The sequence below is a fragment of the Kitasatospora sp. NPDC056446 genome (assembly GCF_042796115.1).
Lineage (GTDB): Bacteria > Actinomycetota > Actinomycetes > Streptomycetales > Streptomycetaceae > Kitasatospora.
The window spans coordinates 1-42,625 of sequence record NZ_JBHTRF010000077.1 but is presented as its reverse complement, the minus strand read 5'-3'; the positions used below and the strand labels follow the sequence as shown (position 1 = coordinate 42,625).

Genomic DNA, 42,625 nt, shown 5'->3' with positions numbered 1-42,625 from the left:
CCCGTTTTTGTTCCCCCCCCCCCCCCCGCGTGGGCTCGGGGCCCCCCCCGCACCGCGCACACGCTGCGCGGTGCGGGCCCCTCGGCATTGCGCCACGCTGATCCCCCGGGCCGTTCGACCCCCGGGCTCCGCCGGCCCGGGCGGCCCGGGCGGCCGCCGCCGCGTCTCAGCCCTGGTACTGGACGACGATCTTGGTGAACTCGTACGGGGACTGCGCGACGCCGCTGCAGGCGTCGGCGTCGGTGCCGGAACCGCAGGCGCGGTCCCGGTTGACGGACCAGAACGAGAAGCGGGCGAGGTGGTGCTGCTTCGCGTACCCGAGGATGGTGCGGAAGTCGGCGGTGGTGACGGTCTCCCCCGCCTCGTCGGTCTTCCCGTTCATCGAGGAGACGCCGATGTGCCGGTACGCCGCGTCGTCGCTGTAGCCGTACGCGCTCTTGACCGCCGCCTTCAGCCCGTCCAGCGCGCTGACCGTCGCCTGGCCCATGCTGCCGCTGTGGCCACCGAAGTCGAAGGGCATGATCACCCAGCCGTCGTTCGCCAGGCCCGCGGCCGCGCCCCGCTTGATGAGGTCCTTGCCGTTGGCGTCCGGACCGCTCGGCGTGGTGCCCATGGTGACGTAGGTGACGATGCCGGGGTTCTTCGTCTTGACGATCTTCAGTGCGTCGACCACCCGCTGACGGACCGTCGCGTTGCTGAACTCGGTGTCCTCGATGTCGATGTCGAGCGCCTTCAGCTTGTAGGCGTCGATCACCTTCTGGTACGCGCCGGCCAGCGCGCTCGCGCTGGAACACTTCTCGCCGAGCTTGTTGCCGCTCCACCCGCCGACCGAGACCACGATGTCCCCGCCGGCCGCCCGGATCGACTTGATCGCGGCCTCGTCGGAACCGCCGGACAGCACGCGGCTGCCGTCCCACGCCGGGTTGCAGCCGCCGTCGGAGAGGACGAAGGCCAGGGTGAACCACGTGACGCCGGTCGCCTTCATCACGTCGGTCGGCTTCTGCGGGTTGCCCCAGCCGAGGTACTCGTACGGCGCGGCGGCCATCCCGGGCACCGCCGCCGCGGCGGGGGCCGCCGTCGCGAAGGCCCCGGGGGCCAGCAGGAGCGCGGCCGGCCCGAGGGCGGCGGCCAGCAGCGGAGCGGTGAGACGGACTCCGATGGTCTTGCGCATGCCAACTCACTTTCGTCGATCCAGCGGAACGGTGACGGCAGGTCGGGGAGCCGCGAACACCCGCGCGGACAACGGCGGTCCACGAAGGGTGTCTCACAGGATCGGGGGCGCCGGGCTCCGCGGTCAACGGTTTTCGTTAGGAAAGTTTCCCAATGAGCCGTGTGCGCCGTGACGTTGCAGGTCGCAGGCCTCGTGCGCGCCGAGTCGGTGCGCTCGGAGCCGGTGCGCTCGGAGCCGGCCTCGGGCGGGCACGCCAGAGGCGGGGCCCGCGAGTCGTCCTCGCGGGCCCCGCCCGGTATCACCCTGTCACCCGCGCCGGTCAGGGGCTCACCGTCACGGTGATGCTCTCGGGGGCGGCACTGTTGTCCTGGTACACCGAGTCACCGCTGTAGACGGCGGTGACGGTGTGGACGCCCGCGGTGCGGAAGGCGGTGACCGTCCCGCCGACGGCGCAGTTGCCGAGGGAGAGGAACAGGCGTCCCGTGCCGAGGGGCGTCCCCGTGGTGGTGTCGGTGAACGTGACGGTTCCGGTGGGCCTGGTCGTGGAGCCCGCGCCGGGGCAGACGGTGTCGCCGAGCACGACCGGCGAGCCGACCCGGGTGCTCCGGGGCATCGCGGTCATGGTCGTGGTGACCGGCTTGCCCACGGTGTAGCTGATGATCACCTGGCCGTTGTGGTTCGCCGTCCCGATCGCGGACAGCGCGGAGGACGTCCCGGTGCCCGACGGGGTCGCGAAGCTGCTCCCGCCACCGCCACCGCCGCCGCTTGCCGCGGTGCCGGTGTTGTTGACGGCACCGCTGCCGCCGCCACCACCGGCGAAGTACCCGCCGCCACCGCCCCCGCCCGCACCGGTGGTCGTGGCGGCACAGCCGCCGTCGATCGATCCGCCGGTGCCTCCGGTGCCGATCGTGGTACCGACGAACCCGCCTCCCGGCGCACCCGGCGTGGCGACACAGAAGGAGACGCTGCCGGCGGCCCCGCCCGGACCACCCGTACTCGTGCTGGTCTTGCCGCCGCCCCCGCCCTGCCCCGCCGCGGCCCCGGGGCCGGCGGCGCTTCCGGCGGTACCGTCGGTGGCATCGGGTGTCGTCCCGCCGTTGCCCCCGTTGCCACCCGTCCGGCCGCTTCCGGTACCCCCGGCGGCACCGCCGCCCCCGGCGACCACCAGGAAGGAGCCCACGCTGACGCTGGAAGCCCCGCCCCCGCCCGGCCCTTCCGCCCGGAAGCCGGTGACCGAGATGCCCCCGCCCGGAGCGCCGCCGTTGAACCCGCCGGCACCCCCCGTCCCCGTGCCGTTGCAGCCCTTGCCGCCCGTGCCGCCGACGTTGACGGTGACCGTCGTCGGTGCGGTGGTCTGCGGGAGAGTGGTGACGACCCGCGCCCCCGTCCCGCCCGTCCCCGTGACGGAACAGGAGGTGCCGGTGTTGTCGGCGCCGCCCGCGCCGTCGGCGGTGATCGTGACCACCGCCTGGGCCGGGATGGTGAGGCTCTGCGGGGCGCCGGTGAAGGCGAAGGTGACCACCGGGTCGGCTCCCCGGGTCCGCACCGGGGTGGCGGCCGGCGCGGACCCGGTCGCCGCGGCGGTCGCGGGGATCGGCCCGGTACCGGCCAGCACCACGCACACCCCTGCCACGACCCCGGCCCGCCGCCACCGCGCACGGGCGTGGACGCCTGCCTCTCCGTCGGCGACGGGACGTCCCGGGGCGTGGTGTCTGGTCACTGGTGTCTCCCGATGTGATGGCTTGAGGCGAGGCTTCGGGGTACTGGATCACGCGACCCGCGCAGCGGTGGCACCGCCGGTCCGGACCGTGGTCAACACGGACAGCGTGACGACCGGACGGCCCTTGTGCCCCGATTACTCCCACAGCGGCATGCCGCACACCATCACACCGGACGGCTCCTGGCGGCCGGTCAGCCGCTCCAGGAGGTCAGCCGCTCCAGGAGGTGGTGGAGGTACCCGTCCGGGTCGCACCCCCCGAGCCGGTGACCCGGACCCCCGGATAGCCCCCGGCACCGGCTCCCGCACCCGCGCCCGTGCCCGCACCCGCACCCGCGCCGCTCGTCCGCACGCCGGGCGCCGCCGCACCGCCCGACCCTCCGGCCGAGGTCCGCGGGGCGGCCGAGCCGGCCGGGACCGCCGGAGCGTGGTGCGCGGCGGTGGTCCGGCGCGCCACCGGGGTCCCGGTCACGGCCGAGGGCTTGTCACCGTCCGGCACGATCCGCTCGATCCGCAGCACCAGGTTGCGGTCCTGCCGGTCGCCCGCCTGATCACGGTTGCGACTGTGCACGACCTGCGTCAGCACACCCCGGATCTCCTGCCAACGACCCTGCACCGCACGGATGTTGGGGCACCAGTCGCCCAAGTGGCGGTGCTCCAGGTCCAGCTGCCAGCTCTCCGCGTCCACGAGGTGGACGGCGCCGACCTCCCCGGAAAGCTCCACCGGAGCGGCGCCCCGGACCGTCACCACCGCCCGCTGCGGGAACCGCCCCTCCACCGCCGTCACCGTGATCCGGCTCGGCCCCTGGTACCAGGCCATCGCTGTCCTCCCGCGTCCGTCCTCGTGCCGGCTGCCGCCCGGCCTCAACCGGTAGCACGGACGGCGCACCCTCCCGGGTTCGACCGGCCCGGATCCGCGCTGAACCACGGGGACCACGAGGCCCGTTCAACGGGGCGCTCCACGGCACCCGGCGAGGCGGGACTCCGGGGTTCCGGGCGGCGCGTGACGATCTGTCGGCGGATCTGGCGCCTCCTCTCGCAAGTCCGATACGGTCTGGACCAATCCGGGGCCGGCCCCGCCCTCCGCCGTCGTGGCGCCGCCCTCCCAAAGCACTCCCGGGAGTCGTCATCAGCGCCCAGTCCGCCCCCGTTCCCCTCACCCTGCCCGCACTCCTGGACCACCGGGCCGCGCTCCACCCCGACCGCACCGCCCTGCTCGTGCCGGGCGGTGGGACCCTCACGTACGGCCGGTGGCGCGAGCGGGCGGTCCGGGCCGCGCACGGGCTGGCCCGGGCGGGCGTGCGGCCGGGAGACACGGTGGCGCTGCTGTTCACCAACCGGGAGTGGGACGAGTACGCCGTGGCGTTCCTGGCCGCGCACTACGCGGGCGCGGCCGGGCTGGTGATCCGCGAGGACCTGGCCGGGGCCGATGTGGAACGGCTCGTCGAGGCCACCGGGGCACGCTGGGCGGTTGCCGGGAACGGCCCGCGCACCGCACTGCCCACGTTCGGGCTCGACGGCCTCGACTCGCCGGACGGGAGCGCTCCGCCCCACCGGGTCGCACCGGGTGACCTGGCCCAGATCATCGGCACCTCCGGAACGACCGGAACCCCCAAGGGCGTCCGGGCCGCGCACGCGAGCCTGACCGCCGGACTGGTCCTCGACCCCCGCCCCCGCCCGTACGCGCACTCACGGCACGCGGTGCACGCCTTCCCGATCGGGACCAACGCCGCGCAGGCCGTCCTCGTGAACGCGCTGACCGCGCAGCCCGCGACGGTCTGCCTGCCGCGCTTCGACGCGGAGGAGTTCGGGCGGGTGGTCGAGGAGTCCGGCGCGGGCACGGTCTTCCTGGTGCCGTCGATGGCGGTGGAACTGCTGAACTCCGGGGTCGCCGGCCGCCGGGACCTCGGCAGCGTCCTGCTCGTCGGCTCCACCGCCGCCGCGCTCCCGCCCGCCGTCGCCGCCGGGCTGTCCGCCGCCCTGCCGAAGGCCACGGTCGTCAACACCTACACCTCGGCCGAGGCCGCCCCCGCCCAGATATCCGCGATCGTGGACCCCGGCCGCCCCGGCTCGGTGGGCCGCCCGACCGACCCGGCCGACCTGCGGATCCTGGACGACACCGGGGAGCCGGTCCCGCCCGGCGGGACCGGCGAGATCTGGCTGCGCCAGCCCGGCCCGCCGCGCGGGTACGCCGGAGCGGCCGACGACACCGTCTTCCGCGACGGCTGGGTGCGCATGGGCGACCTCGGCAGACTGGACGAGGACGGCTTCCTCCACCTGGTCGACCGGGAGAGCGACATCGTCAAGTCGGGTGCGCTGAAGGTCTCGACGCTGCGGATCGAGGCGGTGCTGCACGAGCACCCGCAGGTCGCCGACGCGGCCGCGCTCGGCCTGCCGCACCCGGTGATGGGCCAGGTGCCGGTCGCCGCGGTGGTCGCGATGCCGGGCGGGATCGACCTCGCCGGTCTGCGGCTGTTCCTGAGCGAGCGGCTCGCCCGGCCCGAACTGCCCGTGCGCATCCTGGTGTCGGACTCGCTGCCGCGCAACCCGAGCGGCAAGGTGCTCAAGCACGAACTCCGGACCGCGTTCGAGGAGCCCGCCCCGGTGGCCGGAAGGGCCCCGGAGACGGCGCGGGAGCTCGCCCTGGCGGCCCTGTGGCGGTCCGTGCTGGGCCGGCCGGTCCGGTCGGTGGAGGAGGAGTTCTTCGCCCTCGGCGGGGACTCGTTCCGCGCGGTCCAGCTCGCCGCCGCGATCTCCGCCGGGTTCGGCGTGGCGGCGCGCACGGCGCTCGTCTTCGAGCGCCCCTCGCTGCACGCCCAGGCGGCCTGGCTGGAGCGGGCCGAGGCCGCCCCGGTCACGCCGGTGGAGCAGGACGGGACCGAGGTCACGGCCTTCCTCCGCTCGCTGCGCGCGCAGCCGCACGACCTCCCGCTCACCTCCCAGCAGGAGAACTTCCTGCGCTGGATGGCCGAGGCCCCGGACCGCAACGTCGGCTCGGTGGCGGTGATGTTCCGGGTGACGCAGGGCCTGCGGACGGACGTCCTGGTCGACGCCCTGCGCGAGGCGGTGCGCCGCCACCCCGCGCTGCGGACCGGGTTCGTCCCGGTGCCCGGTGCCGAGCCGGGGGTGCTGCGGGCCGTCCTGGACGACGAACCGCGCACGGACGTGGTGCTGGTGGACCTGCCCGGCGCGAGCGACGAGGAGGTGTCGGCACGGCTGGTCGCCGAACGCGACCGGCCGACGGACCTCGCGTCGGGAGCGATGACCAGGCTCGCCGTGGCGAGCCGGGGACCGGAGGACCACGTCGTCCTGCTGGCGGTCCACCACCTCGTCAGCGACGGCTGGTCGCTGGGCGTGCTGCTGCGCGACCTGGGGGTGCTGTACTCGGCGCTGCGTGACGGCCGCCGGCCGCCGGCGGTCCGGCCCGGCCCGGAGTACCGCGAACTGGTGGAGTGGTCGAACGCCCACTGGCCGGCTTCCCGGACGCACTTCGCGGCGGCGCTCGCCGGCGCGCCCGAGGCGGTCGACCCGTTCCCGGGCCGTCGCGGTACCGAGGTGGTGCTGAGCGCCGCCCACGTCTTCACGGTGGCACCGGAGCGGGCGGGAGCGCTGCGGGCCAGGGCGGCGGAGCTGGGCGCGACCCCGTTCCTCGCGGTGGCGGCGGTCTGGAGCGGCCTGCTGGCCGCCCGCAGCGGACAGCGGGACCTCGTCCTCATGACGCCGGTGCCCGGTCGGACCAGGCCGGAGGCGGAGCGGGCGGTCGGCTGCTTCGTGCAGTCGCTGCTGGTACGGGTGGACGCCTCGGGCGCGCCCGGGTTCGCCGAACTGCTCGACCGCGTCCGGTCCGCCGCCACCGCCGCGCTCGACCACCAGCTGTACCCGTTCGCGGAGTTCAGCCCGCTGGCGCCGTTCGCGGCCTGGCTGAGGTACGAGAGCTGGAGCGCGCCGGCGCAGCTGCCGGGGGTGGCCTGCGCGGCGTGGGAGCTGCCGCGCAACGCCACCGTGCCGTACCCGCTGCCCGGCGGCGACCGGCACGTCCCGGAGCTGGCGGTCGCCGAGCAGCCGGACGGCGGGCTGCGGTGCTGGCTGCGGTACAACGAGCACGCCTTCGGGGCCGCGACGGTGAGCGCGCTGGCCGAGGACCTCGCCGCCGCGCTGGCGGCGGCCGGCGTGTGAACGGATGCGGTCCGGGGATTCGGCCGTCATCGGCCGAACCCCCGGACCGCACCCCGGCCGCTCAGCCGGAGAGGCGCCCGGCCGCCTCCTCCTCGCTGAGCGCGTCGATCTCGGCGATCAGCAGCGCCTCGATCCGCGCCGCCAGAGCGGCCGGCGTGCTGCTCTCGAACACGTCGCGGATGGGGACGTCGAGGCCGAGGCCGGAGCGGATCCGCGCGGCGACCCGGGTGACCAGGATGGAGTCGCCGCCCAGCGCGAGGAAGTCGTCGAACACCCCGACCTTCGGCACTCCGAGCACCTCCTGCCACAGTTCGGTGACCAGGTGCTCGGCGTCGGTGCGCGGCGCGACGTAGCCCGCCCCGGTGACCGGCCCGGGATCGGGCAGGGCCGCGAGGTCGGGTTTGCCGTTCGGGGTCAGCGGCAACCGGGCCAGGACGACCACGGCTTCCGGGACCATGTAGGAGGGCAGCCGTACGGCGAGGTGCTCGCGCAGCTCGTCCGGGCCGGGCTCGGCGCCCGGGTGGGGGACGGCGTACGCCAGCAGCCGCCGCCCGTCGCGGACCAGCGCGGCGGCCTGCCCGACGGCCGGGTGCGCGGTCAGCGCGGACTCGATCTCGGCGGGCTCGATCCGGTAGCCGCGCAGCTTCAGCTGCCCGTCGTCGCGCCCCAGGAACTCCAGCCGGCCGTCCGCCCGCCACCGGACCCGGTCGCCGGTGCGGTACATCACGCCGCCGGCGAACGGGTCGGGCACGAAGGCGGCCGCGGTCAGGTCCGGGCGGCCCAGGTAGCCCCGGGCCAGGCCACTGCCGCCGATGAACAGCTCGCCCTCGGACCCCCGGGGCAGCAGCCCGCCGCGCTCGTCCAGCACGTGGAGCCGCACCCCTGGGAGCGGGCGGCCCAGCGAGGGCCGGTGGTCGGTGTCCGCGGCCGTCAACTCGGCCGCGGTGACGATCACGGTGGCCTCGGTGGGGCCGTAGGTGTTGACCAGCCGGACCGCGTCCCCGTGCCTGCGGCGCCACCCGGCGACGGCGTGGGCCCGCGCCTCGGAGCCGCCGATGACCACCAGGCGCAGGGCGTCCGGCCAGCGGGCCTGCTCCCCCAGGCCGACGAGCTCCTCCCAGTAGGCCGTCGGCAGGTCGAGCACAGTGACGGACCGCCCGGACGGGCTGCCCAGCAGGTCCGGCAGGGACCGGCCGCCGCCGGGCAGCAGCACGACGCAGGCCCCGGACACCAGCGCGGGCCAGAGCTCCTCCACATGGGTGTCGAAGCCGAGGGACGCGAACTGGACGACCCGGTCGCGGGGCCGCAGCGCGTACCCGTCCGGGCCGGCCATCCAGTCGACCCGCGCGGACACCGCCGCGTGGTCGACGGCGACGGCCTTCGGCGTGCCGGTGGACCCGGAGGTGTAGAGGACGTACGCCAGGTCCGCCGGGCCGGGCGGGGCGGGGTCGGCGCCACCGGGTCGGGGCAGGTCGCCACCGGGTCGGGGCAGGTCGCCGCCGGGTCCGGGCAGGTCGGCGCCGTCGAGGGTGAGGACGGCGCCGGCCTCGCGCACCATCAGGGCGCGCCGGTCCTCGGGGTGGGCCGGGTCGAGCGGGAGGTAGGCGGCTCCGGCCTTCCAGATCGCCGTCAGGGCGACGACCAGGTCGAAGGAGGGCGCCATCGACACCGCGACCACCCGGCCGGCCACCGGGCCGAGGCGGCGCGCCAACTCGGTGGAGCGCCGGTCGAGTTCACCGTAGGACAGCGTCCGGCCCCCGCACTCCAGCGCCGGCGCGTCCGGTCGTGCGGCGGCCTGCTCCGCGAACCGCTCCGGCACCGTCCGGGCCGCGGCCGGGCCGGCCGGGCCGGACCCCAGGGCGAGCAGCGCCGCCCGCTCCTGCGGTCCGACGAACCAGTCGCCGTGCAAGGGGAGTTCCGGGTTCCCGACGATCCGCGCGTACACCTCGCGGCACCGGCCGCCGAGGGCCTCGACGGTCTCCCGGTCGAACAGCTCCCGGTCGTAGCAGAAGGACAGCGTCATCCCGCCGTCGGCGGTGCGCCAGCTGTCGAGCAGCAGATCGGTCTTCGCCTGCTCGAAGCCGGAATCCATGCCCGTCGTGCGGACTCCCGCGGGCAGCACGGGCTCACCGGAGCCGTCCGCGAGCTCGTTCTGGCTCTGGTGGACGAAGACGGCCTGGTACAGCGGTCCGGCCCCGGTGTCCGGGGGCAGGCCGAGGTGGGCGGCGAGCCGCTCGACCGGCGCGTCCGGACGGCTCAGGGCGGCCAGCGCGGCGGATCGGGTCCGCCGCAGCACGGTGCGGAAGTCGGGGTCGCCGGTCAGGTCGGACCTGATCACCGCCGTACGGTTGAAGTAGCCGAGCAGCGCCTCGTGCGCCGCCTCGGTGCGGCCCGCCAGCGGGGTGCCGACCACGAAGTCCCGGCAGCCGGTCCAGCGCGCGAGCACGCACTGGTAGCCCGCGAGCAGCACCATGAACGGGGTGCACCGCTCCTGCCGGGCCAGCCGGTCGACGGTGGCCGTCAGCCCGGGGTCGAGGTCGACGGTGACGAAGCCGGCGGGCCGGGTGGGTCTCGGCGGCCTCGGCCGATCCAGCGGAAGGCGCAGCGCTCCGGTGCCGGCGAGTCTCTCGGCCCAGAACCGGAAGGCCTCCTCGCCCGCCGCGCCGCTCGTCCTGGCCTGTTCGGCGCGGGCGAAGTCGCCGTACTGCAGGGGGAGTTCCGCCAGGCCGGCGGGCGCCTCGCCGGTCGCCTCGCGGTAGAGGGCGAGCAGCTCGCGCCACATCGTGCGGAAGGACCAGCCGTCGGCGACGATGTGGTGGACGACGACGCTGACCGCGTGTTCCCGTTCTCCCGCGCTGATCAGCGTCGCGCGCAGGGGCGGTGCGGCGGCGAGGTCGAACGGCGCGTTGACGGAGGGCCGGCAGGCGTCGGTGAAGTCCGACTCGGTCGCGCCTTCGGGCAGTCGCAGGGTGACCAGGTCGATCCCGGCCGGGGGCTGGACCAGTTGGACGGGCTCCGCCCCGTCGGGGCCGTCCGGGACGAAGCGGGTGCGCAGGACCTCGTGCCGGGCGGTCAGCCGGTGGAGGGCGGTGCGCAGGGCGTCCGGGTCGATCGGCCCGGACCAGCGCCGGTTGAGGTACATGTTGAAGCCGGCGTCGTCCGGGTGGAGCTGCTGGAGGAACCAGAGCCGGCGCTGTTCGGCGGTCAGCGGATGGGTGGTGGTCACCGGGCGGTCTCCTCGGTCTCGGAGCGGTGCGGGGCGGTGGGTGCCGGGGAAGCGGCGGACCGGTCCCGGATGGCCTGCAGGCCGACCAGGTCGTCGGGCTCGGCGTCGGGGACGTCCCGGTCGAAGTGGCGCAGCACCGGGACGGCCAGGCAGATCAGCGCGAGGGCGGCCATGGCGAGGCCGAACAGCAGGTAGAGCAATCCGATGCCGCGGCCGTCGCCGGTTCCGATGACGCGGCCCACGCTCGTGGCGAGGGCCCCGTCGTGGTCCATCAGCGGCTGGAGGAGGCCCGGGCCGAACGGGGCGATCAGGGCGAACCCGATCGGCAGGGTCGACCAGGCGACCATCGTGTTCACCGCGATCACCCGGCCGTGGAAGCGCAGCGGCACCTTGGTCTGCACGATGGTCGCGTAGGCGCCGTTGACCAGGGCGAGCGCGAACGTCATGCCGAACGCGCCGAGGGCGACCGTCCAGACCGACGGGCGCAGCCCGGTGAGCAGGCAGGCTGCGGCGACCGCCAGGGTGGCGAGCAGTACCCCGCGCAGTTTGCGGTGGCGCGGTCCGCCCCAGACCAGCAGCGTGATCCCGCCGAGCACGGCGCCGAGTCCGGCCGCCGTCGAGACCCAGCCGGCCGCCGAGAGCGGGGCGAAGGAGAGCACGAGCGGTGTGGTCAGCAGGAACAGCGGGGAGAGGAAGGCGTTCAGGGCGGCGAAGTAGAGCAGCATCGCCCGGAAGTGCCTGCTGCCGAGGGCCCGTCGGAAGCCTTCGCGGATCTCCGCGGACATGCTCTCCCGCCGGGTGGAGCCCATCACGTCCGGGAACCGCACCGCCAGGGTGACGGCGACGGCGACGGCGTAGCCAGCCACGTCGAGGACGAGGATGCCGCCGAGTCCGATCGCGGCGAGCAGGCCCACCGCGAACAGCGGGACGAGGAACTGGGCGAGGCCGAAGGCCATCTGGACCACGCCGTTGGCCCGGCCGAGGTAGCGCTTGGGGACGAGCTGGGGCACCGACGCGTTCCAGGCGAGCCGTTGGAAGGAGAGGGCGGCGGACAGTACGGCGACGAGCGCGTAGGCGTGCCAGACCTGGAGGCTCCCGGTGACGTACAGGAGGAGCAGGAGGGCCTGGGTGGCGCCGGCGGCGAGGTCGCCGCGGAGCATGGTCCGGCGCCGGTCGCCCCGGTCGACGACCGCCCCGGCGATCGGCGCGGCGAGGATGCCGGGGACCAGTCCGCAGGCGGCCAGCAGTCCGAACTGGGCCAGGGAGCCGGTGCGCAGGTAGATCCAGACGGGGAGGGCGAACTCGGTGAGCGCCGATCCGATCATCGACACCTGCTGCCCGGAGGCGACGGCGAGGAAGCGGCGCATGGTCGGGCGCACGGGGGCCGGGGTGTCGTCCGTGCGCGCTGTCGCGGCGTCCCGGGACAGTCCGGCGAGCCACCAGGTCGCGCCGTCGGTGCGGCGGTACCGGTCCTCCTCCCCGGCGGCGATCGCCCGGTGGACGCCGGTGACGACGGCCGCGAGTTCGGCGGCCCGGTACTTGAGGTAGAAGTGGCCGGCCTCGTCGAGGACCACCACGGCGGCGGTGTCGGTGATCCGGTGCCACTCGCGGAAGCGTTCCTGGTAGAACTCGGTGGCCGGGTCGCGGTCGCCGCAGACCGCGATCACGGGTGCCTTGATCCGCCCGCCCTCGGTCCCGAACATCCGGGTGAAGTACCGCTCGACGTCCTTGGTGCCGGTGCGGCGGTTGCGCACGATCAGCCGCAGTTGCTCCGGGTCCACGTCGTCGGTGTCCATCCCGGCGGCGGCCAGCGCGTTGATCATGCCCTGGTCGCTGCGCAGCCGGTCGACGCGTTCGGCCCACCACTCCCCGACGGCGGCGCCCCGCCCCCGGGGGCGGGCGAAGGGGAAGATGCCGCCGAGGTGGACGGCGTCGATCTCCCGTCCCTCGGCCTCGACCCGGCGGGCGATCTCCACGGCGAGGCGCACGCCGACCCCGCAATGCCCGTACAGCACGATCCGGCCTTCGACGCTTTCGAGGATCTCGCGCGCGCACCGGGCGGCGACCTCGTCGACGTCCATCGGTTCCTCGCCGAGCTCGTGTCCCGGGACGGCGATGGAGTGCAGGGCCCAGTCCTCGGGCAGGGCGTCGGCGAGCGGCTTGTAGATCAGCGCGCTGCCGCCGCCGTAGGGCGCGCAGACCACGCTGGCGGTGGTGCGGCGGCGTTCGGGGGTGAGCCTGTGCAGCAGTCCCCGCGGTCCCCGGTCGGCGGCGGGGTCGCTGACGAGTCCGGCGAGCAGACGGACGGTCGGGAAGCGGAAGAGGTCCATCACGCCGATCGGGGCCGGCAGGTCCGGGAAGGCCCGGCGCAGTCGGGCGACGACCTGGGTGGCGAGCAGCGAGTGGCCGCCGATCTCGAAGAAGTCGTCCAGTGCGCCGACCTTCGCGACGCCGAGCACCTCGGCCCAGATCCCGGCGATCTGTGCCTCGGCCCCGTCCTCGGGTTCGACGTGGCCGCCGGCCGGGGCGGTGTCCTCGGGTTCGGGCAGGGCCTTGCGGTCGACCTTGCCGTGGGCCAGCAGGGGCAGCCGGTCGAGGACGACGAACCGGGCGGGGACCATGTAGTCCGGCAGGACGGCGGTGAGCGCCGCCCGTAGGTCGGCCGGTGCCGGGGCGGTTGCGCCGCCCGGGTGTTCGAGGTAGGCCACGAGGTTCTGTCTGATTCCCTCGCCGCGGACCGTCACATGGGCCTGGGTGACGCCGGGCAGCGCGGTGAGCGCGGCCTCGATCTCGCCGGGCTCGACCCGGTAGCCGCGGACCTTGATCTGGTCGTCGGCGCGCCCGAGGTACTCCAGTGTGCCGTCGCGCCGCCAGCGCGCCAGGTCGCCGGTGCGGTACATCCGGCCGCCGGTTCCGCCGAACGGGTCATCGAGGAAACGTTCCGCCGTGAGGTCGGGGCGCCCCAGGTAGCCGCGGGCCAGCCGCTCCCCTCCGAGGTACAGCTCCCCCGTCACGCCGGGCGGCACCGGTCGGCGGGCCTCGTCGAGGACGTAGCAGCGCGCGCCCGCGAGCGGCGTGCCGATCGGTGTGCTCCCGGGGCCGCACTCCCCCGGAAGGACCTCGTGGACGGTGACGCCGACCGTCGCCTCGGTCGGGCCGTAGTGGTTGAACACCGCGCACCGCCCGCGCACCGCCAGATCGGCGGCCCAGGCCCAGGACGAGGCCTCCCCGCCGAGCACCAGGGCCCGGCGCGGCAGCAGCCGCTCGACCGGGGCGTCCGCGGTCAGCGCGGCCAGGTGGGAGGGTGTCATCTTGAGGTAGTCGAGCTCCGACGCCTCGATCGCTTCGGCGAGTTCGGCGCCGGCGATGCGGCGCGGCAGCAGGTGCACCCGGCCGCCGGTGGTGAGCGCCAGGTACAGCATCGTGATGCTGAAGTCGAAGGACAGGGACTGCAGCAGGCCGTAGCGGGCGCCGGGCTCGATCCGCAGCCGTTCCCGTACGCCGGCGAGGTAGTTGAGGATCTCCCGGTGCTGCACCGCGACGCCCTTGGGCTGCCCGGTCGAGCCGGAGGTGTAGATGACGTACGCGAGGTCGTCCGGTCCGGAGGCCTCCGCCAACGGCTCGTCGCTCGGCGGGAGTTCGACGCGGTCGACGAGCAGGTCCGCGCCGCCGTACCCGGAGAACCGCGTCCGCAGGCCCGAGTCCGTCACCAGCACGCGCACGTCCGCGTCCGCCACCAGGCGGGACAGCCGTGCGGGCGGCTGCTCCGGGTCCAGCGGCAGGTAGCAGCCGCCGGCCTTCAGCACGGCGACCAGTGCGACCGCCAGGTCCGGCGACTGCTCCAGGCACACCGCCACCCGGTCGTCCGCGCCGACGCCCAGCTCCCGCAGCCGGCGGGCCAGGGCGGTCGCCCGGGCGTCGAGTTCGTTGTAGGTGACGGTGCCGTCCTCGAAGACCAGCGCCGGGCGGTCGCCGGCCTGCCGGGCCGCCGCCGAGAGCAGCGCGGTCAGCGTCCCCGCTCCGCCTGCGGGGAGTTCGGGGCCGGCCGCCCACCGTTCGACCACGTCGCGGCGCTCGGTGTCGGACAGCACCGGCAGGTCCTCGACGGGCCGGTCGGGATCCGCCGTCGCCGCCGCCATCAGGACCTCGAAGCGCTCGGCGAGCCGTCGCACGGTGTCGGCGTCGAAGAGGTCGGTGCGGTAGGTGATCAGGCCGAAGAGCCCGCCGTCCTTCTTCTCCCGCAGGTAGAACGCGAGGTCCGCATGGCTCGTGGCGGTCTCGTGGCCGAATCCCTCGGCCGGGGCGGCGGGTGCGGTGGAGGCGGCGCGGTCGCCGTAGTTCTGGAACGCGAAGGTCACCTGGAACACCGCCGAGCGGCTGACGTCCCGCTCGATGTCCAGGTCCGCGACCATCTGCTCGAACGGCACCTCCTGGTGGGTGTAGGCGTCGAGCGTCGTCTCCCGCACCCGGTCGACCAGTTGTCCGAAGGCGAGTCCGCTCTCCAGGCGGGCCCGGATCGGCAGCATGTTGACGAACGCGCCGACCACGCCCTCCAGCTCCCGGTGGAGGCGGCCGGCCACCGCCGAGCCGATCGCGAAGTCCCGCTGCCCGGTGTGCCGGCCGAGCAGCGCCTGGAGCCCGGCCATCAGCACCATGTAGGTCGACGCCCCGTGGGCGCGGGCGCACTCGGCGACGGCGCGGACGGACTCCGGGCTCCAGTGCAGTTCCACGGCCGCGCCGTCGAAGGTGAGCAGCGGCGGCCGGGGGCGGTCGACGGGCAGTTCCAGGGCGGGGACGGCGGCGAGTTCGGTCCGCCAGTGGTCGCGGGAGGCGGCCAGCGCCCCGCTGTCCAGCCGGTCCCGCTGCCAGCGCGCGTAGTCACCGAACTGCACGGGCACCGCTGGGAGTTCGGCGCCCTCACCGTGGGCGTGCCGGGCGTACAGCGCGTCCAGTTCCCGGTTGAGGATGTCGATGGACCATCCGTCGCAGACGATGTGGTGCATGACCAGGGCGAGGACGTGGTCCTCGGCGGCGAGCCTGACCAGCAGCGCCCGCACCAGGGGTCCGCCCGCGAGGTCGAAGGGCCGGGCGACCAGCGCGCCGATCTCCTCCGCCGCCCTCCGACCCGGGTCGGGATCGCCGGAGGCGTCCACGAACTCGGTCGGGAAGGGCCCCGGTGCGGCGACCAGGGCCTCGGCCCTGCCGTCCTCGGTGGCCGGGAAGGTCGTCCGCAGCCCCTCGTGACGCTCCAGCAGGGCGGCCAGGGCGGTGTCCAGGGCCGCGCGGTCCAGCGGACCGCGCAGCCGCCGGGCCGGGGCCAGCGTGTACGCGGTCCCGCCCGGCGTGAACTGGTCCATGAACCAGAGCCGCTCCTGTCCGCTGGACAGCGGCGGCTCGGTGCCCGCCGGGCGGGGCTCGACCACCCGCACCGGAGCCGCGGCGCCCCGCAGGCGCTGGGCGAGCAGGGATCGTTTGGTGGCGGACCAGTCCGCGGGCGGGTCCTGGGTGTCGGTCATCGGCAGTCCGTTCGGGCGAGGAGCGGGGAGGGCACGGAGGGGCGCTCGACGACGGTCAACGCCGCTCCCGGACGACGGCGGCGAGGGCGGCCGGGGTGGAGGCGTCGAAGAACAGGTCGAAGGCGAGGTCGACCCCGAACGCGGCCCGGATCCGGGCCGTGATCTGGATGATCGTCAGCGAGTGTCCGCCGAGTTCGAAGAGGTCGTCCTCGGGGCCGATGCCGGAGAGGCCCAGGACCTCCTCCCAGACCGCCAGGACGGTCGCGGTGACGTCGTCGGCGGCCTCCGCCGGGCCGGCGACGTCAGCGGGCGCCGGCGCGGGCAGCGCGCGCCGGTCGAGCTTGCCGCTCGGAGTCAGCGGCAGGCGGTCGAGGGCCACGAACTGCCGGGGCACCATGACAGCGGGGAGGGTGCGCAGCAGGTGGTCCCGCAGCTCCGCGTCGGACGGCGGTGCGCTGCCGGGCACGGGCACCCGGTAGCCGACGAGTGCGGGTTCGCCCCCGGTCTGCTCGTACACGGCGGCGGCCGCCGCGGCGACCGACGGGTGGCCGAGCAGCGCGGCCTCGACCTCACCGAGTTCGATCCGGTGGCCGCGGATCTTCACCTGGTCGTCGATCCGGCCGTGGAACTCCAGCTCGCCGTCCCGCGTCCAGGCCGCGAGGTCGCCGGTACGGTACATCCGGCCGCCGCCGAACGGGTCCTCGACGAAACGCTCGGCGGTCAGCCCGGGCCGGCCCCGGTAGCCCTCCGCCACCCCGTCGCCGCCCAGGTGGAGTTCGCCGGGAATGCCGACCGGCAGCGGCCGGCCGTCCGCGTCCAGGACGTACGCCCGGGTGTTGGCGACCGGCCTGCCGATCACCACGGCGTCCGCTCCGTCGGGGATGTCGGCGCAGGTGGCGTAGATCGTCGCCTCGGTCGGCCCGTACCCGTTGACCAACCGGGCGAGGGAGCCCCGGAGCTCGCGGGCCAGCGGCAGCGGCAGCGCCTCCCCGCCCACGATCCCGGTCAGCCCCGCCGGCAGCGGCCCGGCGCTGAGCAGCACGCGCCAGCCCGAGGGGGTCGCCTGCAGATGGGTGACGCCCTCCTGCCGGACCAGCCCGACCGTGCCCGCCGCGTCCAGCGCGGCACCGTCCGGCGCGAGGACCAGCCGGCCGCCGGTGGTCAGCGGCAGCAGGATCTCCAGCCCGGATATGTCGAAGGAGAGCGAGGTCAGGCCGAGCCAGACGTCCCGCGGCCCCGAGCCCAGGAGTCCGGCGAACGAGGTCAGCAGGTTGACCAGCGCCCGGTGCCCGATCTCCACGCCCTTGGGCCGCCCGGTCGAGCCGGAGGTGTACAGCACGTAGGCGAGGGCGCTGGGCGGGGTGGGCGCCGCCGTGGGCCCCGGTCGCGTGCGGCCGCTCCCGAGCCGGAGTACGGCCGGTGCCGCCGCCGCTACGTCGGGGGCGGGCTCGGTGTCGGCGACCAGCAGGGCGGCGCCCGAGTCGGCGAGCAGGAACGCGAGCCGCTCGGCGGGGTGGCCGGGATCGAGCGGCAGGTAGGCGGCGCCGGCCGCGTGCACGGCGAGCAGGACGGCCGGCAGGTCGGCGGTGCGGTCCAGGTGCAGGGCGACGAGGTCGCCCGGCCGGACCCCGGCCCCACGCAGGACGGCGGCCAGTTCGTCGACCCGCTCCACGAGCGCCCGGTAGGTCAGCCGCCCGGTGTCCGTACTGACGGCGACGGCCTCGGGGGCTTCGGCGGCCCGTTCCCGCACCAGGTCCAGCGCCGTACGGTCGCGGGGGTAGGCGCGGGCGGTGTCGTTCCACTCCTCGGTCACCAGCGACAGCTCGGCCCCGGCCAGCAGCGCCAGGGCGCCCAGCGGCTGCTCGGGCGCGGCCGTCGCGGCTTCCAGCAGGGCCCTGAAGTGGCCGGCGATCCGGTCCGCGGCCTCCGGCGACACGATCGCCGGGGCGTACTGGAGCGAGAAGGCGAGCCCGTCGGCGGTGTCGACCGCCTGGAGGTGGAGCGTGTTGCGGGCGGCGCCGTTGAACACCGCGCGGTCCACCCGGGCGACGCTTCCCGGGAACACCGGATCCGCGGCCCGGCCGCGTCGGTAGCCGAACGACACGGGAGCCAGGCCGGCGCGCGGCGTGAGTCCGCCGACCGCCGCCCCGAAGGGCACCGGGCGGAACGGGTACCCGCCGCGCACCTCGGCGCGGACGGCCCGGGCGTACTCGGCGAAGGGCATCCGGGAAGTCGCCCCGGCGGGCGCGTGCACCGGCAGCTCGTTGACGAACGGCCCGATCTCCCTGGCCTGTTCGGCCGCCCGGACGGAGAGCGGCACCGACACCGGGACCGCCTCTCCGCCGTAGCGCAGCAGCAGTCCGTGCAGCGCGGCGAGCAGGAACTCGAAGACGGTGACGCCGCAGCGCTGCGCGGCGCCGGCCAGTTCCGCCCGGCCGGCGGCGTCCGTCCGCCACCCGACCGACTCCCCGGGCGCCGGGTCGGTGACGGCCGGCGGCATCCCCGGGAGGACGGGCTCCGTCGCGGCGGCCCAACGCGGGCCGTACCAGGCCGCCGCACGACGCACGAGGTCGGGATCGGGGTCGGGATCGGCGTCGGGATCAGGGCCGGGGTCGGGGTCGGCGTCGGGGTCGGACGGGGGCAGGGGTGCGGACGGTATCCGGTCGGCCTCCGGAGCGGCCCCGCCCACGGCCTGCGCATAGGCGGCGGCGAGCTCCGCCAGCAGGACGTCCTTCGACTCCCCGTCGAACACCGCGTGGTGGGCGACGACCAGCAGCTCCGCCGCCCCACCGCGGCCCCGGTAGAGGGTGAAGCGCGCCGGGGGGCCGGTCCGCAGGTCGAAGGGTCTCGCCACATCCTCGGCCAGCCGCTTCTCCAGCCCCTCCGCGCCGTCCCCCGAGGCGTCGACCACGCCGAGGACCGGGGCGCCGCCGGGCTCCAGCACGACCTCCCCGTCCCGCTCCACGAACCGCTGGGACAGGGCGGCATGACGCGAGGTCAGCACGGACACCGCCCGTCCCAGGGCGTCGGCGTCGATCCGGTCGAAGGAGATCCGGAGCGGCATGTGGAACGCCCCGTGCACGGGACCGAGGCGTTCGGTGAACCAGATGCCCCGCTGGACGTGCGACGCGCGCGGGGGAAAGGAGTGCGGCATGTGCGGCTCGATTCGGCAGTCGGTGAATGGTGCGTTCCCGTGACCGGGCGCCGACATGGCCGGCCCCGCGGATTCACTGGTGACGCGGCCGCCGGGTGGTGTCCGGCCTGCCCCCGGCCGGCCGACGGGCCGCTCCGGCCTCGACCCGTCCGCCCGCAGCCCCCCTGCGCACGGCCGGATCGGAGCCGTTCTTCTCCCCCGATGAAAAGATCTTGGTCCAGACCTGCCGAGAGGTTGGCAGAGAAGCCCTGCGCCGTCAAGAGCCACCCACCAGGGCGTCATGCACACGCCTAACCTGCGGGAATCCGCCTACGGGGAGGCTTTCTGACCGTTTGTCATCTTCTCGACGCTCGCCGAAACGGCGGGCTGAAGAGACCTCCGGCGCCCGGCTGCGCCCGCCCGGCGATCGCCTTCGGGCCGCCTCCGGGCCGCCTCCGGGTGGACGGACGGACCATCACCACCGCGCCACAGCAGGAGGTCACCGCACGGCCCCCGTACGGCGATCGGATCTTCATCCGAATCGGCTAGCCTGCCCCCGGCACCGCAACGCGCGGTGCAAAAGGGGGAGTCGATGTCCAGGATTCGTTCGGGGACGACGCGCCGGTCCGCCGCAGCGGTCACGGTCACGGCGCTCTCGCGCTGTCGACACCGGTGACCTGAGCCGCTTCGGCCACCACGCCGCGGCGGCCCGGCACACTCCACCACACCACACGCTCCACAAGGGGGAAACCGATGTCCCGCAAGACCACCCGCCGCAGCGCCGCAGCGGTCACCACGGCAGCAGCCGCCGCCACCCTGCTCGCCCTGACCGCCACGGCCGCCACGGCCGCCGCCCCGCTGTCCGGCACCGAGGCGACCATCGCCGTCGGCGCCCGCAACGCCGCACCGGTGGTCAGCCCCGACGGCGCCAAGGCCTACGTCGCGGTGACCGAGGCCGACAACACCTCCACCGTGAAGGCGGTGGACACCCAGACCGGCGCCGTCACCGGCCGCCTGGCCCTCGGCGCCCTCCAGTGGGGCGCCCACCCGGCGCTCAGCGCGGACGGCTCACGCCTGTACGTCCTCGACGGCCTGCGCCTCAGCGTGGTGGACACCGCCACCCTGACCCTGGTCGCCACCCTCGCCCTGCCCGACCAGCCCCGCCCGGCGGGCTGGAGCGCAGGCTCGGCCGCCGGACTGGCCTTCAGCCCCGACGGATCCACCCTGTACGTCTCCCAGAACGGGGCGACCGCCTACCGGCAGAACGGCCAGAGCCGGATCCTGGCCTTCGCCACCGCGCAGCAGGCGTTCACCGCCTCCGTCCAGCTCCCGGCGCCCTTCGTCGGCGCTCCCGCAGCCCGACCGGGCACCGGCGACGTGTACGTCGGCACCAGCCAGGGCGTGGTGCGCGTGAGCGCGGCCGCCACCGCGCCCGCCGTGGCCGGCACCGTCCAGGGCACCGCCACGAACCTGGACTACAACCTGGCGTTCACCCCCGACGGCAAGCGCCTGTTCGGCCTCGCCGAACTCGGCACCGGCGCGAGCACCATCATCGACCCGGCCACCGGCACCGTGACCGCCACCTTCCACCCCGCCGGCAGTGGCGACTCGCTGGAGAACCCGCAGGTCAGCGCCGACGGCACCCGGCTCTACCTCGCCGACACCAACTACGGCACGGGCACCGCCACGGTGCTCGCCCTCGACACCGCCACCGGCGCCCCCGTCCCCGCGGACGGCGCCGGCGACCTCGACGAGGACGCGATCACCGGCCTGGCCCTGGGCCCCGACGGCCACACCTTCTACGTGGGCGGCACCGTCGGACAGGTCGCCAACCTCCAGATCGTCGCCCACTGAGCCCGCCGGGCCCACTGACCGACCGCACAACGGCCCCCGCCCACCCCCGGGCGGGGGCCGCGGCCTTCCCCGCCCTGGTCACCGCCGTCTGACCCAAGCGTCGTCGGCCGAGCTGTGCCCGCCTGCGGCTCGGCTACCGGCTACCGGCTACCGGCTACCGGCTACCGGACGGAGCACGCCGCGCAGCAGTTCGACCACGCCCTCGGTGAGCTCGGCGCTCCGCTGCTCCGCCAGCGCGAGCAGGTCGGCGGCCTGGTCGGGGCCGGCGTCGAGGGACGGGACCGGGCGGGTGCGCCAGGGGTCCGGGGCCAGAGCGCGGATCCGTGCGGTGGCGTCGGTCCTGCCCTGGGCGGCGAGCCGGGGGTGGGCGTCGCCGCTCACGAGGAGGGCGGCGCGCAGCGCGGTGAGGCGGTCGCGCCGGGCCAGCAGCCGGTAGCCGGCCCGCCGGACGGCCGGCCGCCGCGGGTCGGCGAGCAGGTCCCACAGCAGGTCGGCGGGCACTTGGGCGGCGCCGGGGGCGAGCGTGGCGGCGGCCTCCTTGACCACGGCGTCGGAGCCGTCCCGGAGCATCACCGTGACCCGGGGCACGGGCACCGTGTCGAGGCTCCGCAGGGCGCGCAGGGCGTGGACGCGGACCTGGGGGGCGGGGTGGTCCAGCAGGGCGGTGAGCAGGGGGCCGTCGGCCCGGTTCCCGGTCTCGGCGAGCCCCGCGATCGCCCCGACCCGCGGTTCGGCGGCCCGGGCCGTCGAGCGGTAGTGGGCCAGCGGGTCGGTGCCGTTGCGGCGTGCCGCCTCGCGGGCCAGGGCCCGGATCAGTGCGGACGGGTCGTCGAGGTACGGCAGCGCGTCCTGCGTCGAGCCGGTGCGCATGAGCCCGGTGAGGGCGGTGATCCGTACCTCGGCGTGGCGGCTGCGGGCCAGCCGGCGCAGCAGATCGACCTGGTCGGTCCACACCGCCTGCCGGGCGGCGGCCTCGGCGGCCCGGGCCCTGACCTGCCGGCCGGGGTCGCCCTCGGCGAGCGCCACGAGGTCGCGCAGCCCGAGGCGGTGCGCGGTGGCGTCGAGGGCGAAGCGCCGCACGACCGGGTCGGAGGCCGTGAGGAGCCCGCCGGACAGCGCCGTGCCCGACTCGGCCGTCAGCTGCGCGAGCAGCTGGCCCTGGGCGAAGGCGCCGCGCCGGCGCCGGTTGACCAGCAGGGCCGTGCGGACGGTCGCCGGGGTGGCCGACAACGGGTTCTCGTGGAGCAGCACGGCCAGGCCCGCGCACGCCGACGCTCGTACCTGGCGGACCCAGTCGCTGGTCCGCAGGACGAGGAACGGCATCGTCTCGGGGCACGGCTCGTTCAGCAGCCGCCGCACCACGCGCTCACGGACGCGGCCGTCGGCGTGCGAGGCCGCCAGGACCAGCGCGACCGGGTCGGCCTCGCCGGGCGGCACGGCGGGGCGCGTCGAGTACCAGGACTCCCGCCGTATGTAGGCGTCCAGGCGCAGCAGCAGCGCCGGACGTCCCGTCAGCACACGCAGCGCCTCCAGCGAGTCCTCACGCCGCCCGGCCGCGCCGACCGCCAGCAGCGCGGCGATCAACTCCTCGAACGCGCCGCCCTCCCGGGACCGCGCCCCGGCGACCGCCCGCCGGACCCGCTCCAGGGCATCCGCCCCAGGGGAGGCCTGCGAGAGGGGTTGTTGCGGGACGGGCTGCTGACGACGGAAGAAGGAGTTCACCGCGCCCATCCTGCCGCAGCCGACCGACCTGCCACCTCCCATATACGAGCCTGTCAGATGCTCGAACAGTACATTCCCGCGGCCGGCACCGCGCCTTCCGTCAGGTAGGCCTCGGCGGCGGCACGGATGCAGCTGCTGTGCCCGTAGGCGGTGTGGCCGTCGCCGTCGCGGGTGAGCAGGACGGCGTTGCCGAGTTCGGCGGTGAGCCGCTGGGCTCCGGCGTAGGGCGTCGCCGGGTCGGCGGTGGAGCCGACGACCAGGATGGGGGTGGGGCTGCCGGCGGTGGCGGTGGCGGTGGCGGTGACGGAGTCTCCGGGGCCTCCCGGGTCGACGAGGAGCGAGCCGATCCGCTGCTCCCGCCGGGCGGCGGGGTAGCGGACGAGCGCCACGTCGAGGACGTCGCCGGCGGGGCGGGTGTAGTCGAGCGGGCCCCGGGGGCGGGGCACGGGTGGCCCCTCGGACGGCCCGCCAGCGGGTGTGGGTCGGCACCGGATGGCCGAGGCTCGGTGTATGGGATCGATCATCGTGCTCTTCGCGCTGGAGCCCGACGGGGCCATCGGTGCGGAGGGCGTCGAGCCCACCGTGACCGCTGTGCACGCCGCCGGGGCTGACCCGGACGTTCCGGAGGACCCGCAGCCGTACACGCTGTGCGGGCTCGACACCGGTCCGATGGAGCACACGCACTACCGGCCGGCCCGGCCCGGGGACTCCTGGTACCCGCCCGCGCTGGCCGACCGGCGGTGCCAGGAGTGCGAGCGGGCCCTGCGCACGCTGTGACCACGGCGGGCCGGTGCCCCTGCTGCCCCGCTGCCCCGCTGCCCCGGCGCCCCGGCGGATCGGCGGATCGGCGGATCGCCGGATCGCCGGATCGACGCCGGTCACCCGAATCGGCGTCCCACGGTGGCCCCCGGACCGTGCCCGGACGAGGCTGGCCGCGGGGGCGTGTCCGATTGGTGGTGTCGATGTTCGATGCGAGCTTCGCGTTCCCGAAGGACCTGCTGACGCCGGTCCCCGGGGGCCGGGCGCGGGTGGCCGTGGTCGGGTCGGGCGTCGCCGGGCTGGTGTGCGCGCACGAGCTGCAGCGCCGGGGCTTCGACGTCGTCGTGTACGAGCGGGCGAACCGGCCGGGCGGGCGGGTGCGCACCCACCGGTTCTGGGACGGCACGCACGCGGACCTGGGCGCCATGCGCATCCCGGGCAACCACCACTGCGTGCTGCACTACCTCTCCCGGTTCGGCCTGGCGACCCGCCCGTTCGTGAACGCCAACCCGCGCGCCTACTACCACCTGCGCGGCCGGCGGGTGCGGGTGCAGGATGTCGCCGCGCTGTTCCCCGCGTACGCGCTGCGCCCTGCCGAGCGGCAGGCGCCGACACCGGTGCTGGACCACCTGCTCGGCGCGGTGTGGCGCACCCTCACCGTCGAGCAGCAGCGCCGCACCCTGGAGGGCCACTGGGACGACCCGGCGCTGGAGCGGGCGGCCTCGGTGTCGCTCTGGCAGTTCGTCCACGAGCACCTGTCGCAGGACGCCTGGGACCTGGTCGGCCACGCCAGCGGCCTCGCCCACTACGAGCAGTCCTCGCTGCTGGAGGTGCTGGTCGACTACTTCGGCCTGTTCCACGAGGGACAGGTCGAGGTGGTCGACGGGCTGGACGCGCTGATCCACGCCTTCGTCCGCTCCCTGCGCCCCGGCACGCTGCGGCTCTCCACCCAGGTCGAGGAGCTGGCGCTGACCGCCGACGGCGTGCGGATCCGCGGCCGGCGGATCGGCGCCCGGCTGCACGACCGCGCCGACTACGTGGTGTGCTGCGTCCCGGCGCCCGCGCTCGACCAGATCACCGTCACCCCCGGGCTGCCGCACGCCCAGCAGCACGCCGTCCGCGGCATCAGCTACGCGAGCAGCATCAAGACGGTCCTCCATCTGACCCGCCGCCGCTGGGAGCTGGAGGACGGCATCCACGGCGGCGGCAGTTTCACCGATCTGCCCATCCAGCAGTGCTGGTACCCGTCCGACAACGCGGTGCGGGTCGTCGACGGGGTGGACGGCAGCGCCGTACGCCGGTGGGCCGCGCGCGACGTGCGGCGCTCGGCGGAACCGACGGCCCTGCTCGGCGCGTACCTGTGGGGTGCCAACGCCCGGCGCTTCGCCTCGCTGCCGGCGTCCGACCGCGACACGCTGGTGCTGGAGTGCCTGGAGAAGCTGCACCCCGGCATCACCGGGGACGTCGACGACATCGTGCACTGCAACTGGGACGTACAGACCGGCATGGGCGGGGGCGCCTTCGCCCACCTCACCCCCGGCGAGCACACCCGCTACCTGGGCGTGCTCGGCTCCCCGCACCCGGCGGACCGGCCCCGCATCTTCTTCGCCGGCGAGCACCTGTCCGGCGCGCACGCCTGGTGCCAGGGCGCGGCCCGGTCCGCCCTGGACGCGGTGGTCACACTGCTCGACCGCGCCCGGCACACGCCGCCGACGACGGCGCGGGCCGAGGCGCCACGAGCGAGCGGAAGCCCGGCCCCGGCCGCCCGAGCGGCCGAAGGCTCGGCCGGAACGGCATGAGCGGCGGGAGGCCCGGGCCGGGCGGCGCGAGCGACGGAAAGCCCGGCCGGAACGGCGCGAGCAACGGGAAGCCCGCCCCGCGCGGCGCGAGCGACGGGAGGCTCGGCCGGGACGACCTGCGCTCGCTCTTCCTGCCGCCGCACGAGCCGAGGGAACTGGTCGGCATCGAGGTCGAGTGCGGCCTGGTCCGCCCGGACACCGGGCTCGCCACCCCCTACTTCGGCGAGCGCGGCGTGCTGGCCGTACTCGAAGCGGCCCTGGAGCAGTGGGGCGGCGAACGGCAGGAGGACACCGGGCGGCTCACCGGCGTCACCCTGTCGGACGGCGGCCGGCTCACCCTGGAGCACGGCGGCCAGATCGAGTACTCCTCTCCCCCGGCGACGAGCCTGGCCGCGGCCGTGGACGGCCTGCGCGCCACGCTGGACCGGCTCTCCGAGCTCGTCGGGCGGTTCGGCCTCGCCCTGCTGCCCGGCGGCAACCTGCCCTTCGACCGGCTCGACGACATGGCCTGGGTCCCGATGACCCGGGGCGCCATCATGCGGGCCCATTTCGCCCGGCTCGGGGACGGCGGCAGCAGGGCCGGGCACGTCATGGCCCAGTCCCTCTCCACCCAGGTCACCCTGGACTACCTCTCCCCCGGGGACTTCACCGAGAAGCTGCGGATGCAGATGGCCGCCGCCCCCGTCGTCTCCGCCCTGTTCGTCAACTCCCCCCTTCAGTCGGGACGTTCGAACGGTCTGCTGTCCCACCGCTGCTGGGCCTGGCTGCGGATGGACCCGCGCCGCAACGGCGTCCTGCCGCCCGCGCTGCGCCCCGACGTCACCGTCGACGACGTGATCGACTGGGCCCTCGGCATCCCGCTCATCCACTACCGCACCCCCGACGGCCGCTACCACCCGGCACCGGACCGCCCCTTCGCCGACCTCATCGACCACGGCCTCGACGACGGGTCGCCACCGACCCTCACCCACTGGGCCGGCCACCTCAACCAGCTCTGGACGAACACCCGCGTGCGCAGCACCCTCGAACTGCGCGCCGCCGACGGCCCGCCCAACCCGGCCATCCCGGCCGTCCCCGCCCTGTGGACCGGCCTGACCTACCACCCCGAATCCCGCACCAGGGCCTGGGAGTTGCTCGGCCACCACACCCTCCGGGAGCACAACGCCGCCCTCGCCGCACTGCCCGCCCTCGGCCTGGACACCCGCCTCGGCGACACCCCCGTCCGCCCCCTCGCCGCCGAACTCCTGCGCCTCGCCCGCACCGGCCTCGCCGCCCGCGTCGCGGCCGGACTCGACCCCCCGCACGTGCTCACCTACCTGGACCCGCTCGACGACATCCTCACCACCGGACGCACCTTCGCCGAACAGTGCCTCCACCGCTGGGACGGCGACCTCCGCCACGACCCGGCCCGCTACGTCGCCGCCTACCGGATCTGACACCGGGGCGGCCACGGCACGCGGGCCGCGCCGGCGGTGGCGCACCGCAGTTGGGCGACACGCCCCGCGCGGTGGCGGTACACGCACGAGCGGTCACTGCACGCGATACTCCGGGCATGCCGAGTCATCTGCCGTCCGAAGAAGCCGCATGGCTGAGCGAGAACTACGGTTCGCTGACGTACCAGCGGCGTGAGCTGCGCTCGGGCTGGGTGGCGGTTCTGGGCCCGGGCGTCGTCGACACCGATCCGGACCCGGAGGCGCTCGTCCAGCGGGTCACCAGCCGGTACGGGCCGGGACGCGCACTGTTCGCTTCGGTCGTCACGGAAAGGCTGGGCTGAGCCGGATGAGCCAGGTGACCTTCGCCTGCAACAACCACCCGTTCGTGGCGAACCCGCCCGGGACGGCAGGCGGCCAGACCGTCGCCCGTCCCTGGGTCGAGGTCGTCGCCCACGTCAACCAGCAGCAGCACCGGGTCTGGTGCCTGGTCGACACCGGCGCCGACGACACCATCCTCGACCTCGGCGCGGCCTCCGCCCTGGGGATCGTCCCCAGGCGCCTGCCCAACCAGGTCAGCGTGCGCTTCGGCAACGGGGCGAGCACCAGGTTCGGCCTGCAGCGCATCGACCTCGACTTCCTGGGGCGGACCGGAACCACGATGATCGCCGCCGACGTCCTCTTCGGCCCGGTCGCCGTTCCGCTCCTGGGCCGGTCCGCACTCCTCCAGGCCGGCACCGGCCTGGAGGCCGGCTTCGAATCCGCACGCTGGCAGCACACCTGACATGCGCGCACGATGGTGGACATCACTGGCACTCCTGGCCCTGCTCGCCGTCGCGACCGCCCCTGCGATGGCCGCGGTCCCGGTGCCGGAGCCGTCCGGGACGCCCAAACTGACGCTGCACGCGACGACGGGCACGGGGACCGAGAGCCGCACCTACCTCCTGCTGGCCTCCGGCCCACCGCCCGCCAATGAGAGCCTGCTGGTGGACGAACAGGGCCGGCACCCCGTCCGCGCGATCGTGACGGCCGAGGCGGGAACGGCCTGCACCACCGGCGCACCGCGGCCGACCGGCCTGGGAACCGACCCGTGGTGCGTCCACCTGACGGGAGTCGCGGCGGGCAAGAGCGTCTCCGGCAAGCTCGCCGGGCCGGGCGGCACCGTCGCCCTGGCCCTGGTCGCACGTCAGGGCATCTACCCGCCCCTCGTCGCCGCCCTCCTCACCCTCGTCGCAGCCGTGTTCACCGCCTGGGCCGCCTCACAAGGGCTGCCCAGACTGATGGACAGCCGGCTGCTCCGGCGGGAGAGGCGCAAGTGCGCGGGCATCGACGGAATGCAGCAGTGGGCGACCGACGCCGCCAAGGGCCGCCTCGCCACCGCCGACATCGTGGCCCGCATGCGCTGGGCCCGACGATTCGGCCAGGCCCAGGTCAGGGCCACCCGCGCCGACCTCGCCGGCAAGCTCACGGCACTGCCGGACTGCCCGCTGCGCGCCAACAGCCAGGCGGAGGTCGACCGGGGCGACGACGTCACCCGCGCGGACCTGCTCACCGACGGCGGCGCGCGGGCGGACAACGCCGCCGAACACCTGCTGCAACTGGTCGAACAGGCCACGGAAGGGCTGGAAGGGTTCCTCGAAGTCGCCGACTCCCTCATCGACCGGATCCCCGCAGCCCTGCCCGCGCGGGCCGAGGCCGTGGGGCTCAGATCGGACGGGGCGGACCTCGCGGAGGCCTACCTCTCCGCCTTCACCATCGACGACTACCTCGCCGGTCTGCGGGACTACCTGTCCACCATCGAGGACAAGGTCCGGGCGGCCGGGGTCACGCCGCTCCCGACCCACACCGCCTTCGCGGGACCGGCACTGTTCGCCGCCGGCACCCGCGCCTCCCTCACCGCCGCCGGACGGCGCGTCCAGACGGCCACCGCGACCCTCGTCCGCGCATCGGCCGCGTTCGGTGCCGTCCTCCTGCTCACCGGCGCCCTCATGGTCGTCGCCGTGGGCGGGGTCCTGGTCGCCCAGTACCTGCCGAACCCCACGTTCGGCACCTTCAACGACTACGCGACGCTCACCGTCACGGCGTTCGGATCCGCCCAGATCGCGGCGATCCTCGCGGCCCTGATCCAGCTCAAGGGCCCGGCGGACTGGTACGGCTGAGCACTGCGGGAGCAACCCACCGCACCGCGCGCTCAGTCGCGCGGTGTGCAAGCGCCGAGGAGGACCCGCTCGACCAGCTCCTCGTAGCCGATGCCCACGGCCGCGGCCATCAGCGGGAGGGTGGCCGTACGGCGCAGCGCCGGCAGGGTGTTGAGTTCGAGCCAGTGGAAGCGCCCGTCCGGTCCGACCGAAACCCGTCGCCGGGGAGCGGTCGCGTTCGCGGCTCGTTCCCCCGGTGAGGACGCCGACGACGGTGCCGGCGGGCCGGTCACGGTCGGCCCGGGGTGTGTCACCGGCGGCGGACAGCGCCGCCGGTGACGGGCACTCGGCCGGGCTCGGCCCCTACCTCACGCGACCGTGATCGTGAACGGCGCGTTGTTGTTCGCCGGGGCGGGGTCGTCCGGGCTGGTCACCGTCACTTCGCCGGTCATGACGGTGCCGGGCGGGTTCCCGTCCCTGATCCGGACCGGGACCACGGCGGTGACCGTCCCGCCGGGCTTCAGGCCGGCCGGGAAGTCGCAGCTCACGCTGTGGCCACCCATCCCGGGCCGGCAACTGCTCGGGTAGAACGGCGGCACGGCGAAGCTCTCGCGGGGGAACTCGAAGGTCACGGTGAACGGGTTGGCGGTGGCCTCGGGCCCGTCGTTGACGACGAAGCCGGCGACGCTGGTGTCACCGCCCGCCGGAGCGGGCTGCGGCTGCCCCACCGCCAGTCTCAGATGCGAGTCGGAGGCCGGGGCGGCGTCGGAGGCCGCGGCCGCCGTGAGCGGCGACAGGGCGACGCCGAGCACGGTGACGGCGGTCAGCAGGAGCCGTGGCGAACGGAGAGGGGAACGGAGGAGCATGCGACACCATCCTGGGAGTTCCGGATCTGCGGCGGACCCTCGCATCATGCGCAAACGAACCACCCCGGCACCGCGAGCACGCCGAGCACCTGCCCCGTACGGATGAGCCGGATCCGGTGGCGGCCGGGCACGGGCCTCAGCCCGTGACCGCCTGTTCGAGGAGATCGACGGCGTCAGCGAGGGTGCGGGGACCGGCCGTACCCGCCGAGGGCCGGTTGCGGGCCCAGCCCGGTCCGGCGGCCACCACCGTCGCCCGGCCGCGGGAGCCGCGCGGACCCCAGGTGCTGCCGACGACCTGACGCACCAGCCCGCTGTCCGCGGTGCGCTGGTCCTGTGACCAGATCATCACGGCGCCCGGGCCGAGGCGGTGGACGGCGTCGAGCAGCGCCCGGGGCGGGACGGCCGCGCCCAGCATCCGGAACGGCAGGGCGCGCTCGGTCAACGCCGCGGCCGTGGCTTCGAGCGGGAGGGTGTGCAGTTCGGCGGGCGTCGCCGCCAGCAGGACGGGCGGCACCGGCCGGGCCGTGACGGCCTCCACCGCCACGCACCGCAGGACGGTGGAGACGTGCCAGGACAGCAGGTGCTCGACCTCGACGTACTGCTCACCGTCCGCCGCCCATGTGCGGCCCGCGGCGCGCAGGGCGGGCATCATGACCTCCGTCCAGGCGTCGATCACCCCGAGCGTCCGGACCGCTCCGCTGAGGATCCTGGCGACCTCCGGGGCATCGAGCCGGACCGCTGCCCTGGCCAGGCCCCGGCATTCGGGGCTCACCGCGCCGACCCGCAAGGCACGGCTCCCACCCGGGCCCCGCCCGGCGGGGACGCCACCGGCGGGGCCGCTGCCACGGTCCGCCGCGCCGCGCTCGGCCAGCACGGCACGGGCGGCCTCACCCGGCGGTACCCCACGGGCCGTCAGACGGCACATGGCCTCCAGGACGGCGATGTCCTGCGGGCTCCAGCGGCGGTGGTGTCCGGCCTCACGCTCGGCCGGGCCGATGCCGTAGCGGCGTTCCCACGAGCGGACCGTGGTGGGTGACACGCCCAGGCGTCGGGCCACACCCCCGGTCGGCAGGCCCACGTCCTCCGGGGCGCCCCGGGCCCCGGGCCAGCCGCCGCCGCCGCTCGGTTCGGTGCCCGGTCCGGCATCGTGCCCAGTGTCGTGCCCGGTGTCGTGCCCAGCGTCGTGCCCGGTGTCGTGCCCGACCGGCGACGTCACCATCCTGCGGTCCTCCCTGCGGTGAAGCCCACGCGGCACGCCACCCCGGCGGCGATCACCAGCCTCCCACGGTCGGGGGTGTTCCGGGCACGGCCCGGGCACCCGCCCGGCTTCCGTCATCGTCCCGCTCCCGCCCCGTGGCCGGACCCCGTGCGCGACCCGACCTGTCCCTCCGTGGTACGCGGCTGGTCGGGGACGAGCGCGAGGGCCGTCCTCAGCCGGGCCAGGCCGTCACGGATCCGGGTCTTGACCGTGCCCAGGGGCACGTCCAGCAGGTGCCCGATCTCCCGTTGCGAGTACCCGCCGTAGTAGGCCAGCACGACGGCCTCGCGCTGCGCCCTGCTCAGGCCCGCGAGCGCGGCCCTGACCCGCCGGCGGTCCAGCGAACGGACCGCCTGCTCGTCCGGTGGATCGCCCTCGACCGGTTCCCCGAGCGCGGTGCGCCGGTCGCGTTCGGTGGCGGCCCGGGCGGAGCGGACACGGTCCACGGCCCGGTGGTGCGCGATGGTCAGCACCCACGTCATCACCGACCCGCGCTCGGGCCGGTAGGCCGCGGCGGTGCGCCACACCTCCAGCAGGACCTCCTGGGCGACCTCCTCCGCGTGCACGGGACTGCACACCGTGCGCAGCGCGACCCCGTACACCGGCCCGGAGACCGCACGGTAGAGCCGTTCGAACGCCGCTTCGTCGCCGCGTGCCGAGAGCGCCAGGAGACGGCGCAGGTCCCCGGCCGCCGGCCCGGGCCTGCCGGCGGCGGCGGGGGGTGCGTCGACACGGAGTCGCGTACGGGAGGTCACATCGCCACGGTGCAGCGATTCGGTCCGGACAGCACAGTCGAAGCGTTTGTGCAGCGTTTTGCCGGGACGCATCGGAACGCATCAGGATGCACCGCACCGCCCGCGCGGGCCCGGGGTCACCGGCCCGGATCGGCCAGATCGGCCAGGACCTCCCGGGCGGCCCGCGCGCCGGAGGCCAGCGCCCCCTGCGCCGAGGCCGTGGCGCGGTGGTCCCCGCACACGTGACGGCCCGGCGCGAAACGCGTGGTCCGGCTGAGCGGGAGCGGCGGCGGCCCGGCCGGCAGCGCCTCGGCGATGCGGTACTCGGCCAGCGGCTCCCAGGCAGAGGTGTCCGCCCCGTACAACACGCCGGCCCGCGTCCGGGCCGCCCGCTCGTCCGCGTCCGTCCCCAGGACCGAGGTCGACACCAGCGCCCGCCCGTCCGGGGAGCAGCCGGGGACGACCTCGGACAGGACCACCGTGTTCAGCACCTGCCGGGCCGCGTCCACGACGAGCGTCGGCTCGCGCAACGGGCTGACCGGCGCCGCGTGGTAGAACGTCGTCACCGCCCGCGCCGCCGGTACCTCCAGCCCCGGCAGCAGGCGGGCGGCCTGCGCCATCCCGGTCGCCACCACGACCGCGCGGGCCCGCACGGCCGAGCCGTCGGCGAGTGCCACCCCGTCCGCCGTCACCCGCTCCACCGGCGCGCCGCACACCAGCCGGCCCTGCGGCAGCCGGGCCGCCAGCTGTCGCGGGACGGCTCCGATGCCGTCCTGCGGCAGGCAGAGGGTCCCGCGCAGCATGCTGCGCCACACCAGGTGGAACAACCGGCTGGAGGTCTCCAGCCGGTCCTCCAGGAACACCCCGGCCAGGAACGGGCCGAGCACCTCGTCGACGGTGCGCCGCGACACCCCGGCCCGCCGCAGCGCCCGGCCGGTGCCGGTCTCCGGCAGCCGCTTGAGCACGGCGGCGGGCAGCGCCGCGTCACCCGCCGCCAGCAGCCCCAGCGCGGCCAGGTCGCGCAGCGGCAGCAGCCTGCCGGGCAGGAGGTCACGGCCCTGGCCCGGGCGCCGGGTCGGATCGACCATGCGGCGGAAGCCGTGCCCGTCGGCGAGCAGGAACCCGGGGGTGAACGGGCGCAGCCCCAGCGTGCCCAGCTCCAGGCGGCGCCTGACCTGCGGGTAGGAGGTGTTGAACACCTGGAAGCCTCGGTCGAGGCGGAACCCCCGGACCAGGTCGGTGCGCATCCGTCCGCCCACGTCGGCGGCGGCCTCCACGACCAGGACGTCCCGGCCGGCCGCCGTCAGGTCCAGCGCGCAGGCGAGGCCTGCCAGGCCCGCCCCGGCCACGACGACCTCGGTCACGGTGCTCCGGCTCATCGCGCTCCGCCTTTCCCGGGACGGCCCCGGCCTGGTCCGCGGTCCGTTCCCGACCTGTTCGGAGACGGGCGGGGAAGCGGATTGGAACCGGCACGGAAGAACCCGCCGCGGGCTGCCATCCGAGGACGCGTCCGCGACGAAGAAGAGGTGTCGGCCCGCGGACACGGCGGGCCACGCGGAAGGGAGAGCCGATGGTCAGCGTGGAGCGCACCGTGCTCGTCGACCGGCCGGCCGGGGAGGTCCTGCGCTACCTGGCGGACTTCGGGAACACGACGCAGTGGGATCCGGGCACCGAGAGCTGCGCGCGCCTGGACGACGGCCCGGTGGCGGAAGGGGCGTGCTGGCTCAACGTCTCGCGCTTCAGGGGGCGGCGCGCCGAACTCTCCTACCGCCTGGAGCGGTACGGGCCCGACCGGTTGGTGTTCGTCGGACGCGGCCGCAGCGTCAGGGCCACGGACGACATCACGGTCCGGGCGTCGGACGGTCGCACCGTCCTGGTCTACCGCGCGCGGCTGCGGTTCAACGGCCCGGCGCGGCTTGCCGCCCCCTTCCTGCGGGCCGAGTTCGAACGCCTCGCGGACGCGGTGGCGCTGCGGCTGCCCGTGGTGCTGGCGGGACCGTGACCGGTGGTGGCGGGCGGCCGGCGGGGCCGGTGTCCCGCTGTCCCGGTATTTCGCCGACTGCCCTGCGGGGACTGCCGGGCAGCCGGACAGCCGGGTCGGGAAGGTGGTGGAGGTCGGTGGGTCACGGTGTCCGGTGCCCCGAGGGCGGCGGGGGCTGCGCGCCGGTTCGGGGTGCGCGATGAGCGGCGCCCGGGGCGAGCCGGGCACGGGCGAGGGCGTACGGGGCCCCGGCAGAGATCGCGGGCGACGGGCGACGCCGCCGCGCCCCCGCCCGGCTTGCCCCGGCCCCGGCCGCGGTGGCAGGGTCAGGCGCCACGGGCCGGGGTAGCCGCGCCCCGAGCCCGACGGCCGGAGGAGCGCAGTCATGACGGAGTCCGGTCCCGAACCGGCGCCGGCGGCCCCGGCCGACGTGGCGCGGGCCCGCGCCGAGGTCCCCCTGCCGCTGCCGGCTCCCCTGCTCGCCCTGTGGGCCGTGCGCGACGGCCTGCTCACCGACTCCGGCACCGCCGTGTACCCGGCCGGGTGCCTCGGCGAGCGCAACGCCACCTACGAAGTCGCCCTGTACGCACCGGGCTTCGTCCTCGTCGGCGACGACAGCGGCGGCCGCGGGTTCCTCCTGCGCGCCGGCGATCCACGGTCCGCCGTGTTCTCCTCGGACCTCGGCGACCTCGGTCCGGAGGGCTTCGAGGTCGAGTCCCCGGACTTCGCCTCCTGGATCGACCGGATCAGCCGCCCGTAGCGCGGGCGCGGCGCAGGACCGGCAGCGCGGCCGTCCCGGCGGCCACTGCCAGGGCGAGGAGCGCGACGGCGAGCACCAGGACCATCAGGGCCCCGGTGACGACCAGCGGCCGGTTCACCGCCCGCATCCGCCGCGCCAGCTCCGCGGACCCGCATACCGGCGTCATAGAACGATCCCTTTCTCGTACGGCTGCTCCGGCGCGCGGCGCGGAACCACAGCGGGCCCCCGGGCCCGGGCTACCGGGCCGGGGGCGGGGTGGGGTCAGCAGCCGCCGTCGATCTCACGGAAGTTGGCGTAGTGGTCGCCGGAGTACCAGACCTGGGCGGTGTTCTCGTCCCGGACCAACCGCTCGGCGTCGCGGTGGGTGGTCGGCGTGGGACGCGGGTTGACGTCGTACTCGTGGTAGGCGCCGCCGTGCGGCAGGTCACCGCTGCGGTTGCCGTACGGGTTGGAGCCGCGGATGTAATCGCCGTCCGGGATGCGGTAGTCGACCGGCTGTGCGTTGGTGGGCCAGCCCAGGTCCCCCCAGATCGCGCAGGCCCGGGCGACCTGCTCGGGGAAGGCGTCCACGGGCAGCGGCGGCTGGAGGACCGCGGCCGGGGCGAGGGCGGCGTGCGCGGGGGCGCTCCAGGCCACGGCCGTGGCGCCGGGCAGGGTCGCCAGGGCGAGCGAGAGCGCCAGGGCGGCCTTGGCGAGCCGGCCGCGCGCCGTACGGCGGACGCCTGGTGCGGTCTGGGGAACGGTCATTCGGGTACCTGCCTTCATGAAGGTCCCCGAGCTGCCGTCGGCTGCCCCGGGGACCGGGCTGTCAGGCCCGGAACCCCGCCCGCGCGCCACGACGCCCTGCCTTCAGCGGCTGGTCACGGTGATCGCCGGACAGGGGCCCGGCCCGTCACTGGTGTCAGCGGCCAGCGAATCGGCTCCCGGGCCGCGTCACCCGACGGGCGCGCCGCACCGACGACCTGTTCACCTTCCTGGCCCATCCCAGCCGCCGCCCACCCGACTGCCCCCGGTCGGTCGGCGGCCCGGTTGTCGTCCACGACGGTCGCACCCCGGCCCGGGCGGGTGCCGGGCCGGGGCGCGGTGTGCGGGGGTGACCGCTACTGGAGCCTCCACTGCTGGTTCCAGGCGTTGTCACAGGTCCAGACGCCGAGCGCCTTGGCGTCCTCGTCGTAGGTCAGGCAGTCCTGGTCGGTGATCCGGATCTGGTACCGGCCGCCGCCGGCGTCGACGAGCTGCCACTTCTGCGCGTCGGCGCCGGTCCACGGCTTGGCCTCGGCGAGGAAGGTCTTGGTGTTCTCGGTCAGCGCGAGGCCGGAGGCGGCGCTGGTGATCTTGTACCGGCCGTTGCCCGCCGGGCTGAACTGCCAGGCGGAGTTCTTGGCGCCGCTGGCGCCGGCCAGGAGCGAGGAGCCCGTGACCACCGGGCCCCGGCCGTTCTTCACGGTGGGGTGCCGCAGCCCGGCGATGCCGGCACCGCCGCCGCCCTTGCCGCCACCGCCCTTGCCGCCGCCCTGGTGTGCGGGGACGGCCGGGGTGGCGCCGGTGTCGCCGCCGTCTCCGCCGTCGTCACTGCCGTCGTCGTCACCGTCGTCGCCGTCATCGCCGCCGTGCATGGGGATGCCGGGGGTGCCCGGGGTGTCGGTGATCGGGGTGCCGCCGCCCTTGGGGACGCCGGGGACCGTGATGTCGCGGGCGGGGAAGTGGATGATCCGCTTGCTGTCGACGCAGCGGATCAGCACGCAGGACCTGGTGGTGCTCACCGTCCGGTCGGAGTCGGAGCCGACGAAGGCCCAGTTCCCGTACCCGCCGTCGCCCTTGTTGGTGAAGGTCGAGTCACCCGCGAAGACCCAGATGCGGAAGTCGTCGTAGCCGGCCGGGCCGCCCTGCGAGTCGTGGTGCTGCAGCTTGACGGTGGTGTCGACCAGCACCCCGTTCATGTTCGCCTCGTAGACGTTGCGGAACCAGACGGTGTCGTAGAGGTCGGTTCCGTCGTACTTGAACACCATGACGTTGTAGCCGGGGGCCAAGGCGCTCAGTTGACCGGCCATCCCCTGGGTGAACGCGGCGTTGTCGGCCTGCGCCTGGAGGGCCGCGCTGCGGAAGCCGCCGATCATGGCACCGATGGAGTTGATCAGGGCCGTGGTGCAGTTGCCGCCGCCCACGCTGCTCTGGCCGTCGCAGTCGGCCGCGGCGGCATGCTGCGGCGAGACCATCAGGCCCGCGACGGTCAGGCCCGACAACAGGGCGCCGGCGACGGCCCGTTGGGCGAGCGTATGGGACCTGCGGGAGAGTGCGCGCATGCCGAAGTACCTCGATGACTGGGAGTGGTGGAGTCGTCCGCGGGGCGGAGACGATGCTCGGATGCTAGGTCCGCCCGGACGCCGCGCCCCCGGTTCCTGACACCTTCCTGACAGCTCCCTGATGGATCACTGACGGATGGGCGCCGACGGATCACCGGCGAACTGCCCGCGGGCCGCGACCGGGGGTCGAATGCTTGGTTCGCATGGATACAGTCGCACACGCATCCGGTGCTCCACCGATTTTCCTCATTCCCGGCCAGGCCTTCGCCGGCCGACTTCCGCACGGGCATCCGGGTGAAATGGTGCGGATTCGCCTGGCGCGAATGGAAGCCGGGTACGACGCTGCCAGAATGCAATTTCCCTGAGGGCCACCTGCACAGGCGGTGCCACCGGACAGCGGGAGCAGAACGTGCGAATCATCCAACCACGCAGAAGCCCGGAGAAGACGCCCGGCACAGGTGCGGGGCGCCTCCCCTGGACGCTGATGTACCACTCGGTGGCGTCGACGAATGAGGACCCCTATCTGATCACCGTCGACCCCGCGCGGTTCCGCCGCCAGCTGCGCTGGCTGTCCGCCTGCGGGCTGCGCGGGGTGTCGGTGGGCGCCCTGATGCGCGCCCACCGGGACGGCACCGCCGCGGGCATGGTGGGGCTGAGCTTCGACGACGGGTACCGCGACTTCGTGGAGGAGGCCATGCCCGCACTCGCGGAGCACGGCTTCACGGCGACGGTCTACGTGGTGGCCGACCGGCTGGGCGGCTACAACGACTGGGACCGGCAGGGCCCGCGCAAGCCGCTCATGACGGCGCACCACGTCCGCGAAGCCGCTGCCACCGGGCTGGAGATCGGCTCGCACGGGCTGACGCACCAGCGGCTGGCCGGCCTCGGCGCTCGGGACCTGGCGGCCCAGGTCGCCGACAGCCGCCACGTGCTGGAGGACCTCACCGGCCGGGCCGTCGAAGGGTTCTGCTACCCCTACGGCTCCCTCGACACCGCCGCCGTGGAGGCGGTGGCACTGGCCGGCTACGGGTACGGGTGCGCGGTCAGCCCCGGGGCCCACAGCGGGGTGTACGCGATCCCCCGCTGCTACGTCGGCGACCGGGACGGGCCGCTGCACCTGACCGCGAAGCTGGTGCGCGACCGCTGGCGGCGCTGACAGCAGACGAGAACCGGCCGGGCGCTCGCCGTGCCCGGCCGGTCAAGGGAGTGCTCGCCTGTTCAGTGGGCAGTGGCGGGTTCCAGGTGCAGCCAGGACTCGTGCCAGAGCAGGGCGCAGCGGCGGTCGCAGCCGGTGGCGAGCGGCTCACCGCCGCAGCGCAGGCCGTCGAGGATGAACCAGCGCCCCCTGGTGGGGTGCTGCCACCAGGCGAGGGAGCGGTGGTGCAGTTCGGCGGCGCCGTGGCGGGTGCCCGCGTGGTGCTCCATGCCCGGCTGGAAGGGGACGCCGTCCAGTCGCCCGTCGGGGCCGAGGGTCGCCTGGATCTCCGCGAGGCTGCGCACGGTCGCCTGTAGGGCGGCGGGCCGGGCGGCGGGGGTCGGCGCGGTGGCGGGCTCCAGCCATTCGTCGCGGAACAGCAGTGCGCAGTCCATTCCGCAGCCCTGCGTCCCGTCGGCGCCGTGGCAGGTGGCGCCGGCCAGGGCGACGGTGCCCGACAGGCGGCGCATGCGGTAGTGGTCGTCGACCATGCGGCGCACGATGCGCTCGACCCGGTAGACGCCGCCGCAGAACGACCACTGGCTGTGGGTGAACCACAGGCCGCGGTGGCGGTCCTTGGCGTCGAGAGTGGCCCGCACCGTGGCCTCGTCCTTCACCCGGACCCAGTCGCCCTCGGCGAAGCGGGAGGGGCGGCCGGGCGCCGGGACCTCGGCACGGCGCTCACGCAGGCCTTCCCGGGCGATCCGGGCGCGGCGCACGACACCGAGCGGGGGGATGTCGCGCAGGGGCAGGCTCTTGTACTGGCACAGGTTCGCGGCGGTCCCGCAGCGCGGCTCCGTGGTACGGGTGGACCATGATTCCTCGACGGCCATCAGTGAAATCCCATCGGGTCGGAGATATCGGCACAGGCTAGCGCACCACGACTTTTCCACGCTGGCCCGCCGGACCCTGTCGGCGCCATGTCGGGAGAAATATCACTAGACGCATTAAGAGCCTCCTGGAGTGAAGAACGACCGGCTTCATGGATTCCCTGTTCATGCTCGTGTAATGTTTGCACCGTTGTCCCGGTGGAGTGGCCGAGTGGCGAGGCAACGGCTTGCAGGGCCGTTTAGACGGGTTCGATTCCTGTCTCCACCTCTTCTTTTTCCGATGCCGTCGATATCTTTTCCCAGGCGGCTCCGAAATTTATTTCCGGTGGTTTCCGGTGGTTTCCGGCGGTTTCCGGCGGTTTCCGGCGGCGCGTAGGCACAGTGGCCGCGCCGGCCGAGCACATCCTCGAAGGGGCCCGGCACCGTCCATCGGAGGCCATGATGGCTCTCGGCGGCCCCAGGAGGGACCGCCCGGCAGGCCGGGACGGGCACGGCACCGGGGAGGGCTCCATGGTCACCACGTTCACCGACGCTTCGACCACCGCGGGCAGGGCCGTGCTCGCCGACCGCTACCCCGCGCTGGACGAACTCGCCGACGCCGCCCACCGGTTGGCCGCCCGGCACCCCGGCCTGTGCGCCGTACGCACCCTCGGAACCTCCCGCGCCGGGCGCCCCCTGCTGCTCCTGACCATCGGCCGCGCCGACGACCACGTGCTGGTCGTCTCCGGCGCCCACGCCGACGAGTTCTCCGCCCGCGCGAGCGTCCTCGAACTGGCCCACCGCGTCCTGGCCCGGCCCGCCCTGCACGCCACCGTCAGCTGGCACCTCCTGCTCTGCCTCGACCCCGACGGCACACACCTGGCCGAAGCCGCCCGCCACGCCCGCACCCTGCCCGCGTACTTCGCGACGTTCTTCCGCCCGGCCGCCGAGGAACAGCCGGAATGGGCCCCGGCCCTCGGCGCCGCCCTGCCCGAGAGCCGCATCCTTCTCGACCTGATCGACGAACTCCGCCCCCGCCTGCAGTTCTCCCTCCACTCCACCGACGTCGGCGGCACCTTCGTCCAGGCCACCCGCGACCTGCCCGGCCTCGCCGAACCCTTCTCCCAGTCCGCCGCCGCCCTCGGCATCCCGGTCGACTCCGGCTCCTTCGACACGTTCTGGCTGCGGGAGCCCGGCCCGGGCGTGTTCGTCATGGACGCCGGCGACATCGACCGGCAGGAGAGCACCACCGGCATGCTGCCGGTGCCCGGGAACCCGGAGGGCGAGCAGGCCGCCACCGGGGCGGGCGTCCGGGCCACGTCCTGGTTCGCCCCGCAACGCCACGGCGGCGACACCCTCATCGTCGAAGTCCCCGTCTGGGCCGCCCACGACGACCCGACCCGCCCGACCCCCGACGCCCGCACCCACCTGACCACCCGCGCCGACCGGCTCCGCCGCCACGGCCGCCGGATCACCGAACTCCTCGACACCGCCGGGCCCCACCTCACCGACACGCCCCTGCTGCGCGCCGCACGCACCCCGCTGACCGCCCTGCGCAGTCTCGCCGACCAGTGGGACCCCCGCACCGGCGGCGAACCACTCCTGCGGCCCGGCCTCATGACCCCCGCCCGCCTCGACGGCATCGACCTGTGGACCCACCGCCTGCCGGTCCGCACCGCCGCCCTGCTGCGCCGCGCCCTCGGCCCGGCCGCCGGGCCCACCGCACCCGTCGCCGACCGGCTCGACACACTGCTGCGGGACTGGACCGCCCGGTACGAGCAACGCTTCCGGCCCGCGTGGATCCCGGTCGCGCACCAGGCCGCCCACCAGGCGAACACCGTCCTGGCCGCCGTGGCCCTCGGCCTACGCACGCCGTGACGTGCGGGACGTGAGGTACGCGCCGGGAGCACCCGCTCCTGGTCGGGCAGCGGCCGGCCTCCCGGGGCTTCGGGGGTCGCGCATGCCGCCGTGGCGCGGGTGGCGCCACGGGCCGGCCCCGGGAGCACGCCCGGACGGCGAACTCCCGGCCGGCGGCACCGGCCCGCCTCTCGGAGGGAGGCCGGGGCCGTCGGGCGGACGGCTCCGACGCGCTGACCAGCGGCGGTGTCGCCGTAGGATTGCGAGACATGGACAGGATCACGCCGCCCCACGGAAAGCTCGTACCGATGACGACGCGGCGGACCCGCTGGCAGGAGGCGGGGCAGAGCGGGAACTTCGGCAAGCGGTTCGCCGACCTCATCTCCGCCGGAAAGGACGTCGACGGTGAGGCCCGGCTCGCCGACACGCTCCTGCCGCGCGGCGCCCGGGTGCTCGACGCCGGTGCCGGCATGGGCCGGGTCGCCGCCGCGCTCCTGCGGCGAGGACACGAGGTGGTCGCGATCGAGCCGGACGAGGCCCTCGTCCGGCAGGCCCGGGAGACCTACCCCGGGCTGTCGATCGAGGAACGCGACATCCTCGGCCTCGGCCCCCACGACGGCCCGTTCGACCTGGTCGTCTGCGTGGGCAACGTCCTCGTCTACCTGGCCGAGGGCACGGAACGCAGGGCGCTGGCCGCGATGCGCGACGTGCTCGGCGAGAACGGCCGGATCCTGGTCGGCTTCCACCTGCAGGACCCGCCGCCGAACGCCCGCACCTACCCGGCGGCGGAGTTCGAGGCCGACCTGGCCGCCGCCGGACTGCGCGTCGACCTGCGGGCGGGCAGCTACGAGCTGCACCCCGCGAACGACGCCTACGGCGTCTGGGTCCTGAGCCGCAGCTAGTGCCGCATCAGGCAACGTTTGCCCTGGTGACGATGCCGCGTAGGCGTTCGTCGGTGGCGTGCTTGTTCCGCCAGATGATGTAGCGGCGGATCATGCTGCCCTGCTCCTTGTGGCTGGCATGGTCGGTGCCGTCGAGAGCGAAGTAGCGCAGGGCCGTGAACTGGGCCTCGATACGGTTGAGCCACGAGCTGTTGGTCGGGGTGTAGGCGATCTCCACGTTGTTCGCCGTCGCCCATGTACCGACCCGTTGACATCGCTTCGTGGTCAGGTGCGGCGAGTAGTTGTCGACCACGATCGCGATGCGCACGTCCACGGGGTGCAGTGAGCGCAGGTAGCGGCAGAACTCCAGGAACTTCGAGCGGTTCTTGGTCTTCTTGATGTGGCCGTAGAGCTGGTCCTTGGCGAGGTCATAGGCGGCGAACAGATGCCGGACCCCGTGCGGGCGGGTGTAGGTCGCCCGCCTGCGCGGGCGGGGACCGCGCTCGGGGTCCTTGTGTCGGCCCCCGCGTTCGGCCCACTGCCGGCCGGGGTGTGGCTGGAGGTTGAGCGGCCCGAACTCGTCCATGCAGAAGACGACTTCGGGCTCGCCTTCCTCGGGTATGACTTCGCCGTCGGCGATCGCGTAGAGGTGCTCGACCCGGGCCTTCTTGGCCGCGTAGTCGGGGTCGCGGGAGGTCTTCCAGGTCTTCACGCGTTGAAAGGAGACGCCCTCCTCTCGGAGCAGGACCCGAAGGCCCTCGTGGCTGATGTCGTCGACCACCCCCTCGGCGACCAGGAAGTCGGCCAGCTTGGCCAGGCTCCAGGTCGAGAAGGGCAGGCCGTGCTCGGCCGGCTTGGACTTGGCGATCTTCTTGATCTCACGGCGCTCTGGCAACGTGAACGTCCTCGGGCGCCCGCCCTTGTACTTCGGGTAGAGCGAGTCGAAGCCGTCGGCGTTGAAGTTGTGGATCACGTCCCGGACCCGGTCCGGGCTGGTGAACGTCACCTCGGCGATCTTCGCGACCGGCATGCGCTGGGCGGACAGCAGCACCATCTGGGCCCGCCGCCAGGTCACCACCGACCCGGTGCCCCGGCGGACGATCCGCAGCAGCCGTCTGCCCTCGTCGTCATCGATCTCACGGACCTGCACGCGTTCAGCCACCTGATCATTCTGACGGTCCGGTGCCGCCAGGCACAGCAACCGGGCGGCACTTCACGACGGGGCGAACGTTGCCTGATGCGGCACTAGGGCGCGTATTTGGTTGTGATCAATGGACGGTGCTGGTGAGGTCCTTGATCCAGATCATCGCGCCGCGAAGGTGGAGGCCGGCGAGGTAGCT

Annotated in this window: 31 protein-coding genes and 1 tRNA gene; 14 read left to right on the top strand and 18 right to left on the bottom strand. The window is 74.8% G+C overall.

Annotated elements, in window-relative coordinates; genetic code table 11:
• Positions 1–166: 166 nt before the first annotated feature.
• The 3 genes from ACFQ6N_RS32965 to ACFQ6N_RS32955 all read right to left on the bottom strand — a co-directional run bounded on the left by ACFQ6N_RS32965 (position 167) and on the right by ACFQ6N_RS32955 (position 3,708).
• Entirely contained in the window at positions 167–1,171 is a 1,005-nt protein-coding gene (locus ACFQ6N_RS32965; protein WP_380657188.1) for a chitinase, read from the bottom strand.
• Between the two features lie 319 nt (positions 1,172–1,490).
• Positions 1,491–2,891, bottom strand: coding sequence for an Ig-like domain repeat protein (locus tag ACFQ6N_RS32960; protein ID WP_380657186.1), 1,401 nt, complete (start codon positions 2,889–2,891; stop codon positions 1,491–1,493).
• Between the two features lie 208 nt (positions 2,892–3,099).
• Positions 3,100–3,708: a hypothetical protein gene (locus tag ACFQ6N_RS32955; protein ID WP_380657184.1), complete on the bottom strand. Its 609-nt coding sequence runs from the start codon at positions 3,706–3,708 to the stop codon at positions 3,100–3,102.
• 227 nt (positions 3,709–3,935) lie between these two features.
• On the opposite strand from ACFQ6N_RS32955, the gene ACFQ6N_RS32950 reads away from it, so the two are divergent.
• A complete protein-coding gene (locus ACFQ6N_RS32950) occupies positions 3,936–7,064 on the top strand; it encodes an AMP-binding protein (protein WP_380657189.1) in 3,129 nt (1,042 codons plus the stop codon).
• Positions 7,065–7,125: 61 nt separating this feature from the next.
• Here the strand turns inward: ACFQ6N_RS32950 and ACFQ6N_RS32945 are convergent, their stop codons facing one another.
• Genes ACFQ6N_RS32945 through ACFQ6N_RS32935 form a run of 3 tightly spaced genes read right to left on the bottom strand, consistent with a single transcriptional unit; the run spans position 7,126 to position 18,960 of the window.
• Positions 7,126–10,290: an amino acid adenylation domain-containing protein gene (locus tag ACFQ6N_RS32945; RefSeq protein ID WP_380657182.1), complete on the bottom strand. Its 3,165-nt coding sequence runs from the start codon at positions 10,288–10,290 to the stop codon at positions 7,126–7,128.
• Positions 10,287–15,806, bottom strand: a complete 5,520-nt coding sequence (locus ACFQ6N_RS32940; protein WP_380657180.1) for an amino acid adenylation domain-containing protein — start codon at positions 15,804–15,806, stop codon at positions 10,287–10,289. Before ACFQ6N_RS32940 ends, ACFQ6N_RS32945 begins: the two co-directional genes overlap by 4 nt.
• 55 nt (positions 15,807–15,861) lie before the next feature.
• Positions 15,862–18,960 (bottom strand): amino acid adenylation domain-containing protein, encoded by a 3,099-nt coding sequence (locus ACFQ6N_RS32935; protein ID WP_380657178.1) that lies wholly within the window; start codon positions 18,958–18,960, stop codon positions 15,862–15,864.
• A gap of 732 nt (positions 18,961–19,692) precedes the next feature.
• On the opposite strand from ACFQ6N_RS32935, the gene ACFQ6N_RS32930 reads away from it, so the two are divergent.
• On the top strand, positions 19,693–20,793 hold the full coding sequence (locus ACFQ6N_RS32930; protein WP_380657177.1) for a YncE family protein: 1,101 nt from the start codon (positions 19,693–19,695) through the stop codon (positions 20,791–20,793).
• Positions 20,794–20,940: 147 nt separating this feature from the next.
• Here ACFQ6N_RS32930 and ACFQ6N_RS32925 read toward each other — a convergent pair whose 3' ends face one another.
• A complete protein-coding gene (locus ACFQ6N_RS32925) occupies positions 20,941–22,515 on the bottom strand; it encodes a HEAT repeat domain-containing protein (RefSeq protein ID WP_380657175.1) in 1,575 nt (524 codons plus the stop codon).
• A 53-nt stretch (positions 22,516–22,568) separates the two neighbouring features.
• Positions 22,569–22,961, bottom strand: coding sequence for an alpha/beta hydrolase (locus ACFQ6N_RS32920; protein WP_380657173.1), 393 nt, complete (start codon positions 22,959–22,961; stop codon positions 22,569–22,571).
• 64 nt (positions 22,962–23,025) lie between these two features.
• Here ACFQ6N_RS32920 and ACFQ6N_RS32915 point away from each other — a divergent pair, with 64 nt between their 5' ends.
• The 6 genes from ACFQ6N_RS32915 to ACFQ6N_RS32890 all read left to right on the top strand — a co-directional run bounded on the left by ACFQ6N_RS32915 (position 23,026) and on the right by ACFQ6N_RS32890 (position 28,662).
• Positions 23,026–23,292 (top strand): hypothetical protein, encoded by a 267-nt coding sequence (locus tag ACFQ6N_RS32915; protein WP_380657172.1) that lies wholly within the window; start codon positions 23,026–23,028, stop codon positions 23,290–23,292.
• Positions 23,293–23,477: 185 nt separating this feature from the next.
• Complete coding sequence (locus tag ACFQ6N_RS32910) at positions 23,478–25,073, top strand: flavin monoamine oxidase family protein (protein ID WP_380657170.1); 1,596 nt, start codon at positions 23,478–23,480, stop codon at positions 25,071–25,073.
• Positions 25,070–26,509: a glutamate-cysteine ligase family protein gene (locus ACFQ6N_RS32905; RefSeq protein ID WP_380657168.1), complete on the top strand. Its 1,440-nt coding sequence runs from the start codon at positions 25,070–25,072 to the stop codon at positions 26,507–26,509. Before ACFQ6N_RS32910 ends, ACFQ6N_RS32905 begins: the two co-directional genes overlap by 4 nt.
• Positions 26,510–26,625: 116 nt before the next feature.
• Positions 26,626–26,847, top strand: coding sequence for a hypothetical protein (locus ACFQ6N_RS32900; RefSeq protein WP_380657166.1), 222 nt, complete (start codon positions 26,626–26,628; stop codon positions 26,845–26,847).
• Between the two features lie 5 nt (positions 26,848–26,852).
• Positions 26,853–27,287: a retropepsin-like aspartic protease gene (locus ACFQ6N_RS32895; protein ID WP_380657165.1), complete on the top strand. Its 435-nt coding sequence runs from the start codon at positions 26,853–26,855 to the stop codon at positions 27,285–27,287.
• 1 nt (position 27,288) lies between these two features.
• On the top strand, positions 27,289–28,662 hold the full coding sequence (locus tag ACFQ6N_RS32890; RefSeq protein WP_380657163.1) for a hypothetical protein: 1,374 nt from the start codon (positions 27,289–27,291) through the stop codon (positions 28,660–28,662).
• Between the two features lie 32 nt (positions 28,663–28,694).
• Here the strand turns inward: ACFQ6N_RS32890 and ACFQ6N_RS32885 are convergent, their stop codons facing one another.
• The 5 genes from ACFQ6N_RS32885 to ACFQ6N_RS32865 form a co-directional block, all read right to left on the bottom strand.
• Positions 28,695–28,934: a hypothetical protein gene (locus tag ACFQ6N_RS32885; protein WP_380657161.1), complete on the bottom strand. Its 240-nt coding sequence runs from the start codon at positions 28,932–28,934 to the stop codon at positions 28,695–28,697.
• Between the two features lie 75 nt (positions 28,935–29,009).
• Positions 29,010–29,507, bottom strand: a complete 498-nt coding sequence (locus tag ACFQ6N_RS32880; protein WP_380657159.1) for a hypothetical protein — start codon at positions 29,505–29,507, stop codon at positions 29,010–29,012.
• Between the two features lie 136 nt (positions 29,508–29,643).
• Positions 29,644–30,726 (bottom strand): MerR family transcriptional regulator, encoded by a 1,083-nt coding sequence (locus ACFQ6N_RS32875; RefSeq protein ID WP_380657158.1) that lies wholly within the window; start codon positions 30,724–30,726, stop codon positions 29,644–29,646.
• Between the two features lie 113 nt (positions 30,727–30,839).
• Positions 30,840–31,520, bottom strand: coding sequence for a sigma-70 family RNA polymerase sigma factor (locus tag ACFQ6N_RS32870; RefSeq protein ID WP_380657156.1), 681 nt, complete (start codon positions 31,518–31,520; stop codon positions 30,840–30,842).
• Between the two features lie 116 nt (positions 31,521–31,636).
• Complete coding sequence (locus ACFQ6N_RS32865; RefSeq protein WP_380657154.1) at positions 31,637–32,878, bottom strand: FAD-dependent oxidoreductase; 1,242 nt, start codon at positions 32,876–32,878, stop codon at positions 31,637–31,639.
• Positions 32,879–33,069: 191 nt separating this feature from the next.
• Here ACFQ6N_RS32865 and ACFQ6N_RS32860 point away from each other — a divergent pair, with 191 nt between their 5' ends.
• Positions 33,070–33,501: an SRPBCC family protein gene (locus tag ACFQ6N_RS32860; protein WP_380657153.1), complete on the top strand. Its 432-nt coding sequence runs from the start codon at positions 33,070–33,072 to the stop codon at positions 33,499–33,501.
• A gap of 364 nt (positions 33,502–33,865) precedes the next feature.
• Positions 33,866–34,240, top strand: coding sequence for a hypothetical protein (locus tag ACFQ6N_RS32855; RefSeq protein ID WP_380657151.1), 375 nt, complete (start codon positions 33,866–33,868; stop codon positions 34,238–34,240).
• On the opposite strand, the gene ACFQ6N_RS32850 is transcribed toward ACFQ6N_RS32855, so the two are convergent.
• From ACFQ6N_RS32850 to ACFQ6N_RS32840, 3 genes are all read right to left on the bottom strand, one after another.
• Positions 34,227–34,406 carry a hypothetical protein gene (locus ACFQ6N_RS32850; RefSeq protein ID WP_380657150.1) on the bottom strand — a complete coding sequence of 60 codons (180 nt, stop codon included), beginning with the start codon at positions 34,404–34,406 and terminating at the stop codon, positions 34,227–34,229. The genes ACFQ6N_RS32855 and ACFQ6N_RS32850 overlap by 14 nt on opposite strands.
• 95 nt (positions 34,407–34,501) lie before the next feature.
• Complete coding sequence (locus ACFQ6N_RS32845) at positions 34,502–34,987, bottom strand: ribonuclease domain-containing protein (protein ID WP_380657148.1); 486 nt, start codon at positions 34,985–34,987, stop codon at positions 34,502–34,504.
• Positions 34,988–35,340: 353 nt separating this feature from the next.
• The gene (locus ACFQ6N_RS32840) at positions 35,341–36,543 is read right to left on the bottom strand and encodes an RICIN domain-containing protein (RefSeq protein WP_380657145.1); all 1,203 of its coding nucleotides are present in this window, start codon (positions 36,541–36,543) and stop codon (positions 35,341–35,343) included.
• A 484-nt stretch (positions 36,544–37,027) separates the two neighbouring features.
• Between ACFQ6N_RS32840 and ACFQ6N_RS32835 the strand changes: the two genes are divergently transcribed.
• Positions 37,028–37,699: a polysaccharide deacetylase family protein gene (locus tag ACFQ6N_RS32835; protein WP_380657142.1), complete on the top strand. Its 672-nt coding sequence runs from the start codon at positions 37,028–37,030 to the stop codon at positions 37,697–37,699.
• Between the two features lie 62 nt (positions 37,700–37,761).
• Here the strand turns inward: ACFQ6N_RS32835 and ACFQ6N_RS32830 are convergent, their stop codons facing one another.
• Positions 37,762–38,571: a hypothetical protein gene (locus tag ACFQ6N_RS32830; protein WP_380657139.1), complete on the bottom strand. Its 810-nt coding sequence runs from the start codon at positions 38,569–38,571 to the stop codon at positions 37,762–37,764.
• A 194-nt stretch (positions 38,572–38,765) separates the two neighbouring features.
• On the opposite strand from ACFQ6N_RS32830, the gene ACFQ6N_RS32825 reads away from it, so the two are divergent.
• The 3 genes from ACFQ6N_RS32825 to ACFQ6N_RS32815 all read left to right on the top strand — a co-directional run bounded on the left by ACFQ6N_RS32825 (position 38,766) and on the right by ACFQ6N_RS32815 (position 41,306).
• A tRNA-Cys gene (locus tag ACFQ6N_RS32825) sits at positions 38,766–38,836 on the top strand.
• Between the two features lie 242 nt (positions 38,837–39,078).
• Positions 39,079–40,425 carry a M14 family zinc carboxypeptidase gene (locus tag ACFQ6N_RS32820; RefSeq protein WP_380657136.1) on the top strand — a complete coding sequence of 449 codons (1,347 nt, stop codon included), beginning with the start codon at positions 39,079–39,081 and terminating at the stop codon, positions 40,423–40,425.
• Between the two features lie 287 nt (positions 40,426–40,712).
• Positions 40,713–41,306, top strand: coding sequence for a class I SAM-dependent methyltransferase (locus ACFQ6N_RS32815; protein ID WP_380657134.1), 594 nt, complete (start codon positions 40,713–40,715; stop codon positions 41,304–41,306).
• Between the two features lie 7 nt (positions 41,307–41,313).
• On the opposite strand, the gene ACFQ6N_RS32810 is transcribed toward ACFQ6N_RS32815, so the two are convergent.
• The gene (locus tag ACFQ6N_RS32810) at positions 41,314–42,447 is read right to left on the bottom strand and encodes an IS630 family transposase (RefSeq protein WP_380657131.1); all 1,134 of its coding nucleotides are present in this window, start codon (positions 42,445–42,447) and stop codon (positions 41,314–41,316) included.
• Positions 42,448–42,625: the final 178 nt, after the last annotated feature.

Coding starts and splice junctions, on each gene's coding strand:
- ACFQ6N_RS32935 (WP_380657178.1), bottom strand. CDS start 18,960: ATGCCGCACTCCTTTCCCCCGCGCGCGTCGCACGTCCAGCGGGGCATC.
- ACFQ6N_RS32940 (WP_380657180.1), bottom strand. CDS start 15,806: ATGACCGACACCCAGGACCCGCCCGCGGACTGGTCCGCCACCAAACGA.
- ACFQ6N_RS32895 (WP_380657165.1), top strand. CDS start 26,853: ATGAGCCAGGTGACCTTCGCCTGCAACAACCACCCGTTCGTGGCGAAC.
- ACFQ6N_RS32835 (WP_380657142.1), top strand. CDS start 37,028: ATGTACCACTCGGTGGCGTCGACGAATGAGGACCCCTATCTGATCACC.
- ACFQ6N_RS32860 (WP_380657153.1), top strand. CDS start 33,070: ATGGTCAGCGTGGAGCGCACCGTGCTCGTCGACCGGCCGGCCGGGGAG.
- ACFQ6N_RS32845 (WP_380657148.1), bottom strand. CDS start 34,987: ATGACCGTTCCCCAGACCGCACCAGGCGTCCGCCGTACGGCGCGCGGC.
- ACFQ6N_RS32965 (WP_380657188.1), bottom strand. CDS start 1,171: ATGCGCAAGACCATCGGAGTCCGTCTCACCGCTCCGCTGCTGGCCGCC.
- ACFQ6N_RS32910 (WP_380657170.1), top strand. CDS start 23,478: ATGTTCGATGCGAGCTTCGCGTTCCCGAAGGACCTGCTGACGCCGGTC.
- ACFQ6N_RS32865 (WP_380657154.1), bottom strand. CDS start 32,878: ATGAGCCGGAGCACCGTGACCGAGGTCGTCGTGGCCGGGGCGGGCCTG.
- ACFQ6N_RS32850 (WP_380657150.1), bottom strand. CDS start 34,406: ATGACGCCGGTATGCGGGTCCGCGGAGCTGGCGCGGCGGATGCGGGCG.
- ACFQ6N_RS32830 (WP_380657139.1), bottom strand. CDS start 38,571: ATGGCCGTCGAGGAATCATGGTCCACCCGTACCACGGAGCCGCGCTGC.
- ACFQ6N_RS32820 (WP_380657136.1), top strand. CDS start 39,079: ATGGTCACCACGTTCACCGACGCTTCGACCACCGCGGGCAGGGCCGTG.
- ACFQ6N_RS32815 (WP_380657134.1), top strand. CDS start 40,713: ATGACGACGCGGCGGACCCGCTGGCAGGAGGCGGGGCAGAGCGGGAAC.
- ACFQ6N_RS32840 (WP_380657145.1), bottom strand. CDS start 36,543: ATGCGCGCACTCTCCCGCAGGTCCCATACGCTCGCCCAACGGGCCGTC.
- ACFQ6N_RS32905 (WP_380657168.1), top strand. CDS start 25,070: ATGAGCGGCGGGAGGCCCGGGCCGGGCGGCGCGAGCGACGGAAAGCCC.
- ACFQ6N_RS32890 (WP_380657163.1), top strand. CDS start 27,289: ATGCGCGCACGATGGTGGACATCACTGGCACTCCTGGCCCTGCTCGCC.
- ACFQ6N_RS32915 (WP_380657172.1), top strand. CDS start 23,026: ATGGGATCGATCATCGTGCTCTTCGCGCTGGAGCCCGACGGGGCCATC.
- ACFQ6N_RS32855 (WP_380657151.1), top strand. CDS start 33,866: ATGACGGAGTCCGGTCCCGAACCGGCGCCGGCGGCCCCGGCCGACGTG.
- ACFQ6N_RS32880 (WP_380657159.1), bottom strand. CDS start 29,507: ATGCTCCTCCGTTCCCCTCTCCGTTCGCCACGGCTCCTGCTGACCGCC.
- ACFQ6N_RS32900 (WP_380657166.1), top strand. CDS start 26,626: ATGCCGAGTCATCTGCCGTCCGAAGAAGCCGCATGGCTGAGCGAGAAC.
- ACFQ6N_RS32930 (WP_380657177.1), top strand. CDS start 19,693: ATGTCCCGCAAGACCACCCGCCGCAGCGCCGCAGCGGTCACCACGGCA.
- ACFQ6N_RS32955 (WP_380657184.1), bottom strand. CDS start 3,708: ATGGCCTGGTACCAGGGGCCGAGCCGGATCACGGTGACGGCGGTGGAG.
- ACFQ6N_RS32875 (WP_380657158.1), bottom strand. CDS start 30,726: ATGGTGACGTCGCCGGTCGGGCACGACACCGGGCACGACGCTGGGCAC.